Source organism: Thermococcus sp. LS1, assembly GCF_012027395.1.
In the GTDB taxonomy this organism is placed as follows: Archaea; Methanobacteriota_B; Thermococci; order Thermococcales; family Thermococcaceae; genus Thermococcus.
Genome location: NZ_SNUJ01000002.1, coordinates 385,602 through 440,576, shown reverse-complemented (window position 1 = coordinate 440,576; position 54,975 = coordinate 385,602). Strand labels below are relative to the sequence as shown.

Annotated in this window: 58 protein-coding genes, 1 tRNA gene and 2 pseudogenes (2 of these 61 running past the window's edge); 23 read left to right on the top strand and 38 right to left on the bottom strand. The window is 52.9% G+C overall.

The features are described 5' to 3' along the window. On the bottom strand, positions 1-344 hold the 5' portion of the coding sequence (locus tag E3E26_RS06840; RefSeq protein ID WP_167900779.1) for a TldD/PmbA family protein. The gene continues 982 nt to the left of window position 1, outside the view; the window shows 344 of its 1,326 coding nt (coding positions 1-344); the start codon lies at positions 342-344; its stop codon lies off the left edge, out of view. Between the two features lie 10 nt (positions 345-354). Beyond that, complete coding sequence (locus E3E26_RS06835; protein WP_167900778.1) at positions 355-1,722, bottom strand: TldD/PmbA family protein; 1,368 nt, start codon at positions 1,720-1,722, stop codon at positions 355-357. Positions 1,723-1,853: 131 nt separating this feature from the next. Between E3E26_RS06835 and E3E26_RS06830 the strand changes: the two genes are divergently transcribed. Then, the gene (locus E3E26_RS06830) at positions 1,854-2,198 is read left to right on the top strand and encodes a cupin domain-containing protein (protein ID WP_167900524.1); all 345 of its coding nucleotides are present in this window, start codon (positions 1,854-1,856) and stop codon (positions 2,196-2,198) included. A gap of 1 nt (position 2,199) precedes the next feature. After that, the gene (locus tag E3E26_RS06825; protein WP_167900523.1) at positions 2,200-2,889 is read left to right on the top strand and encodes an aspartate racemase; all 690 of its coding nucleotides are present in this window, start codon (positions 2,200-2,202) and stop codon (positions 2,887-2,889) included. Here E3E26_RS06825 and corA read toward each other — a convergent pair. Both corA and E3E26_RS06815 read right to left on the bottom strand, forming a co-directional pair. Further along, the gene (gene corA / locus E3E26_RS06820) at positions 2,884-3,855 is read right to left on the bottom strand and encodes a magnesium/cobalt transporter CorA (protein ID WP_167900522.1); all 972 of its coding nucleotides are present in this window, start codon (positions 3,853-3,855) and stop codon (positions 2,884-2,886) included. The two genes, E3E26_RS06825 and corA, sit on opposite strands and share 6 nt — an antisense overlap. Before the next feature lie 10 nt (positions 3,856-3,865). After that, positions 3,866-4,690, bottom strand: coding sequence for an MBL fold metallo-hydrolase (locus E3E26_RS06815; RefSeq protein WP_167900521.1), 825 nt, complete (start codon positions 4,688-4,690; stop codon positions 3,866-3,868). 106 nt (positions 4,691-4,796) lie between these two features. Here E3E26_RS06815 and E3E26_RS06810 point away from each other — a divergent pair, with 106 nt between their 5' ends. Continuing rightward, the gene (locus tag E3E26_RS06810) at positions 4,797-5,990 is read left to right on the top strand and encodes a redox-regulated ATPase YchF (RefSeq protein ID WP_167900777.1); all 1,194 of its coding nucleotides are present in this window, start codon (positions 4,797-4,799) and stop codon (positions 5,988-5,990) included. Here E3E26_RS06810 and E3E26_RS06805 read toward each other — a convergent pair. From E3E26_RS06805 to E3E26_RS06785, 5 genes are read right to left on the bottom strand one after another with little or no spacing between them, the layout of a single operon-like run. Beyond that, entirely contained in the window at positions 5,977-6,930 is a 954-nt protein-coding gene (locus E3E26_RS06805; protein ID WP_240911667.1) for an endo alpha-1,4 polygalactosaminidase, read from the bottom strand. The two genes, E3E26_RS06810 and E3E26_RS06805, sit on opposite strands and share 14 nt — an antisense overlap. Beyond that, positions 6,927-7,364 carry a class III signal peptide-containing protein gene (locus E3E26_RS06800; protein WP_167900519.1) on the bottom strand — a complete coding sequence of 146 codons (438 nt, stop codon included), beginning with the start codon at positions 7,362-7,364 and terminating at the stop codon, positions 6,927-6,929. Before E3E26_RS06800 ends, E3E26_RS06805 begins: the two co-directional genes overlap by 4 nt. 29 nt (positions 7,365-7,393) lie before the next feature. Continuing rightward, positions 7,394-7,915 carry a class IV adenylate cyclase gene (gene cyaB, locus E3E26_RS06795; protein ID WP_167900518.1) on the bottom strand — a complete coding sequence of 174 codons (522 nt, stop codon included), beginning with the start codon at positions 7,913-7,915 and terminating at the stop codon, positions 7,394-7,396. Then, entirely contained in the window at positions 7,916-8,398 is a 483-nt protein-coding gene (locus E3E26_RS06790) for an Lrp/AsnC family transcriptional regulator (protein ID WP_167900517.1), read from the bottom strand. It abuts the gene before it with no gap. A gap of 1 nt (position 8,399) precedes the next feature. After that, positions 8,400-8,933: a UbiX family flavin prenyltransferase gene (locus E3E26_RS06785; RefSeq protein WP_167900516.1), complete on the bottom strand. Its 534-nt coding sequence runs from the start codon at positions 8,931-8,933 to the stop codon at positions 8,400-8,402. A 100-nt stretch (positions 8,934-9,033) separates the two neighbouring features. On the opposite strand from E3E26_RS06785, the gene E3E26_RS06780 reads away from it, so the two are divergent. Then, on the top strand, positions 9,034-9,837 hold the full coding sequence (locus tag E3E26_RS06780; RefSeq protein ID WP_167900515.1) for a diadenylate cyclase: 804 nt from the start codon (positions 9,034-9,036) through the stop codon (positions 9,835-9,837). 177 nt (positions 9,838-10,014) lie between these two features. Here the strand turns inward: E3E26_RS06780 and E3E26_RS06775 are convergent, their stop codons facing one another. From E3E26_RS06775 to E3E26_RS06760, 4 genes are all read right to left on the bottom strand, one after another. Beyond that, a complete protein-coding gene (locus E3E26_RS06775; protein ID WP_167900514.1) occupies positions 10,015-11,256 on the bottom strand; it encodes a sugar phosphate nucleotidyltransferase in 1,242 nt (413 codons plus the stop codon). Between the two features lie 87 nt (positions 11,257-11,343). Beyond that, entirely contained in the window at positions 11,344-11,598 is a 255-nt protein-coding gene (locus E3E26_RS06770) for a DNA-binding protein (RefSeq protein ID WP_167900513.1), read from the bottom strand. Between the two features lie 9 nt (positions 11,599-11,607). Beyond that, on the bottom strand, positions 11,608-13,584 hold the full coding sequence (feoB, locus tag E3E26_RS06765) for a ferrous iron transport protein B (RefSeq protein WP_167900512.1): 1,977 nt from the start codon (positions 13,582-13,584) through the stop codon (positions 11,608-11,610). Positions 13,585-13,595: 11 nt separating this feature from the next. After that, entirely contained in the window at positions 13,596-13,823 is a 228-nt protein-coding gene (locus E3E26_RS06760) for a ferrous iron transport protein A (protein ID WP_167900776.1), read from the bottom strand. Positions 13,824-14,046: 223 nt separating this feature from the next. On the opposite strand from E3E26_RS06760, the gene E3E26_RS06755 reads away from it, so the two are divergent. From E3E26_RS06755 to E3E26_RS06745, 3 genes are read left to right on the top strand one after another with little or no spacing between them, the layout of a single operon-like run. Then, positions 14,047-14,445, top strand: a complete 399-nt coding sequence (locus tag E3E26_RS06755) for a DUF4870 domain-containing protein (RefSeq protein ID WP_167900511.1) — start codon at positions 14,047-14,049, stop codon at positions 14,443-14,445. A 37-nt stretch (positions 14,446-14,482) separates the two neighbouring features. After that, complete coding sequence (locus tag E3E26_RS06750) at positions 14,483-15,277, top strand: 7-cyano-7-deazaguanine synthase (RefSeq protein WP_167900510.1); 795 nt, start codon at positions 14,483-14,485, stop codon at positions 15,275-15,277. After that, a complete protein-coding gene (locus tag E3E26_RS06745; protein ID WP_167900509.1) occupies positions 15,274-16,272 on the top strand; it encodes an AIR synthase family protein in 999 nt (332 codons plus the stop codon). Before E3E26_RS06750 ends, E3E26_RS06745 begins: the two co-directional genes overlap by 4 nt. A gap of 3 nt (positions 16,273-16,275) precedes the next feature. Here E3E26_RS06745 and E3E26_RS06740 read toward each other — a convergent pair whose 3' ends face one another. Continuing rightward, positions 16,276-17,349 carry an mRNA surveillance protein pelota gene (locus tag E3E26_RS06740; RefSeq protein ID WP_167900508.1) on the bottom strand — a complete coding sequence of 358 codons (1,074 nt, stop codon included), beginning with the start codon at positions 17,347-17,349 and terminating at the stop codon, positions 16,276-16,278. Positions 17,350-17,413: 64 nt separating this feature from the next. Then, the gene (gene pepQ, locus E3E26_RS06735) at positions 17,414-18,460 is read right to left on the bottom strand and encodes a Xaa-Pro dipeptidase PepQ (RefSeq protein ID WP_167900775.1); all 1,047 of its coding nucleotides are present in this window, start codon (positions 18,458-18,460) and stop codon (positions 17,414-17,416) included. An 87-nt stretch (positions 18,461-18,547) separates the two neighbouring features. On the opposite strand from pepQ, the gene E3E26_RS06730 reads away from it, so the two are divergent. The 4 genes from E3E26_RS06730 (at position 18,548) to E3E26_RS06715 (ending at position 21,856) form a co-directional block, all read left to right on the top strand. Continuing rightward, complete coding sequence (locus tag E3E26_RS06730) at positions 18,548-19,204, top strand: HAD family hydrolase (protein WP_167900507.1); 657 nt, start codon at positions 18,548-18,550, stop codon at positions 19,202-19,204. Positions 19,205-19,252: 48 nt separating this feature from the next. Next, positions 19,253-19,519 carry a 50S ribosomal protein L35ae gene (locus tag E3E26_RS06725; RefSeq protein WP_167900774.1) on the top strand — a complete coding sequence of 89 codons (267 nt, stop codon included), beginning with the start codon at positions 19,253-19,255 and terminating at the stop codon, positions 19,517-19,519. A 32-nt stretch (positions 19,520-19,551) separates the two neighbouring features. Then, the gene (locus tag E3E26_RS06720; protein ID WP_167900506.1) at positions 19,552-20,688 is read left to right on the top strand and encodes a tRNA (guanine(10)-N(2))-dimethyltransferase; all 1,137 of its coding nucleotides are present in this window, start codon (positions 19,552-19,554) and stop codon (positions 20,686-20,688) included. 73 nt (positions 20,689-20,761) lie between these two features. Continuing rightward, complete coding sequence (locus E3E26_RS06715; RefSeq protein WP_167900505.1) at positions 20,762-21,856, top strand: VIT1/CCC1 transporter family protein; 1,095 nt, start codon at positions 20,762-20,764, stop codon at positions 21,854-21,856. 31 nt (positions 21,857-21,887) lie between these two features. Here the strand turns inward: E3E26_RS06715 and E3E26_RS06710 are convergent, their stop codons facing one another. The 3 genes from E3E26_RS06710 to E3E26_RS06700 form a co-directional block, all read right to left on the bottom strand. Continuing rightward, a complete protein-coding gene (locus tag E3E26_RS06710; RefSeq protein ID WP_167900504.1) occupies positions 21,888-23,258 on the bottom strand; it encodes an MATE family efflux transporter in 1,371 nt (456 codons plus the stop codon). Positions 23,259-23,373: 115 nt separating this feature from the next. After that, positions 23,374-23,562, bottom strand: a complete 189-nt coding sequence (locus E3E26_RS06705) for a 50S ribosomal protein L37e (protein WP_012571604.1) — start codon at positions 23,560-23,562, stop codon at positions 23,374-23,376. A 25-nt stretch (positions 23,563-23,587) separates the two neighbouring features. Next, complete coding sequence (locus E3E26_RS06700; RefSeq protein WP_012571603.1) at positions 23,588-23,824, bottom strand: LSm family protein; 237 nt, start codon at positions 23,822-23,824, stop codon at positions 23,588-23,590. 149 nt (positions 23,825-23,973) lie between these two features. Here E3E26_RS06700 and glyS point away from each other — a divergent pair, with 149 nt between their 5' ends. From glyS to E3E26_RS06680, 4 genes are all read left to right on the top strand, one after another. After that, entirely contained in the window at positions 23,974-25,677 is a 1,704-nt protein-coding gene (gene glyS, locus E3E26_RS06695) for a glycine--tRNA ligase (RefSeq protein ID WP_167900773.1), read from the top strand. A gap of 37 nt (positions 25,678-25,714) precedes the next feature. Then, positions 25,715-26,221: a DUF402 domain-containing protein gene (locus E3E26_RS06690; protein WP_167900503.1), complete on the top strand. Its 507-nt coding sequence runs from the start codon at positions 25,715-25,717 to the stop codon at positions 26,219-26,221. Beyond that, positions 26,218-26,502: a DUF167 domain-containing protein gene (locus E3E26_RS06685; protein ID WP_167900502.1), complete on the top strand. Its 285-nt coding sequence runs from the start codon at positions 26,218-26,220 to the stop codon at positions 26,500-26,502. The genes E3E26_RS06690 and E3E26_RS06685 overlap by 4 nt, the downstream gene beginning before the upstream one ends. A 104-nt stretch (positions 26,503-26,606) precedes the next feature. Then, positions 26,607-27,713 carry an aromatic amino acid transport family protein gene (locus E3E26_RS06680; RefSeq protein WP_167900772.1) on the top strand — a complete coding sequence of 369 codons (1,107 nt, stop codon included), beginning with the start codon at positions 26,607-26,609 and terminating at the stop codon, positions 27,711-27,713. 60 nt (positions 27,714-27,773) lie between these two features. Here E3E26_RS06680 and E3E26_RS11260 read toward each other — a convergent pair. The 3 genes and pseudogenes from E3E26_RS11260 to E3E26_RS06660 all read right to left on the bottom strand — a co-directional run bounded on the left by E3E26_RS11260 (position 27,774) and on the right by E3E26_RS06660 (position 29,646). After that, positions 27,774-28,235: pseudogene (locus E3E26_RS11260) on the bottom strand (PhzF family phenazine biosynthesis protein). An 11-nt stretch (positions 28,236-28,246) separates the two neighbouring features. After that, the gene (locus tag E3E26_RS11255) at positions 28,247-28,645 is read right to left on the bottom strand and encodes a PhzF family phenazine biosynthesis isomerase (RefSeq protein WP_206204354.1); all 399 of its coding nucleotides are present in this window, start codon (positions 28,643-28,645) and stop codon (positions 28,247-28,249) included. Then, a complete protein-coding gene (locus tag E3E26_RS06660; RefSeq protein ID WP_167900501.1) occupies positions 28,642-29,646 on the bottom strand; it encodes a phosphorylating glyceraldehyde-3-phosphate dehydrogenase in 1,005 nt (334 codons plus the stop codon). The genes E3E26_RS11255 and E3E26_RS06660 overlap by 4 nt, the downstream gene beginning before the upstream one ends. A gap of 154 nt (positions 29,647-29,800) precedes the next feature. Between E3E26_RS06660 and E3E26_RS06655 the strand changes: the two genes are divergently transcribed. Further along, entirely contained in the window at positions 29,801-30,559 is a 759-nt protein-coding gene (locus E3E26_RS06655; RefSeq protein ID WP_167900500.1) for a molybdopterin-binding protein, read from the top strand. Between the two features lie 83 nt (positions 30,560-30,642). Continuing rightward, positions 30,643-31,470: a translation initiation factor IF-2B subunit alpha gene (locus tag E3E26_RS06650; protein WP_167900499.1), complete on the top strand. Its 828-nt coding sequence runs from the start codon at positions 30,643-30,645 to the stop codon at positions 31,468-31,470. A gap of 57 nt (positions 31,471-31,527) precedes the next feature. On the opposite strand, the gene E3E26_RS06645 is transcribed toward E3E26_RS06650, so the two are convergent. Further along, positions 31,528-33,630 carry a DUF4350 domain-containing protein gene (locus E3E26_RS06645; protein ID WP_167900498.1) on the bottom strand — a complete coding sequence of 701 codons (2,103 nt, stop codon included), beginning with the start codon at positions 33,628-33,630 and terminating at the stop codon, positions 31,528-31,530. A gap of 138 nt (positions 33,631-33,768) precedes the next feature. Between E3E26_RS06645 and E3E26_RS06640 the strand changes: the two genes are divergently transcribed. Then, entirely contained in the window at positions 33,769-34,284 is a 516-nt protein-coding gene (locus E3E26_RS06640; protein ID WP_167900497.1) for a cob(I)yrinic acid a,c-diamide adenosyltransferase, read from the top strand. Here the strand turns inward: E3E26_RS06640 and E3E26_RS06635 are convergent. The 5 genes from E3E26_RS06635 to E3E26_RS06615 all read right to left on the bottom strand — a co-directional run bounded on the left by E3E26_RS06635 (position 34,277) and on the right by E3E26_RS06615 (position 38,746). Continuing rightward, positions 34,277-35,527 (bottom strand): MFS transporter, encoded by a 1,251-nt coding sequence (locus E3E26_RS06635; RefSeq protein WP_167900496.1) that lies wholly within the window; start codon positions 35,525-35,527, stop codon positions 34,277-34,279. The two genes, E3E26_RS06640 and E3E26_RS06635, sit on opposite strands and share 8 nt — an antisense overlap. A 55-nt stretch (positions 35,528-35,582) precedes the next feature. Further along, positions 35,583-36,242, bottom strand: a complete 660-nt coding sequence (locus tag E3E26_RS06630) for a DUF4097 family beta strand repeat-containing protein (RefSeq protein ID WP_370520095.1) — start codon at positions 36,240-36,242, stop codon at positions 35,583-35,585. Beyond that, on the bottom strand, positions 36,235-36,921 hold the full coding sequence (locus E3E26_RS06625; protein ID WP_167900494.1) for a DUF4097 family beta strand repeat-containing protein: 687 nt from the start codon (positions 36,919-36,921) through the stop codon (positions 36,235-36,237). Before E3E26_RS06625 ends, E3E26_RS06630 begins: the two co-directional genes overlap by 8 nt. A gap of 119 nt (positions 36,922-37,040) precedes the next feature. Beyond that, on the bottom strand, positions 37,041-38,345 hold the full coding sequence (locus tag E3E26_RS06620; RefSeq protein ID WP_167900493.1) for a hypothetical protein: 1,305 nt from the start codon (positions 38,343-38,345) through the stop codon (positions 37,041-37,043). Then, the gene (locus E3E26_RS06615; protein WP_167711737.1) at positions 38,342-38,746 is read right to left on the bottom strand and encodes a helix-turn-helix transcriptional regulator; all 405 of its coding nucleotides are present in this window, start codon (positions 38,744-38,746) and stop codon (positions 38,342-38,344) included. The genes E3E26_RS06620 and E3E26_RS06615 overlap by 4 nt, the downstream gene beginning before the upstream one ends. Positions 38,747-38,869: 123 nt before the next feature. On the opposite strand from E3E26_RS06615, the gene E3E26_RS06610 reads away from it, so the two are divergent. Together E3E26_RS06610 and E3E26_RS06605 are read left to right on the top strand one after the other, a co-directional pair. Beyond that, a complete protein-coding gene (locus tag E3E26_RS06610; RefSeq protein WP_167900492.1) occupies positions 38,870-39,754 on the top strand; it encodes an AEC family transporter in 885 nt (294 codons plus the stop codon). Between the two features lie 53 nt (positions 39,755-39,807). Further along, positions 39,808-40,828 (top strand): annotated as a pseudogene (locus E3E26_RS06605) (M42 family metallopeptidase). 112 nt (positions 40,829-40,940) lie between these two features. Here the strand turns inward: E3E26_RS06605 and E3E26_RS06600 are convergent. The 6 genes from E3E26_RS06600 to serK all read right to left on the bottom strand — a co-directional run bounded on the left by E3E26_RS06600 (position 40,941) and on the right by serK (position 46,000). Continuing rightward, positions 40,941-41,924, bottom strand: coding sequence for an SPFH domain-containing protein (locus tag E3E26_RS06600; protein WP_167900491.1), 984 nt, complete (start codon positions 41,922-41,924; stop codon positions 40,941-40,943). Between the two features lies 1 nt (position 41,925). After that, positions 41,926-42,420: a hypothetical protein gene (locus E3E26_RS06595; protein WP_167900490.1), complete on the bottom strand. Its 495-nt coding sequence runs from the start codon at positions 42,418-42,420 to the stop codon at positions 41,926-41,928. Between the two features lie 9 nt (positions 42,421-42,429). Next, positions 42,430-43,323 (bottom strand): hypothetical protein, encoded by an 894-nt coding sequence (locus tag E3E26_RS06590; protein ID WP_167900489.1) that lies wholly within the window; start codon positions 43,321-43,323, stop codon positions 42,430-42,432. 4 nt (positions 43,324-43,327) lie between these two features. Continuing rightward, complete coding sequence (locus E3E26_RS06585) at positions 43,328-44,347, bottom strand: hypothetical protein (RefSeq protein ID WP_167900488.1); 1,020 nt, start codon at positions 44,345-44,347, stop codon at positions 43,328-43,330. A gap of 164 nt (positions 44,348-44,511) precedes the next feature. Then, positions 44,512-45,165: an HAD family hydrolase gene (locus E3E26_RS06580; protein WP_167900487.1), complete on the bottom strand. Its 654-nt coding sequence runs from the start codon at positions 45,163-45,165 to the stop codon at positions 44,512-44,514. A gap of 106 nt (positions 45,166-45,271) precedes the next feature. Continuing rightward, complete coding sequence (gene serK / locus E3E26_RS06575; RefSeq protein WP_167900486.1) at positions 45,272-46,000, bottom strand: L-serine kinase SerK; 729 nt, start codon at positions 45,998-46,000, stop codon at positions 45,272-45,274. Positions 46,001-46,170: 170 nt separating this feature from the next. Between serK and E3E26_RS06570 the strand changes: the two genes are divergently transcribed. Together E3E26_RS06570 and E3E26_RS06565 are read left to right on the top strand one after the other, a co-directional pair. Next, positions 46,171-47,316: a DUF763 domain-containing protein gene (locus E3E26_RS06570; protein WP_167900485.1), complete on the top strand. Its 1,146-nt coding sequence runs from the start codon at positions 46,171-46,173 to the stop codon at positions 47,314-47,316. 63 nt (positions 47,317-47,379) lie between these two features. Further along, entirely contained in the window at positions 47,380-48,003 is a 624-nt protein-coding gene (locus E3E26_RS06565) for a metal-dependent hydrolase (protein WP_167900768.1), read from the top strand. 37 nt (positions 48,004-48,040) lie between these two features. Here E3E26_RS06565 and E3E26_RS06560 read toward each other — a convergent pair. The 5 genes from E3E26_RS06560 to E3E26_RS06540 form a co-directional block, all read right to left on the bottom strand. Next, a tRNA-Val gene (locus E3E26_RS06560) sits at positions 48,041-48,117 on the bottom strand. A 44-nt stretch (positions 48,118-48,161) separates the two neighbouring features. Beyond that, positions 48,162-49,901: a tRNA guanosine(15) transglycosylase TgtA gene (gene tgtA, locus E3E26_RS06555; RefSeq protein WP_167900484.1), complete on the bottom strand. Its 1,740-nt coding sequence runs from the start codon at positions 49,899-49,901 to the stop codon at positions 48,162-48,164. 41 nt (positions 49,902-49,942) lie between these two features. Next, a complete protein-coding gene (locus tag E3E26_RS06550; RefSeq protein ID WP_167900767.1) occupies positions 49,943-50,860 on the bottom strand; it encodes an inorganic phosphate transporter in 918 nt (305 codons plus the stop codon). 107 nt (positions 50,861-50,967) lie between these two features. Beyond that, positions 50,968-52,017, bottom strand: coding sequence for a glycosyltransferase (locus E3E26_RS06545; protein WP_167900483.1), 1,050 nt, complete (start codon positions 52,015-52,017; stop codon positions 50,968-50,970). 24 nt (positions 52,018-52,041) lie between these two features. Then, the gene (locus tag E3E26_RS06540) at positions 52,042-52,317 is read right to left on the bottom strand and encodes a hypothetical protein (RefSeq protein ID WP_167900766.1); all 276 of its coding nucleotides are present in this window, start codon (positions 52,315-52,317) and stop codon (positions 52,042-52,044) included. A gap of 91 nt (positions 52,318-52,408) precedes the next feature. Here E3E26_RS06540 and E3E26_RS06535 point away from each other — a divergent pair, with 91 nt between their 5' ends. After that, positions 52,409-54,975, top strand: the 5' portion of a protein-coding gene (locus tag E3E26_RS06535) for an ATP-dependent helicase (RefSeq protein ID WP_167900482.1). Its footprint extends 34 nt past the window's final position; 2,567 of the gene's 2,601 nt are visible here — the first part of the coding sequence; its start codon is at positions 52,409-52,411; its stop codon lies off the right edge, out of view.

The window sequence follows — 54,975 nt, the reverse complement described above, 5'->3', positions numbered from 1 at the left end:
AGATGGTCAGGAGAGGTCTCCTTAAGCTCATAGTTTGGCTTTGGGGCCTCGCGGTATTTGCCCGGCTCTGGAAGTGAAACCCACTTCTCATCTGGGCTGTTGAGCTTCGCCATCTTTGCAGCCTGCTCTATTGCCTCCCTTATTCTTGCCGGCTCGTCGCTGTCGATTATCGCCAGGCCGAGGCGCTTGTCCTTTATTCCCCTGATTATCGTTACGGCGCCGCTTCTGACGCTCGCCATTGAAATCTCGTTCAGTTCAATGTTGACGCTAACATCGCGGGAGCGGTAAACGGCTATTTCGAGCTCGTCGAAAAACTTCTCGCCGAAGCGTATAAGCTCCTCCATCTTCACCACCTCACCCGATGAGTATTCCCCCGTCAAAGCGCATGTGCGGACCGCCCGAGCTGACGAAGGCCGTCTGTCCCTTTCCGCAGAAGCCGACTTCAAGACCGAAGTCCTTACCGACCGCGCTTATCTTCTTGAGGGCCTCTATTGCCACGCCGGTGATAGAAGTGTCCCGTATAGGCTCTGCAATCTCACCGTTCCTGATGACGTAGCCTTCCTGAATTCCAACCTGGAAGGCCGAGTTGAGCTGCGCTTGGCCGCCGCGGAAGTCAACCACGTAGTAACCGAACTTTATGTCCTCGATGAGCTCCTCGAAGGAGTAATCACCGGGCTCGAAGACGGTATTGCGCATCCTGATTATCGGCGGGTAGCGGTAGCTCTCGGCCCTCGCATGGCCGTTCGGCTCCATGCCCCACTTGTGGGCGTACTCGCGGTTGAGCATTATCTCCTTGAGAATTCCGTTCTCGATGATGTGGATGTCCTTAACCGGAACACCCTCGTCATCGTACTTATCGTTGCCAAAGCCGCCCTCAACATAGCGCTCGCTCATTGTGACGTACTCTGGGGCAATCTGCTTGCCGATGAGATCCTTAAACGGTGAATTTATCGTTAAGTCCGCCTCTGCAAGGTGGCCAAGAGCTTCGTGGGCGATGATGCCGACGACTATTGGGCCCGCGACGATGGGCCACTCGCCGCGCTTTGGAGCGATGCCGTCCAGCTGGGAGTGCATCTTCCTGAGGAGCCTCTCAGTTACCTTCTCGTTGGGCTCGTAGTCTGTCATGAGTTCCCAGCCGTGGTCAACGGCTCCGATGCTGTCCCTTGCCATCGCAAGCTTCCCTTCCTTCTTTCCGGTAACGTAGGTTCCCTGGAAGAGGTAGTTGTAGCCCCACTCTATTCTGGTCCCCTCGTTGGTGAGGAGTATCTTCTGCCCGCTGCCGTCTTCGTAGCGTATCTGAACGCTCTTTACTGCATTATCCTCCTTGAGGAGCTTCTCAAGCTCCCTGAGGTGGGTGACTTTCTCCTCGACGTCTACCTGAGCAGGTTTAATCTTCATTTTGCTCTTCACGAAGTCCTGAACAGGCTTTATCTCAGCCAGCTCAATCTTCTCTTTCTTGGTCTGAGCAGCGGCCCTGGCGAGTTTGTAGGCCTCCTCGATGGCCTTCTCGAGGTTGTTAAGGTCGCTCGTCGAAGAAAAGCCCCAGGCACCGTCGGCGAGAACCCTTATCGCAACGCCCTGATGGAACTTGCCGGTGAAGCTCGTAAAGACGCCATCCTTGAGGCCGAGCGTTGTTTTTCTTAAGTTCTCATACCTTAACTCTATGTATTCCGCTTTCAGGTTGTCCTCAGCCCATTTAAGGGCCCTTTCAAGTGCCTCCATGGTCATCACCGTTGACGTTTGTCCATTAATGCCTCTGCAGTTAACGTATAAAAGTCTTTTGAGCATTCAGATGGGAATCGAAAGGGCAAAGCTTTTCAATTCCTTGGTTGAGGGTGTTCAGGGGTGAAAGCGTGAAGGCCGAAATAAAAAACCTCATCGATAGGGGAACCTACAGAAAGCTCCCGCTCTTCGAGGGCGAACTGCCCGAGGGGAGCTACGCCCAGATAGTCGAGGTCAAGCCAAAGCAGACCGTCAAAAAGCACTATCATGAAAGGCAGTATGAGCTGTTCTACATAATGAGCGGCGAGGCAAAGCTCGGCATCGGCGAGAAGGAATACCTCGCAAAGCCCGGGGACATCTTCCTCGTCAAGCCGAAAACAGTTCACTGGGTAATCAACGAACGCGATGAACCCTTCAGGCTCTTCGTGGTCAAGCTGAACTACTACGGCGATGACTCAGTCTGGCTGGGGGAGTGAGATGCCCGAGAGGGTCATCGGAATACTCGGCGGCATGGGGCCTTTGGCAACAGCGGAGCTCTTCAGGAGGATAGTTGAGAAAACGCCTGCCAAGAGAGACCAGGAGCATCCGAGGATAATCATCTACAACAACCCGAAGATACCTGACAGGACGGCATTCATTCTCGGGAAGGGCGAAGACCCAAGGCCGGAGCTGATAACCAGTGCCAAGAAGCTCGAAAGCTGGGGGGCTGATTTTATAATAATGCCCTGCAACACGGCGCACTTCTTTGCTGAAGACATCCAGAGGGTGATAAAGGTTCCCCTTGTCAGCATGGTGGAAGCAACTGCCGAGAAGATAGCAGAGATGGGCCTCAGGAAGGTCGGCCTTCTCGCGACCGACGGGACAGTGAGGGGCGGGGTTTACGAAGGGCCTCTTGCCAGGAGGGGGATAAAGCTGGTCGTTCCAAGCGAAGGGGACCAGAGGCTTGTTATGAAAGCCATCTACGAAGGTGTGAAGGGCGGGAACCTCGAAATAGGCAGAGAACTCCTCCTTGGGGTGGCCAGGAGGCTGGAAAAGAGGAGCGAAGGCATAATAGCCGGTTGCACGGAGGTGAGCGTGGCGCTTAGGCCCGAGGATCTGAGCGTTCCTCTTATTGACCCGCTCGATGTGATAGCGGAAAGGGCTGTGAGGCTGGCCCTCGGTTTATAACCACCCCTTTCTTTTGAAGTAGTAGAGCATCCCGACGGCAATGAGCAGCATGCCGGATAGTGTCATGAAGTAGCCGTAGCGCCACCCCAGCTCGGGCATGTAGCGGAAGTTCATTCCGTAGATGCCCGTTATGAACGTCAATGGGATGAAAACCGTTGAGACAACGGTCAGAATTCTGATGATGTCGTTCGTCTTCATCGAGAGAGTCGAATAGTAGAGCTCGACGAGGCTATTGGCGAGCTCTCTTTGTCCCTCAAGGATTTCAAGAACTTCAAGCACGTGGTCGTGGAGTTCGTCGATACATCTCTTGGTCTCGCCCTCGAAGAACCTCGCGCCCTCGAGCTGGAGCTTTCTGAAGGCTTCGAGAAGCGGAAACACAGTGCGCCTCATGAAGAGTATCTCCCGCCTTATACCGTGTATCCTGTGAAGAACGCTCTCCTCGCCGGAAGATAGTATCCTGGCCTCCAGTCCCTCCATGCGGGAGCTTATGCGCTCGATTATTGGAATGTAGTTTTCCACTATCGCCTCGAGGAGAGCGAAGAGAAGGTAATCAGCACCGCGCTCACGGAAGAGTCCCTCTCCTTCGCGAATGCTCTCCCTTATGGGGTCGAAGACATCTCCGGGTCTCTCCTGCACGGTTATCACGAGATTCTCCTTCAGAAATAGTGCAATCTTTTCCCTCTTGAGGCTGCCGTTCATCTCGTAGACCTGGTGGAGGAGAAGGAAGAGGTAGTCGGGAAAGACCATGACCCTCGCACGGATACTCGACCGGGTAAGGGCTTTTATGGGTGCATCGTCGAGTTGTAGGGCTTCTTTGAGCTCCGGGATGATGGAAAACCCGTCAACGTTTATCCAGACAACGTTGTATTTCTCGAATTCAACTGCCTCTTTGAGACTCGATACCTTCCTGCTCACGAATTTATCCCTCGAGTACGCGATGACGGTTATCTTAGGTTCCTCACTCATCTCCCGCACCTCAGAGTTCAATCACCATTCCCGAGTGGAGCTTGTGAAATTTCCTGCCGTAGGCCTCCAGAAAAGCTGCCTCTGCCTTTAGTCCCGTGCAGTGGCCGGTGTAAACCTCCTTCACGCCCAGCTCAAGGAAGGCCTTTACCGTTTTCTCTATCCTCTCATCGCTCGCATCAATGAGATGAAAGCCTCCGATAACTGCCCTCACCTGTTCTTCGCCGGTCAGCCTTACCGCGTGCTTCACGATGCTCACTATCCCGGCATGGGAGCAACCGCTGACGATCACCAGACCTTTGGACGTTTTGAGGACGATGCTCATGTCGTCGAGCAGCTCGTCCCTTACAACACGGCCGTCTTGTAGGGTGTAAACTTCGAGGCTTACCCGTTCAAAGTCCCCCCTATCCCTGATTTCGCCCGTTGAATAAACCCCTTCTATTATCTCAAGCGGTTCGGCCGTAAGATAGAGCTCTGCGAGCTCCTCGACTTCTTCCCTCCGGAATGGAACGCCGACATCTCTCAGGTAGGGTTTTGTGATGAAGTGCCTCCTGAAGATGCTTGGGTGTGCTATTATTGGAACTCTCTTCCCTATGGCCTTTAGCATTCCCAAAAGCCCACCGGTGTGGTCGTAGTGGCAGTGGGAGAGGAAGACATAGTCGATGCTTGAAGGTTCGAGATTCAGGAGGTGCATGTTGTGAAGTATCGGCTCGGCACTCTGGCCGACGTCGAAGAGGATTCTTTTCCCGTTTTTTTCGATGAGAAAGCTCACACCGTGCTGCGCCAGGAAGGGGCTCTCGTAGCCGGAGTAGTCCTCGACGAGGGTGTAGATTTTCATAGGGATTCACCAAAAAGATTAGGATGCTTGGAGAGTTATAGTTTTCGGAGTTGTAGCAGACCATAGCCCTTTAAAACCCCCTGACCAATTTACCTCGGTGGTGAGCATGGAGATAGGTGTCGTTGGCAAGCCAAACGTTGGAAAATCGACCTTCTTCTCGGCGGCAACCCTCGTTGACGTTCAAATTGCCAATTACCCTTTCACGACGATAGATGCCAACGTCGGCGTCACTTACGCGGTAGCGGAGCACCCCTGCAAGGAGCTCGGCTGTAAGCCAAACCCGCAGAACTACGAATACAAGGATGGCCTCGCACTCATCCCAATAAAAATGATCGACGTCGCCGGTCTCGTCCCCGGCGCCCACGAGGGTCGCGGTCTGGGCAACAAGTTCCTCGACGACCTCAGGATGGCCTCCGCACTCATCCACGTCGTTGACGTTACGGGCAAGACCGACGCCGAGGGACAGCCGACTGACTACCACGACCCGGTCGAGGATATAGAGTTCCTGGAGAAGGAGATAGACTACTGGATATACGGCATTCTTAGGAAGAACTGGGAGAAGTTCGCCAAGAGGATAAAGCTCCAGCACCTCAAATTGGCGCAGGCTATAGCCGACCAGCTGACGGGAATAGGCGTCAGCGAGGAAGATGCCTTTGAGGCAATCCACAGGCTCGGTCTGGACAACGACCCCACGAAATGGAGCGATAAGGATCTTTTGGCCTTCGTAAGGGAACTAAGGAAGGTGAACAAGCCGATTATCATCGCTGCCAACAAGGCTGACGCCGCCAGCGACGAGCAGATAGAGAAACTCAAGAAAGAGGGCGAGAAGAGGGGATACATAGTTGTTCCGACTTCAGCGGCGGCTGAGCTCACCCTCAGAAAAGCCGCAAAGGCTGGCTTCATAGACTACGTTCCCGGCTCGAGCGACTTCAAGATCCTGAAGCCAATGAGCGCCAAGCAGGAAAAGGCTCTCCAACTCATCAAGGAGAAAGTTCTCGACAGGTTTGGCTCTACCGGCGTGCAGGAGGTCATAAACAGGGCCGTCTTCGAGCTACTCCAGCTCGTTCCGGTTTATCCAGTCGAGGACGAGCACAAGCTCACAGACCAGTTCGGCAACGTTCTGCCGCACGTCCACTTACTCCCCAAGGGCTCAACGCCGAGGGACTTAGCCTACAAAGTCCACACAGACCTCGGAAAGACCTTCCTCTACGCCGTCAACGCCAGAACCCACAGGCGTGTTGGAGAGGACTACGAGCTCGGGTTCAACGACATCATCAAGATTGTCGCTACCGCAAGATGAAGCGGCCGAGGAGAATCAGCGGGAGGAAAATCACTGGCCCACAGACGGCCTCTTCATTTTCTTCATTGGACGTTTCTTGAGGTGTGCCTTCCCAGGTAGTCCTTGTGCCCTCCCTCTGACGCTCACACGGGTCAAAACCTATCCTCTGGAGGCTCAGGTCGGCGAGATAGACCTCGGAGATATTGTATTCTTCCGCGTACATGCAGATTAATGCGGAGAACTCCCTCACCTGCGATTCGTTGGTTAGGTCAGCGTAGCTCAGGGCGAGTATTGAGATGTTGAGGGACTTAAGCTTTTGAATCTGGTCGAACTCCCATTGAAGTTCGCTTTCATCAAAAACCTCGTAGCGATCGCTTGATAAGTTGTAGTATGTCACGAAGTCCTCAAGGAGGACATAGTCAACGTAGGGAGCTATTTCCTCGGCTATCGAGAAGCCTCTGTTGGCGATTATTGTAATGTTGGGATAGCGCTCCCTAATGGCCCTCACGAGATTGACCATTGCGTCCTTTTTCTCGGGATATAGATCCACATAATCGAGGTTGTCGAGGAAGACTCCATCAAAGCCCTGGGAAAGGATATATGGAACCGCCTCTTCCAAAATTATGCGCTCCCATTCGGGCGACGAAAAGTCCACTACTCCTTCATCCCAGTTCTGGTTTTCTCCTATTAGCAGGCCCTCCGGGACATTCTTTGCCCATGGTTCCCAGCCACCGATTGTCGCGAGGCTGACGTAGCCGACAACGGTGTGGTTAGCCGATAGCTTCGAAACGTAGGTCGAGTTTACGGTAGGTGAGAGGATTATTATGTCGAAGCTATCAAGCTCAGGGAACTCTGAGGGGCCTATCTGGCCGTAGTAGACCGCGAAGCTTGCTGAGACGCGTGTTGTAAAGATTGAAAAGCAGATTAAAGCCAGCAAAACGAAAAACTTGGCCCACTTCATCCCAGTCCCCTCTTCCAGAGTGTGAACTGCACCTGGCATGGAAACGCTTCCCTCGGAACTGGTGTCCAGTAGTTCGCCCAGTAATTGACCGGCTCCAGGATACCTTCGTGTTTAATTGGGTCAAGGCCACCAACGTTGTTGGTGGGGCCGAAACACACCAGCTGAACCTCTGCGCCCGTAAGGGGTTTCTCAAGGGCCCATATGCGGTAGTAAACCTTGTATGTGCCATCGCCGTTGTCCTCAACCCATGCTTCAACCTTAAAGCTCCCCTGGTCCTCAACTTGGCTGGTCAGGCTTTCAGGATCCACTGTAAGTGCGGTTGAGTACGGTGCGGATATGCCGCTTATCGCGCGTACCACGACCAGGATTATCACCAGCGCGGCCGCTATCATGAAAAGGTACTCGAGGGAACCTTGGCCCCTATTAACCCTCATGGTATCCCCAGATAATCTTTTTGAAGTATTTACATTTTGCCCCTGCTATCAACTTCGCGAAGGAGCTCCTGATACAGCCTTGGCTCAACGTCTTTTTCCGTCAATCCGAGCTTTTCTGCAATTTTCCATATCCGCTTTTTCGCGCCTTCAACGTCGTTGCTCATGACCTCTATATCAAGAAAAGCCCCCAGTCCCTCAACTTCGCTCAGCTCAAACGTCACATCATCGAGCTTATAAACCAGACGCCTTTTTATAACCCATACGTCCTCTTTGAAGCCGAGACGTTTTAGAATCTCCCGAGTTTTTTCAAAATCCGAAACTTCAACTTCTATTTCGTCGAACTCCTCGTTCTTTCCGGGATCCTCTATCCTCTTGTACGTGAGGAACGACTTTCCAAGGTTGGTTATCCGCCTAAGCCTAAGAAGCTCTGGAAGGGAAAGAGAAAAGTAGAGGTCTTCCTGAAGCTCCTCTCTAATGAATATGGCACCGAGGGATTCTATTGCGTCTTTGATCTCCTTGAATTCAACGCGGAACTTAACCTCTACTTCCATTTAAACCCCCACTAGGAATCCAACGAGTCCCTCGCCCTTGCTGAACTCGTCCAGCATGAACACTTCGACCCGCTTGAGGGTCGGGAGGACTCTTATAGTCTCGTCCACGAAGCGGTTGAGCTTCTCGTGACTTTCTTCCCCTATCAACGCAATCACACCATCCCTTCCGCTTCTGGCAACGGCCAACACATTGGGGAGCAGGGAGAGAGTTTTCATGATGTGACGGATATACCGCTCGAGGAAGTCTTCTATGATGGGGGTCTCGGCCTGAATGTAAACTATGGCAAGACTCTTCGGCCGGAGCTCTTCGCCGAGAATTATAGTGTATTTATCAATGATGTTTCGCTCTTGTAGCTTTTTAATCCTAAAATGAATCGTGGATTCCGGCCTATTAAGTCTCTCGGCTATCTCGGATATTGTTAACCTTGCATCCTCCTTCAGAATGCGGAGGATTGCCCTATCAAGGTCATCAAGCTGGACCATATCAACTCCTCCACCGAGGGTATATATTGTTCTCGATCCCAAGAAGGTCTAAGGTTTTTCCAATTATAAAGTTTACCATTTCGTCCAAAGTTTTGGGTTTTGTGTAAAATCCTGGGGAAGCTGGCATGACAACTGCACCAGCTTGGGTAACCCGTACCATATTTTGTAGATGTATCAAGTTTAAAGGCGTTTCCCTGACGAGGAGGATAAGTTTCCTGCGTTCTTTTAAAGCAACATCAGCCGCCCTTGTTATCAGGTTGTCGGCGTAGCCGTTGGCTATTGCGGAGAGGGTCTTCATCGAGCAGGGGACTATTACCATGGCATCGAAGCGGTGGGAACCTGAAGCTATCGGCGCGAAGAGATCCTCCTCTCGGTAATCCGGCTTGAAATCTATTCCAAGCTCGTGTCTTATCACCGCCAAACCGGTTTTAGAAGCTACCGTCACCACCTCATGCCCCAGTTCGCGCAGAACCTCGATCAATCTCACGCCATAGATTACACCACTTGCCCCTGTTATTGCAACCACGATCCTCATGTTTCACACCAAATGCCATATAGCACGCTTAGTTTTAACGTTTTCTGAGGACGGTAGGTTTTTATACTACCCGAAGTCACTTCATTAATGGCTGGTTAATATGGGCAAGAGAATCCCCAAGATACTGATAAAAAGCGCCATTGATATCGTAAAAGAACTCGACGGGAAATCGCTGGTCATACTCGAGGACATTGAGCCGGAGAGAATTCCAGACATAGGGGTTACTATTGTGATAGTGAGCTCTTCCTTCGACGTCGAGAACGAGAAAATCAAAAGGGTTTCAATTCCCCAGAATCTTGATCTGAACAACATTCTCAACTTAATCTCGGCATTTCTCCTTGAGCACGATATAGTTAAGGAGGGGGATTCTTTCGTTTACGTTACCAGTGAGCTGATCGGAATCAAAACGGTCAAGAAAAGCATCTCCGCCATGAGGGGCTTCTTTGCCCAGAACCAGAACGTCCTTCAGCGGCTCCTCGAGATAACCATCGAGCTGAGCATAGAAGGAAGAGAGGGCACTCCCGTAGGAACGCTCTTCATCATCGGCGACACGAGGAACGTGCTGAAGCACTCCCACCAGATGATACCCAACCCCTTCAAAGGCCACAAGATAAACGTCCTCGACAGGAACAGCAAGGAGATCATCAAGGAATTCGCCCAGCTTGACGGGGCGTTCGTCATAAGCAATACTGGAAGGATTATAGCGGCTGGAAGGTACATAGAGGTTGATCCCAGGGCCATAGACCTGATGCTCCCGCCGGGACTCGGCAGCAGGCACATAGCAGCTGCTGGAATAACGAAGCTGACTAAAGCCATCTCCATAAGCCTCTCCGAGAGCGGCACGATAAGAATCTTCAAGAACGGCCTGATGCTCCTCGAGTACAACCCAAGAATTAGGTACTGAAGGAAACTTTGCTGGCGCAAAGTTCCATCAAAAGTTTTTGACTTTTAACGAGCTAAATTTTGGGTTGAGTTCAATCTGTTATCTTACTGGGGATGCCCTGTTAGGTGGCTCCCATAAGGGTTTCATTCTTTCGCGAGCCTTTAAAGCTTGTCCTAACGGCTCAAAAAGAGAAGAGGCTCAGAAGAGCCACTGGTTCTCGATACACTCGTCACAGGGCGGCTTTTCTCCTGCTATTGCCTTGAATTTGGTGTAGATGCACTCAGGCAGTCCGAGCGGGCAGCGCTCCGGCGTAACACCGGGTCTGACCTTGGTTGGATCAAGCTTTATCTTGATGTAGGCTTCGTACTCCTCGACCTTCTTCCACGGAAGTACCTTCGCACCGTAGATGACGAGGTTGTCGTATATCTTGGCGTAGTCGCCGACGACGGCGTTCTCTTTGAGGAGGACGTTCTTGCCAATAACGACGCCTTCTCCGAGTATGGAGTCCTTTATCTCCGCCCTCTCCTTGACTATGTCGCTTCCTATCAGGATGGCCCTCTTGAGGTATGCCTTGTCCTCGATGATGCTGTTCGGACCGATGTAAGTGTAGGCCTTTATCTTGACGCCGTGGCCTATCTTGACCCCCTCGTCGATGTAGACAGGCCCCTGAATCTCAACGTCCTCCGGAACCTCTGCACCCTCTTTGATGGTGTAGTACCCATTCTGCTTGGTTATCTCGTCCATCGCTATTTGGTGGGCGTAGAAAAGATCGTCTGGCGTTCCGAGGTCGATCCAGTAGTGCCCGCGTGGTATCTGATAGGCGTAAACTTCTCCCTGGGCGACGAACTTCGGGAGAACCTCCCTCTCAAAGTAGACTTCCTTGTTCTTTGGAATTGTATCAAGAACCTTTTTGTTCACCATGTATATTCCGGCATCGACGAGGTTAGTCTTTGGTCTCTTTGGCTTCTCTTCGAAGTGAACAATCTTGCCTTCCTCATCAACCTCAACGACACCGTACTTCTCGGGGTCATAGACCTTAGTGACGGCAACGGTGATGAGGCCATCGTTCTTTCTGTGAGCCTCTATAAGCTCTTTGAAGTCGAAGTTCGTGAAGACATCACCGTAGATAACGAGGAAGTCCTCGCTCACGTAGTCCTCAACGTTCTTGAGCGCACCGCCGGTTTCGAGCGGCATGGGGTCGTTAACGAAGCGAATGTCTTTGGGGTAATCGCTCATCTTTTCGTCGATGAACTCTCTTATCTCTCCCTTCATATAGTGAACCGAAAGAACGACCTCGTCGATTTCGGGTATCTTCTCAAGGCTCTCCAGAAGGTACTGAAGGTTCGGCTTGCCGAGAACTGGAACCATCGGCTTCGGTCTGGTCGATGAAAGCGGCCTTAACCTAGTTCCAAAACCGCCAGCAAGAATAACGGCTTTCATAGTATCACCATTTAACACTTGGGCGGGAAACTTATATATTTTACGGCCATTAAATATGTCCCACAATGAACTGGAAGGAGGAGAGGTTCATTTCTGTCCATTGAGATCGAACTCTGGGACGGTGTATATCCTCCCCTTAAAGCGGAAGCAGGAGCCAGGGCAGACGCTTTTGAGGGGACATGTTTCACAGGCTGAGCTTCCGAGTTCTACCCGTTCAATGTAGCCCATACTTTCCAGGATCTTCAGCGCCCCCTCAACTTCTTCCCGCGGGAGCGAGAGCCTCTCGACTATCTCATCGAGGCTTTTCCCTTCCTTGATCAGCTCAAGGATTTGCTCAAGCATCTTTTCACCTCAAAGACCCAGAGCCGTGCCGATTTGCCAGGCTATTATTCCGACTATGGAAGCCAGCGCTATCATGTAAAAGACCGTAAATGCCGCCCACTTCCAGTTGCTCTCGGCCCGTATCGCACCGATTGTGGCTATGCACGGGACGTAGAGGGTCGTAACGAGAGCCAGCACGTACGCCTGGAGGGGTGTCATGACGCTCGCTATTACCTCTTCGTTTCCGTAGATTATGCCGTAGGTCGAGATGACGTTCTCCTTGGCGATTATGCCGAAGAGCAGGCTTACCGCAGCCTTCCAGTCAAGGCCCATGAGCTTCATGTAGGGCTCGAAAAACATTCCGAGCCTCTCAGCGTAGCTCTGGCCGGTACCTATCTCGACGGGGTAGCTGCTGAGGTACCATATTGCTATCGATCCGAGGAGTATTATCGTCCCTGCCTTCTTGACGAACTCCTTGCTCCTCTCCCAGGAGTGGAGCAGTATCGTCTTCCATGAGGGCACAAGATATTCTGGTAGCTCGATGATGAAGGGGCTTTCTTCGCCTTTAATTATGAACCTGCTGATGACCCACGCCATGAGGAGTGCGAGGAGTATGGCAGTGGCGTAGATGCTGACCGCCACGAGGGCCTGTCTCTCGACAAAGAATGCCCCTGCGAGGAAGCTTATGACGCTAAGCCTCGCGCTGCACGGAATTAATGGGTTCACAAGCATCGTAACGAGCCTGTCCCTCTCCTCGTCAAGGGTTCTGGTGGCCATCACCGCGGGAACGTTACAGCCGAAGGCAAGGACTAGGGGTATGAAGCTCTTCCCCGGGAGGCCGAACTTGCGCATTATTCTTTCCATCACGACGGCGGCCCTGGCCATGTAGCCGATGTCCTCGAGCAGGGACATAGCAAGGAACAGGAGGAACACCAGCGGGAAGAAGCTTAGAACCGAGCCGACTCCGGCAATGATTCCATCAACAACCAGACCGCGGAGGGTCTCGTTCGCTATTTGGGGAGCGAGCCACTCTCCAAAGCTTGAGAAAGCCTCATCGAGCAGTTCTTGAAGGGGCATTCCAAATGTGAAGACGAACTTAAAGACAAGGTAGAACACTCCAAAGAGTGCCAGGAGGCCGTAAACTGGATGCGTTAGAATCCTGTCGAGCTGGTCGCTGAGGGTCTCACCCTGCTCGTGAGAATACTTCACGAACTTGTGCATGAGCCCATCTATGAACTCATACTTCTGGCTGGCTATTATGAGATCCATCGCGCGCTTGTATCTCTCTTCAACTTCCCCTATGTGCGTCATTATCTCGTCGAGCTTCTCCGTTCCAAGGTGCCTGAGGACGAGCTTTATTACCCCGTCGTCCCTCTGGAGGAGCTTTATAGCTAGCCAGCGAAGGTTGTACTTCTCCGCCAGGGCGGTGTTTTTAAGGGCCGCGGTTATGTGTTCGATTTCCCTCTCTACTTCTGGGTCATAGGTCGGGATGATGGGGTGAACCTTCAGCTTGCCGTTCGCCACCTGATATATCCTTTCCTTGAGCTCCTCAAGGCCGATGCCCTCCTTCGCGTTGAGCGGAACGACAGGAACGCCAAGGACTTCCTCCATCCTCTTAACGTTTATCTCAATGCCCCTCTTCTCGGCGAGGTCTATCTTATTGAGTGCTATGACCACGTTGTCAAGGCCCATCTCGAGTATCTCCATTGTAAGGAAGAGGTTTCTCATTAGGGCCGTCGCATCCACGACGTTCACAACAACATCCGCGCTCCCCTTGAGGAGAAAATCCCTCGCCACGAGCTCGTCAACAGAATGAGCGGTAAGAGAATAAGTTCCCGGAAGGTCAACCACGAGAAACTTCTGGCCTTTGTACTCCAGGATTCCCTCCTTCTTTTCGACGGTAACTCCTGGCCAGTTGCCGACGTGCTGGCGCATACCGGTCAGGGCATTGAAAATAGTGGTTTTCCCGACGTTCGGATTTCCGGCCAGAGCAATGACCTTCATCATTGAGAGCCACCTCAGAGCTTTCTAACCATGACTTTGGCAGCCAGTCCTCTACCTATAGCGAACCTCACTCCTCCGACGGAGATTATTATCGGACCCAGTGAATGTGATTCAAGGATTTGAACCGTAGCTCCGGGTGTAAGCCCCATAGAAACCAGTCTCTGCCTTGCATAAGACCCGCCCACTATGTTAACTACGATTCCTCTCTCCCCGGGTCTTAGGGTGTTTAAAGGTACAACCATGAGCATCACCGTTAGGTTTTCCTAATTCTACATTCGAATACATAGAGAGACTTAAAAAGCTTTGGTGAGCCTAACAAAGCTCAATGGTTCGAAATCAGAAAACTGCCGGTTTTGATGTAGGCATATGTAAGGTTTCTCCTTTGAAACTCGTGTTAAAACTTTGGAAAGGTATTTAAGGGATTGAAGATAATACAATTAATTGAATTTCGGAGGTGTGTTGTTTATGGAGGAGATTCCACCCGAAGAACCCAAAAAGAAGACCTCTCTGGGCATGGAGGAGAACGTTGAGGCTTTGCTGGCGTATGTGCTCGGATGGCTCACTGGCATAATCTTTCTGGTGCTCGAGAAGGAAAGTGATTTCGTCCGTTTCCATGCTATGCAGTCAACGATTACGTTCATTGGTCTCACCATTCTCTGGGTAGTTCTATGGATATTAGGTGTGATCCTTGGGGCGATCTTCGGCCCACTGGCGGCTCTCGTTGGACTCTTTGCCATGCTCGTGAACCTTGCAGGTCTGATTTTCTGGATACTCGGAATGCTCAAGGCCTACCAGGGTGAGTACTACAAGTTCCCGATCTTTGGCAACCTCGCCGAGAAGTGGGTCGGCAAGGTCAACGTCTGAGGCTTAGATTTTTAAGCCTCCTTCAGTATTTTTTCCCATGATTGAGAGTGTCGTTAATGAAATACGGGAGTTCTCTGAGCGAAGCGGGCTTTATGAAAAACGAATTCTCGTCCTATTCTCCGGAGGAAAGGACAGTAGCCTGGCCCTCCACCTGCTTAATGAAGCCGGTCTCAACGTTTCAGCCCTTACATTCTTCCACCGCTGGAGCTGGAGGGAAACGCTCAACTGGGCCATAAAATTCACGAAAAAGCTCGGTGTTGAACACTATCTCGTGGACGTAACTGACGGTCTTCTCCGTGAGGCAGCTGGCAGAAAGGGCCCCATATGTATCAACTGCAAGAAGGTGATGCTCTGGAACGCCAAGTGGTTTGCCATCAACAACGGCTTTGATGTTTTAGCCAAAGGTGACAACGCCAACGACAAGATAATTGGCGCCCTGCTCGACCAGTGCAGGACGGATATACGGCTCTGCGACCTCCCGAGAATTGGCATCCCATTTTTCAGGCCGTTGATTAAGTACACTGCCGAGGAGGTCGAAGCTCTTGCGGAAGAGGCCGGAATAAGGCCCTACCGCATGTATGAGCACGCCCGCAGAAGGCAGTGGCGCGAGGGCTGTCCGTTGCAGTACATAGACCGTGAGGAGATTGTAACTCCCAAGCTCATGGATTTGGCTTACAGAGTAAACTACGAGATAAGTAAGCTCGCGAGGAGGAAAAAGGTCCGCATGAGCGTCCGCGTCCCGAGCTTCGAAATTATGTGCTGGAACTGTGATGAAGAAACCCTAAGGGAGGCGCAGGAAATAATCGCGGAGTTCCGGAGGGTTGAGGAGTGAAACTCCCACTCGGAAAGCTCAGGAATGACGTTTTGAGGGAGGTCGTCTTTCCAAACATTGGAATTGAGGATGTTCGGGTTATTTACGGCCCAAAGGAAGGGTTCGACTCGGCCGTCCTCGAATACGACCACGAGCATTACTTAATCGTCGCCACAGACCCGGCACTTGGCGTGCCTGAAGAAACCTTCGGATTCTTCACCTACCACTTTGCAGCGAGTGACGTTGCCGTTTTTGGTGCCAGACCGAGGTGGCTGATAGTTGATCTGCTCTTTCCCCCTGGGACCGAGAGAAGTTTCCTGGAAAACGTCATGAGAAGTCTAAACACCGAATGCCGCAAGTATGGAAGCTCCCTAATTGGTGGCCACACTGGGGTTTACCCAACTATAGCAGAGCCCACCTCAACGACCACCGCGATGGGCCTGGTGAGAAAAGACGAACTAAAGCTCCCGCTGGCGGAACCGGGAGATAAAATAATCGTTACCGCCAAGATCGGCCTTGAGTTTGCTGTTTCTGCCGCGTATTTCCGGGAGGAAGAGCTGAGGAAGTTCCTGGCCTTCAAGGAGATTGAGAGGCTTAAGAGGCTTTTCACATTTGAGACCGCCCTTCCTGACGCCCTGATTGCGAGGTCGTTCGTCAGGGGCATGCACGATGCCACCGAAGGCGGCCTAACCGCGCTCCACGAGATAGCTGAGAATTCGGGGGTGGGGTTCAGGGTCTATGCGGATAGACTCTACCTCGACCCTCTGGTAAGGAAGGTGCTTGAGTTCTACGGCCTTGAGCCGTGGAGCGTTTCCTCGACGGGAACGCTGATAGCCATAACGCCGCCCGAGAAAGCTGATGCTTTAATTAAAGAATTACATAAAAATGGAATTATGGCATTCGAGCTCGGAGAGTTCACCGAGGAAAAAGAACGGGTTCTTGTGAAAGGAGGGAAAGAAAAGACCTTCCCGACTTTTGAAAGGGACCCCTACACAGAGCTGTATGGAGAGGGATAGAGCTCATTTCACTCTAAACCTCAGCAGAGCCGCCAGGCCTCCGAGGGCTTTCAGCTTCTCCCCTCCTTCATGCTCTGAGCTGACGATGACGACCTCACCGCGAGAGTATCTAACGGTGTCCATGAGTTCCTCGATCTTCTCTCTCATCTCACCCTTGAGCAGTTCGTCGAGAACCAAAAGCGTCTCCACCGCACCGTAGTTCACCGCTTCCTCGACTTCCCTGAGGCCGTAGGCAACTAGGCCGTTGTTCTTCGCTATGTTCTCGAGCACCTTCTCGACGAGCTGGACTTCTTTCGCAACGCGGTTCTCGTGGTAGACCCTATCGACAGTCCCACGTTTGATAACTTCGTAGATGCCCGTTCTGCCGGTCACGCTCGTGTCTTCGATGACGACCTTCTTGGCCAGCTCTGGATAGTTCTCTCGGAGGAACTTGTAGAAGTCTTCCTTGACAAAACCGGGGCCGGCAACTATGGCTTTCTCGACCTTCTCACGGTTCATTATCTCCTCCATGGTCTTCGCCACATCATGGAAGAACCTCTTCTCCTCGGCCTCCCTGTCAGTGTTGTAACGCTTTCCGCCGAGGTTGTGCCTTATGCTCGTGAGTATTTCCACGCCGTATTCCCTTACCAGCGCCATGTCGGCCTCGCCATCATCGATAACGACTATCATGACCCTGGCGCGCTTGGAGGCGCTGACCGCTTCCCTCAAGCGCTCGACGTGGTGCTCCTTCCAGCGGGGCTTCTGGATTGTGACTACCGTGCCCTCCTCGATGGCTATGGTGTGGTACTTCCCGAGGGGAACGTCCTCCCTGCTCGCGTAGACTATCGGCCCGGTAACGCGTACCTGGTTGGCGAACTTGTGGAAGTTTATCTTCTCCGCCCTGACTCCAAGGAAGACTGGGATAACCTCGACCTTCTCCGCTCTCAGGGAGTCGCTCCTCTGGCTCTGCTTTCTGAGCGTTTTGGCATAAACGACGTCTCCCTCGTCGATGATGTGGTAGAGGTACCAGAGGTCATCGAGAGTCTCTGCCTTGACCTTCACCTTGCCCTCCTTGGGATCCTCGTGGATTATCTGCACCTTCTCACCCCCTGAGAAAATAGGTATCGGGCTTTAAAAAGTTGTGAGAGAAATGGGGAAGGGGTCAGATGAGCTCCCTCTCAGTCTTGGTAAGCCTCTTTGCGCCGTTCTCGGTTATGAGAACGGTATCCTCTATGCGAACTCCGCCGAACTTAGGAATGTATATACCGGGCTCGATAGTTATTACCATGCCCGGCTTGAGCTCTGTGTCGTCCTGCTGGCTCACACGAGGCCACTCGTGGATTTCAAGGCCTACGCCGTGGCCGGTGGAGTGGATGAAGTTGTTGCCGTAGCCGTACTCGGCTATGACGTCCCTGACAATGGTGTCAAGCTCTTTGGCCGTTATTCCAGGCCTTGCTGCCTCCACACCCTTCTTCTGGGCCTCGAGGACTATTTCGTAGATCTCCTTCTGCTTCTCGTTCGGGGAGCCAACAACGATGGTTCTGGTCATATCGGAATGGTAGTGTCTGTAAAGGGCACCCTCGTCGATAACGACCAGCTCGCCGCGCTCTATCCTTTTGTCGCTGGCAACGCCGTGAGGCAGAGCAGAACGCCAGCCGCTGGCTATTATCGTGTCGAAGGCTGGCTTTTCCGCGCCGTTCATCTTCATGACGTACTCCATCTTCGCGGCTATTTCCCTTTCACGCTTGCCCTCACTTATCTCTTCCAGCGCCGCCATCATGGCCATATCGGCTATCTTGCAGGCAGCTTCGATGACCTCTATCTCTTCCTTTGTCTTAATGATTCTGAGCTCCTTGATGACCTCATCGAGAACGTCGAAGTCCTCAACACCGGCCTTTTCCCTGAGGGCCTGAACCATTGAAAAGCTCGTTCTGCCTTCAATGCCGAGCTTTCTTAGTTTGAAGCTTTTCAGCCTCTTGTACAGCTCCTTTCCAGCCTTGAACTTTTCAACGGGGACCTTTGAAGTCTCCTTCGCCTCCTCATACTCGAGCTCTGGAACGAGAAACACGCTCTCGTCTGGGGTAACAACGAGATAGCCACCAAGGACGGGTGAGCTTCCGGTAAAGTAGAAGAGGTTCTCCCTTCTCGTTATTAGAGCGGCGTCAAGACCCTTCTCTGAGATGTGCTCCTGGAGTCTCTCGATTCTCATCACAACCACCAGACGTGATGATGGGCTTCATTAATAAAATCCTTTCGGGAAGAAAGCGTTATAACTCCGCAGGTGATACCCTCAATCATGGTAGTCTACCTCTTTGACTTTGATGGGACGCTCGTTGACAGCACGGGTGCCGTTGAGAGGGCCCTCACGATAGCCATAGAGAAAACCATTCCCGCCGTGATAGAGAGCGACCTCTATGACGAGTACTACAAGGCACTTTTCCTTTTCATCAAGGGCAAGCTGACCTACCAGTACCTTGGCGTCATCCACGAGCTGGTGGCCCAGGGAACGATACACGAGTACTACAAGCTGATGCCGAAGTACATTAAGGACTTCCCCTTCGCGAAGGAGGTAATTAGAACGCTGAGAAAGCGCGGAAGGCGCGTTATAAGCTTCTCTGGCGAGCACACTTATCCAGGCGGAAAGGTCATCTTCATGAAGAAGACGAACTGGTACGACGAGTTCGATGAGGTTATAACATTTAAGGGCACGAAGGACATGCTCCAGAAGTTCGAGACCCTCAGGGCGCTCTATCCCGATGAGCCATTCGTGTGGGTTGATGACAGCCCGGGAAGGTTCACCTACATCCTCGATGATAACACACTCCTCGTCCAGAAGGCCTCTCCCTACAAGAGCGACGTGGCTCTGCTCTTCGAGAGGCAGAACTTCCTCAAAATCAAGGACATTAGGGAAATCCTTGATATAGATGAGGGGCTCGCCGGGTTTGAGGGATAAAGCTTAAAAGTTCCCTCCAGTGAACCCCCTTCGGTGGAGGTGAGGGCGATGCCACGTGGAAAGGCCATCGTCCTTGCCTACGCCGGTACCCACGAACACCAGGACAACCACCACATGATTCTCAAGCCACTCGGTGTTGACGGAAGGGAGCAGGCTGCCAGGCTCGTCGGCAGGAAGGTCGTCTGGAGGACGCCGACCGGAAAGAAGATGGTTGGAAAGATTCTCAAACCTCACGGCAACCGCGGCGAGGTCAAGGCCTACTTCAAGCCAGGCCTCCCCGGACAGGCCCTCGGTGACTACGTCGAAATCCTTTAAACTTCCCAACCTTTTCTTTCCTCGGTGAGAGAATGGAGCTGGTTGAAGTTCACGAAGGTCTCGCGAGGATTCTCGTTCCAAAGGCCGAGCGCATTTACGATGCCCCCGTCTTCTACAACCCCGTTATGGCGCTGAACAGAGACATAAGCGTTCTTGCTCTGAATGTTCTCGGCTCCAGGCGCGTTCTCGATGCCCTCTCGGCAACGGGGATAAGGGGCATCCGCTACGCCCTCGAAACCCCTGCTGGGGAGATATGGCTCAACGACATAAATCCCAATGCGTTCAGGCTTATAGTCGATAACGTGAAGCTGAACTTCTCCGGAGAGCTCAAAATCGAAGGGAAGATGGCCGTTCTCGAGGGAGAAAAAACGTTGGTTGTAACCAACGCCGACGCTAACAGGCTGATGAATGAGCAGTTTAGATACTTCGACTTCGTCGACTTAGACCCCTTTGGCTCGCCGATGGAGTTCCTTGATTCAGCCCTGAGGAGCGTTAGGAGGAGAGGTATTTTAGCGGTTACAGCCACGGACACCGGCGTCCTCTGCGGCGCCTACAGGAATGCCTGCCTGCGTAAATATCTTGCAGAGCCCATAAGGGGCGAGCTCTGCCATGAGGCGGGCCTTAGGATCCTCATTGGGACCCTCGTCAGGTACGCTGCCAAATACGACCTCGGCGTTGAGGTTCTTCTGGCCTACTACCGTGACCACTACTTCAGGGCCTTCCTCCAGCTGAGAAACGGAGCAAAGAGGGCAGATAAAAGCATGAAACAGCTTGGCTACCTTTACCAAGACGAGAGCGGAAAGTTCGAGTTTGAAAACGCCTTCCTCCCATCGAAAGCCACCGCCCATGGCCCGCTGTGGCTCGGCCCGCTGAAGACCCAGGAGTTCGTCGAAGAGCTCTATAAGCTGAGCAGAGACTCCCCGCTCGGTAACGCAAAGAAAACCCCCGAGTTCCTGGAGCTACTCAGAGACGAGCTGGACGTTCCGTTCCACTACGACACCCACGCATTAGCCAGAAGGCACGGCCTTGAGGTCAGGAAGCTGGCTAGAGTCATTGAGATACTCCACGAGAATGGCTACAAGGCAACGAGGACGCACTTCTCGCCGACGGCTCTTAAAACTGACGCACCCTTTGAGGAAGTGCTCGAGGCTTTAAGGGAGCTTCAGTGATTTCATATCGGAATTCCTTAACCTTCCGATAGGCATTTTAACCTTTCTTCGGATTTCTTATGGGGGTGGGCAGATGGACGAGATGCTCAAACTCGCTAGGGAGTTCTACAAGGACGAGTACGCGGATTCGGTGCTTTATGCCCAGCTGGCCAAAATCGAGAAGGATGAAGAAATCAAGAGGGAGTTTCTGAGGCTTTCCAATATAGAATCAAAGCACGCTAAGTTCTGGCACGACTTCATAATCCGACACGGCGGAGAAGTTCCGAAGCCAAGCGTTAAGAGGTTCACGGTTTGGAGCACCAAACTCCTAAGGAAGTTCCTCGGCCCAGGTTCAGTGGCTTCGCTCCTTGAGATGGGCGAGAATAGTGCAATTCAGAAGTACTTCAGGTACCTCACGACCTACGCCGACCGCTTTTCCGAGGAAGAAATGAGGGAAATAAGGGAGGTCATCCTCGACGAGCTGGAGCACGAGAGGTTCTTCTATGAGAGCAAGCAACGCTTCCACGTTGAGAACATCCGCGATCTGGTTCTCGGTATGAACGATGGCCTTGTTGAAATCCTTGGTGCGGTTACGGGTCTCTCTGCCGTTTACCCGAACAACCCCCAGCTCGTTGGAATAAGCGGTCTCATCGTTGGCGTCGCTGGAGCGCTCTCGATGGCGATAGGTAGTTTCATTTCTGTCCGCTCTCAGAGGCAGGTGAACGAGAGCATCAGGGATAGAATGGAGGTTCTCTTCCGTGTTTCCCCTGAGAGGGCAAAGGAGGAACTCATGGATAAGCTCATCGAAGGAGGAATGCCTGAAGAAGTCGCAAGGGAGGTGGCCGAAGAACTCGCGAACAACAGCGACGCCATAATGAAGCTCCTCATTCCAGAGGCCGATGAAAACGAAGTGAGGGCGGCACTGTACACGGGCTTCGCCTACCTGCTCGGCGTCGCATTCCCAGTTACGCCATACTTCCTGGCTTCAAGCTCCCTAACGGCGCTGCCTTTCTCGATACTGTTCGCGGGCTCTGCTTTGGCCGTCGTTGCAACTCTGATTTCCTTGCTCTCGGGAATCTCGATAAGGAAGAAGGTCGCCGAGATGGTTGCAACGGGTCTCGGTGCAGCGTTCCTGAGCTACCTCTTCGGAAGGCTGATGGAGGCAGTGTTCCACGTTTCGGCGCTTTAAACTTCCCTTTTCTTTGGATTTTCTCAGACAATCACACCTTCACGTACTTCCACTTTCCGCGCTTGAACACCCACCAGAAGAGCGCCGCTGTTGTGAAGGTCTCAAGGCTCATGGCTATCCACGCCGCTATAACGCCGAGGCCTTCAAAGTGGAACGAACCTATTGTGAAGCCAAAACCGAGCAGATAGGCCGGGACTATCCTGAAGAGCAGCTTGCTCACCGCGGTTATGTACATCGGACTCTTGGTGTCGCCTGCTCCCCTCAGGGCACCTCCGAGGACGAAGAGCCAGCCGAGGGGTATCTCACTTATACCGACGATTATGAGATATATCGCCGCGAGGCGGAGGACTTCCTCGTAGTTCGGGTCGCTCGCGCTTATGAAGGGCATAACCAGGTAGCGCGGGAAGACTATGAGGATTACCGCCATCGTCGTCATGAAGAGGCTGACCATCTTAATTGCCTCGTAGACTGTCTTTTCAGCTTTATCTGGTTCTCCTTCACCGAGGCTCTGACCAACTAAAGCGGCCGTGGCCACGTTGAAGCCAAAGGCCGGCATGTAGGCTATGCTCTCCACCCTGAGGCCGACCTGGTGTGCGGCCAAAGCGATGGTTCCAAAGCGCGTCACTATGCTCATGTAGAGGAAGTTGTAGAAGCTAAATAGGCCGCGCTCCACCATCGTGGGGATGCCTATGCGGAGGATTCTCCTTGCCATGTCTACATGGAACGACCAGCTCGGCCTGAACCGAAGCACCAGCTTTCCGCTCCAGAGGAGGTAGAGTCCGATGAGGAAAGACGTCGTTATGCCGATTCCGGAAGCCCACGCCGCTCCAACCGGACCGAGCTTTGGAAAGCCGAACTTTCCGAAGATGAGCAGGTAATCGAGGACCGCGTTGACAATGTTCATGAGTATTCCGAGCTTCATAGGTGTTTTTGTGTCGCCAGCGCCCCTCAGAGCCGAAAATGCCGTGAATCCCGCGAACCTTAGGGGGTAGAAGGCAAAGAGCACCTTTATGTACTCGTAGCCGAGCTCAACGACATTATCGCTCGCGCCCATTATCCTGAGTATGTCATCGCCGAAGAACCAGCCGAAGAGCATCACAGGAATTCCAAGGAGAAAAGACAGGTAAATGCTCTGCTCCAGAGCTAAAGTCGCCTTCTCCGCGTCCCTTGCCCCAACGAAACGCGCTACGAGGGCAAGAGTTCCTGTCGCAACAGCTGCCATGATGGGCATCATGAACCAGCTGACCTGCCCACCGAGGCCGACCGCGGCCAGGGCGAGCGCCCCGAGCTGGCCGACCATCATCATGTCAACTAAGTTGAGGAGGGTCTGGGATATGTTGCCCATGATGGCCGGCCAGGCAAGCTTCCATAGCCTTCGCTGATCCTCGTTGAGGTGCAGCATTAAGACGTCCCTCTAAACGGTAAAACCAATATAGGAACTTAAAAGGGTTGTGGTCTATGGTGTGATTCGTTATACGCACTGAGAAGAGACCGAACTAAAGGAAAGAGAAAAAAGTTCAGAGGAGGTTCCTCTTCTTCTTCCACTTGTGGGACCAGCTGTACTTCCTCATGCGCCTGCTCCTGCCGAAGCCGCACGAGGCGCAGTAGCCCTTCTTTATGTTGTATGACCTCTTACCGCATCTGCGGCACTTGATGTGAGTGGGAGTATGGTTCCTCCTGCCCTTCGGCGCGGTTCCGCTTCCCATGGTATCACCCCGCTAAACTCTAAGCTCACTCGACACCAACATCAACCGGGGAAATCGCCAGGACGTTGTCTCCCCTGATAACGATTTTACCGTACTTCTTAACGACCTCGCCGTCCTGGATCATCTCGGCACCGGCGAGGACGATGTTCAGGTGAATGTCGTAACCGATGAGCTTGCCCCTGAACTCGAACCCCTTCTTCAGGATGACGAGCACGTCCTTATCGAGGGACCTGTGGATAACGTCAAGTGGTCTTTCCGCCATTTTCACGCACCTCCCAAATAATCAAAGCTCATAGCCATAACGAGGCAATCGGTTTATAACTCTTTCCCTCTGCCTATCTTGACGATTAGACGAAGGAACGCCCAAAAGGTTTTTATGAAAATCCCTTACTTGACTTTCAGGTGGTGAGCATGGCCGATAAGTACGAGATTCTTCAGGACCTCATGAGGAGGAGAGGCTTCGCCTGGGGCAGCTTTGAAATCTACGGTGGCGCGAGAGGTTTTTATGATTACGGTCCTCTGGGAGCTACAATAAAGCGCAAAATCGAACAGAAGATAAGGGAAGCCTTTCAGAGGGAGGGCTTCTTCGAGCTTGAAACACCCGACATAACTCCTGAAAAGGTCTTCATAGCGAGCGGTCACGTCGAGAAGTTCGTTGACCCGCTTGTTGAGTGCAGGAAGTGCGGCGCCAGGTTTAGGGCCGACCACCTCGTTGAGGAGGCCCTCGGCATAGACACCGAGGGTATGAGTGCCGACCATTTGACCCGGCTCATAAGAGAGCACGACATAAAATGCCCCGAGTGCGGCGGTGAGCTTTCCGATGTCTGGTACTTCAACCTCATGTTCGAGACCAAGATTGGCCCCTACGGCGACCAGAAGGGCTACCTGAGGCCTGAAACGGCCCAGGGCATCTTCGTGAACTTCAGGCGCTTAAACGCTTTCGCAAGGAACAAACTTCCCTTCGGCGTTTTCCAGATAGGCAAGGCCTACCGTAATGAGATCTCACCGAGACAGGGAATGCTCCGCCTGAGGGAGTTCACGCAGGCCGAGGCGGAGATATTCTTCAACCCGAAGGAGACTGAACATCCGCACTTCGACGAGGTCAAGGATGAGGTTCTGAGGCTCTATCCGATAGAGAACCAGCTCAAGAACCTCGGGGAAATCGAGATGACGGCTGAAGAGGCCGTCAAGAAGGGCTACATCATGAACACATTCTTCGCATACTACATGGTTATGGTCAAGCGCGTTCTCCTCGATATAGGCATTCCTGAAAGTGCCATACGCTTCCGCCAGCAGCTGCCCGAGGAGAGGGCCCACTACTCCAGCGACACGTGGGATGTGGAGATACACAGCGAGCGCTTCGGCTGGGTGGAGTGCGTCGGCATAGCATACCGTGGAGATTATGACCTCAGCAAGCACATGAAGATGAGCGGGGCAGATTTAACCGTCCTCATCCACTACGACGAACCGAAGATAGTCAAACGCCTAGTTGTCAGCCTCAACATGAAGCGCGTCGGACCGAAGCTGAAGAAGGACGCTAAGAGGATAAACGAGCTGATCCAGAGCTGGGACGAGGAGAAGCTCAGGAACCTGGTGGATGTGCTGGAGAGGGACGGCAGGATAACCATCGAGGGCTACGAGCTGGAGAAGGACGACTTCATCATCAGAGAGGTCGAGGAGAAGATAACGGGCGAGAAGATAGTGCCCCACGTCCTTGAGCCGAGCTTTGGAATAGACAGGCCGTTCTACCTGCTCCTCGAGAACTCCCTCGTCATAGAGGAGGATAGAACCTACCTCAGGCTCAAGAAGGACATGGCACCTATTGAGGTTGCAGTCCTTCCACTCGTTGCGAAGGAACCGCTCAAGAGTATAGCCTACGAGGTGTTCAGAAAGCTTCAGAAGGCGGGCTTCATAGCGGTGTACGACGAGAAGGACACGATAGGGAGGCGCTACATTAGGTACGATGAGATTGGAACGCCCTACTGCGTCACGATAGACAACCAGACGCCTGAGGATGGCACGGTAACGATCAGGGACCGCGACACGAGGGAGCAGGTGAGGGTGAAGATAGATGAGCTCCCGGAGAAGCTGAGAGAACTGATTTTTGGGGAGTGAGTTCTTCTTTTTTCTAATACCCTTTCTGGTGTCTCTCATGAAGATCCACCTCATTTACCGTCGCCATCCGAACAGGGTTCTTGAGAGGTATGATGATGTCGTGGCTGACTTAGGGGACGTCATCGTGGCCAAATCCCGCTTTGAGGGTATGCTCGCTCCTCTCAGGGTGAACGGTGTTGAGGTCATCAAGAACGGCTACACGATGGTCTACTTCGCCTTCGTTGGTGAGAACTACGACATCCTGAAGGTCTATGACGAAAACGGTAAGTTCAAAGGCCTCTACATCGACGTTCTGGCCTACACGAAGCGCGAAGGGAACACGATAGAGATGCTTGACCTGTTTCTCGACATCTTTGTCTTTCCCGGCGGCGAGGCTTTTCTTCTCGACGAGGACGAGCTTGAGATGGCCCTCAACTACGGCCTGATTGATAGGAAGACCTTTGACTTCGCCTACTCCGTGGCGGGGGAGATACTCGAAAAGCTTAAACGCGGTGAGTTCCCTCCGGAAATCGTGTGGGAGTATGAGCTGGAGGGTCGGGAATGAAGTCCATTAGGGAAACCAAGGACGGCGTTGTAATCCTGCTTTACGTCCAGCCGAAGGCGAAGAAGAACGAGATTGAAGGCGTTGACGAGTGGCGCGGGAGGCTTAAAGTCAAAATCAAAGCCCCACCAGTGGAAGGAAAGGCGAATAAAGAGGTAGTCAAGTTCTTCTCCAAGCTGCTTGGGGCTGAGGTCGACATAATTCGGGGCGAAACTTCTCGTGAGAAAGACCTCCTGGTTAAGGGTCTTTCCGGCAAAGAAGTTCTTAAAAAACTTGGGCTCTAACGTCCAAGTCTGTTCTCTGCTCTTTTTCTTGTATCAGTGACGAACACCTTTTTTCGGAGCAACGCTTAAATTCATGAACTTTTCTTCACCCCTAGGTGGTGGTCATGAAGAAGCTCACGCTGGCAGAGGCAAGTGCTATACTCATTGGGACTCAAATAGGAGCGGGCGTTTTGGGCCTGCCGTACGCGCTTAAGGATGCTGGCCTTGCAGGGATAGCAATTATTGTCGCCGTTGGCATTCTCACACTCCTCACAGCCCTTTTCGTGCTTGAGCTGGCCGTCCAGCAGGGAGGAACGCTCACCTCACTTGCGCGCGAGACGCTTGGAAAGGCGGGCGGCTGGCTCATGCTCGCGAGCATATCCGTTCTCAGCTATGGATCTCTCATAGCCTACATCGCTGGAAGCGGCGATATACTTTCGTCTCTGCTTGGAATTAACGGATCCATCTGCGCTGTAGTTTTCTGGCTGGTCATGAGCGGAATCGTGCTCATGGGCCTCAAAGCATCGGGCGAGGCAGAGCTGATGCTCAACTTCCTCCTGCTTGGTGCACTGGCAGTTGCAGTGGCTTTGATGCTGCCGAGGGTGAACGTTGAGAACATGGCAACGGTAGATACCTCCGCCCTGGTCTCCGGGATAGGCGTCGCCATCTTCGCCTACGTTAGCCACATGGTTGTTCCCGAGATGTATAAGGGACTTGGAAGCGCGGAGAAGACCAAAAAGGCCGTCCTCATTGGCTACCTTGTACCGATGGCATTCTACGCTCTCTTCGTCTTTGCCTTCGTTGGTGCGCTCGGAGGGAACACCCCTCAGCTGGCCACATCGGCTCTCGAGGAATACTATGGTGGCTTAGGCAAGGTGCTCGGTCTTATCCTTCCGCTCGCGGCCATAAGCACGAGCTACATCGGCATAGGCTTTGCCCAGATGGACAACCTCCGCGAGGCCTTCAAGCTTGACAAGAGAAGCGCATGGCTCCTGACGGTGGTTCCACCGCTCATCATATACTTTGCCGGTCTGAAGAGCTTTGTCAGCGCCCTCTGGCTCGCTGGAACATTCGGCGGCCTTCTCTACGCGGGAATCCTGCCGGTGGCGATGTACGTCAAAACGAGAAAGGTCTGCCCACCGAAGTGTGTGAGGATTCCACACGGTGTTGCTTACTTTGTCGGTGTGATTTTCTTCCTCGTCCTCATCTATTCGGTGGCGTCGCTGGTCTGAACCTTTCTTTTTTCTGCATGATATCCACAAACTGGGAGAAAAGAGGGAAACCAGCCTGCATCAGAGCTTAAGCCTGCCCTCAAGGCTTATCCTTGCCTCTCCACCGACCCAAGGTCTTTCCTCCTCGAACTCAACATAGACCCTGCCTTCCCTCCTTAGGGCGTGCCCCTGTTCGAAGACGTACCTATCCTTCACCAGCTTGTCCGTGAGCCTTAGATAACCCGCGAGGATCCCACTGGCCGTTCCGGTAACGGGGTCTTAAGGAACTCCGACGGCTGGAGCGAAGAACCTTCCCGCGGCGTCGAACTGGGAATCAAGGGTGTAAACGTAGACCCCTATCACTCTGTTTTCCCTGGAGAACTTCGCGAGCTTCGCCATGTCCGGCTCAAGATTCATCAGCTCCTCGAACGTTGGAACCCCAACGACGCCTTCCGGCGTTCCCGTCGTCATTGCCAATGCTGGACCGACCAAGTTTTCCGTGCCGAGAATTTCCTTCAGTGCCTCAACCTCGAGCTCTCCAATGACTTCCGGCTTCAGCTGCTTGAGCCATACCTTTCCGTCCTTGATGAGAACGTCAATCCCCCCGCCCTGGAGAACATCCTGTTGATGCCTTCAGTCGCCAGACCCAGGCGCCAGAGCAGGTAGAACGTCGCAACCGTGGCATGGCCGCAGAGGGGAATCTCATCCCCCGGGGTGAAAAACCTCACTCGGAAGCCGTCCTTCTCCGGCCAAACGAAGGCAGTCTCCGAGAGGTTCAGCTCCCCGGCGATTGCCAGCATGGTCTCTCTGTCGAGCTCCGGGCAGTCGAGAACAACAGCCGCGGGGTTCCCCTTAAACGGTCGGTTGGTAAAAGCATCCACCTTAAACGCCCTGCATTCCACAGCGTTCACCGGAAGAGTTGGAGAAGAAATGTAAAAGGCTTGCGGTGTCACTTCAAAATCCCAAGGCTCTTGTTGGTCTTCTTTATGCTCTCCCACTTGTCGGCCATCTCGAACATGGCCCTTATAGCGTCGATGTTCTCAGGCACTACATCGCTCTCCTGATGGACCGCCTGGATGTAGAAGAGCCTGTTTCCGCGGACGCTTATGCTCTCCTTCCACACGGCTATCTCGTAGAGGTTGTTCCACTCCCTGTGCAGGTCGCGGGCGAACTCTATGAGCTGGGCCGTGCTCTCGAAGCCCTTTTCCTTCTCGAAGAGCAGAACGCGCGTGGTGTTCTCGAAAATGTCTATGACGTCCTTTGCTTCGAGCGGCTTCTTCAGCTCGACCATTATGCTGTGAACGTGCATTATTGTGGTTGGCACAGCGAAAGCTGAAGTCTCGATGTTTATCGGGATTACCGTCTGGACGTCCGGCCCGTGGTGAGACGGAACCGTAACGCTCGGCTTTATGGCGTTTATCGGTCCGCGCTTGATATCGTTCGGGTCGGCGGCACGGCGGATCATCACGGCGTAGACGTAGTCGATGTACTCCTGAATTGCGCTGAGGGTTCTTGTGAGGCCGGTGGTGTTGCAGGAGACGACTCTAACGTAGTCCTTGCCGAGGGCCTTCTCGTAGTTGGCCTGGGCTACGAAGGAAACCTCCGCGGTGCTCGCCTTCTCGCCGCCCTGGAAGATGGCCTTGACGCCGGCCTTTTCATAAACTGCCTTGTTCCTTGCTCCCATGCCGCTAGGGGTGGCGTCGACTATGACATCGACCTTTTCCAGCAGGTCGCTGAGCGTTCCGGCGACCTCAAAGCCAGCACTCTCAAACCTCGGCAGAAACTCCTCACTCGCAGCGTAGACAGGAATACCGAGCTCCTTAGCCCGGTAAGCCTCGAAATCTGGCTTCGTCTTGGTAACTCCGATAAGCTCCATATCGTCCTGCTTAGTGACAGCGTAAGCGACACGCTTTCCTATGGTTCCGTAGCCGTTAATTCCCACCTTAACCTTCATGATACCACCAAGAATTTTATAGCTGTGAAATACTTAAGCCTTGTTTTCACCCGTGGTGAAAAACAACGTCGAGAAAGAAATTTTTGACATATAAATAAAAAACTTCCCCCGCTGGGATTATAAGGGGGACTTCAAAATATCCAGCGGTGGTGGCATGTTCGCCGAAATCCTGACTATAGGAGACGAGCTCCTCACCGGAAACACCGTGGACAGCAACTCGGCCTTTATCGCCCAGAAGCTTACCGAGAGGGGCTACTGGGTGAGGAGAAAAACCACCGTCGGCGATGACGTTGAGGAGATAAGGAAGGTTATCCGTGAGATCCTAGATAGGAAACCAGAGGTTCTCATCATCTCTGGAGGCTTGGGACCAACCCACGACGACGTGACTATGCTTGCTGTTGCCAAGGCCCTCGGGAAGAAGCTAACCCTTTGTGAGTCCTGCCTTGAAAGGATTAAAGCCTTCTATGAGCGCCTTTATAAGGAAGGCTACATAGACGATCCCGAGCTAAATGAGGGAAGGAAAAAGATGGCTTACCTTCCGGAAGGGGCCGTTCCCCTGGAGAACATTGAGGGAGCCGCACCTGGGGCGTTCATAGAGCACGGGGGCGTTAAGATTTTCGTCCTCCCGGGGATGCCGCGCGAGATGAAGGCGATGCTGGAAAAGGAGGTTCTTCCGAGGCTTGGGGAGAGAAAGTTCATCCAGAGAAAGCTTCTGGCAGAAATAACCGACGAGTCAAAGCTGGCTCCGATCCTCATCGAGACGCTGGAGCGCTTTAAGGTCAGAATACACTCCTCGCCAAAGGGCTTCGGCAAATACATTGGGATAATCATCTTCGGAGAGAGCGAGGAAGAGATAGAAAAGGCCAAGGCCTTCATGGAGGAGAGAAGCATTCGCTTCGAGGAGGGCTGGTAGCGAAAGGGTGATAAGGATAAACGGGCAATTCCATCGGGTCAAATCCAGCCGAAGAAGAATCAACTGCTGTCGTGGTGTGAGCCATGCTTCCCCCAGAAATTCGCTCCATCCTCGAAGAGATGCGCGCCGAGCGCATAAGGGGCGCGAGCTACCTGGCTAGGAGAGGCGCCGAGGCATACATAAAGCTCGCCGAGCTTTTAAGCGGCGAGGAACTGAGAGAGGCCCTTAAGGAAATGAGAGAAGAGATTCCTGCCGTGAACAGAACAATGGCTTCACTCCACAATCTGGCCAGATTCATACCCATCACGGATAATCCTGACCTTGTAAGATCAAAGGCCGAGGAGTTCATTCGCCTGAGCGAGGAAGCCAAGAGGGAGATCGGCAACATCGGGAGCGAGCTGATAGACGAGAACGAGGTAATAATAACCCACTCCTTCTCCTCGGCTGTTCTGGAGATTTTTAAGGCCGCGAAGAAGAAGGGCAAGCACTTCAAGGTAATCCTAACGGAGAGCGCACCGGACTACGAGGGACTGGTCTTAGCCCGGGAGCTTGAGGCCCTAGAGATTCCCTTCGAAGTTATCACCGACGCTCAGATAGGCATCTTTGCCAAAAAAGCTACCCTGGCCTTTGTCGGTGCCGACAACGTTACGCGTGATGGGGCGGTTATCAACAAGGCTGGCACGTACCTCCTTGCCCTAGCCTGTCATGACAATGGCGTTCCTTTCTACGTCGCAGCGGAGAGCTTTAAACTTCATCCCGAGCTGAACTCCGAGGAGGTTGAAATAGTCGAGAGACCCTACGCGAGACAGGGCTACCGCGTCAGGAACTATCTCTTCGACATCACGCCCTGGAAATACGTTAGAGGGATAGTAACTGAACTCGGAATTTTAGTGCCCCCTAAGGAGATTTAAAGCCCTCTTTTCTTGTCATCTTCGCAATCTAGAAAGAACAGAAGGAAAGAAAAGAAATCAAATTTCGTGGGCCAGCCAGAGAAGGACGCCCTTGACGAACGGCCAGTTGGTGTTGATATAGTTGCCGTAGTAGGAGTCACTAATGGCCTTGCTCGAGCCATAGGCGACGATTCTGCCGCTTCCGACCTCGACAGCTGCTGCTATAATTGGCTTGGATCCCTTCTCGTAAATGACGTTTCCATCCTTGTCCACTGAATAGGATGTCTCATAGCCCCTGACGAGCCAGACAACGTTGCCGCTCACGGTGAGGGTGTCGCCGCTGTAGTACATCTGGTGGTCCGCAGTGAGGAACTGCATAGCCGGGTGGTCGAGGTTGTAGATTCCTACGAGTGGGAACCACTTCCGGCCAGTATTGACGTCATCGTCCATGAGCTCGTCGTTGTTGAACTCGATTCCGTACTTGCTAACAACTTTGTTAAGGCTCTTGTAGTAGACGTGATTGTAGTAGTTCTCACCAAGTATGAAGAGGCCGCCACCGTTCTCAACAAACTGCTGGATCGCCTGAGCTTCTTCATCGGTTATGTCCTGGCTGGGGTTGGTGATTATGAAGATGTCGTACTCTTTGAGCTTCTCGTAAGTTATCGGCTCGGTGTTAATATCAACTATCCAGCCGAGTTCGTTCTGGATGTTTTCTATGAGGGTCTGCATGCCACTGGTGTCAGTCTTGGTCGGGTTGAAGTACTGGCCATGGGAAGCGTCGATGAGCACCTTAGTGATGGTGATGCTTATGTTGGTGGACGGAGTGATACTGGTCTGGTTCTCAGTCACGTTAGTCTCGTTTCTTGGTGCTGGTGGCTGGTAGATGGCCTCAACTTCCTTCAGGACTCTCTGAAGGTGCGGCAGGACGAACTCCAGCTCCTGCACAACCTCCCTGCTCAGGAGTGCTGCCCTCCTGATATGAGTCATCACCGGGAAGTAGTAGGCCATTCTGTAGGGGTTCTGCTGGATCAGAAGACCCTTAAGGCTGTCGTAGATTATGTATTCCCTCTGTATCTCTGCCATGGTTTCGTTAATCCACTGGATCTTAGGCTCAAGATCTCCGAAATCGACACCATACTGCCTGAGCTTGTTAACGGTGTAGGTGAAGTTCTCGTAGAGTTCTGTGAGGTTGCTTATCTCCCTGGAGTAGAGTCTCTCGTAGTAAGGAGTAATGCCGTAGGCAACCACATTGGGATTGGGAATGACTTCGATGGCGAAGATTTTTTCACTTTCTTCAGCGATGATCGTGAGGGTGTGCTCTCCAAGGCTCGTCGGAATTACGTAGAACTCCACAGTCCTAGTCTCCCCAGACTGGAGGTCGAAGTCTTCGGAATACACAGTGGTATCATCAAATTTGACAACAAAAGTCACATTGCTTGGATTCGCTCCACTGTTGAGGACAGTAGCCTTAACTCTGGATGGAACATCCTTGATAAATGCGTAGTATTCAACGTCGGTTATTTTGACGGCTGGATTGTAGAGCTGGTAGCTAATGGGGAGGATTTCGTAGGTATAGGAGTAGACGTAGACAACTCCAGTAACGTATTTGAACTTGGCTCCCGGCTGGAGGTCAGAAGAAGCACTGCTTGAAAAGAATACCAGTGCCTCACCACTACCGTCGTCAATCCATATTTTTGTGTACCAGCTATCGTATCTATCTGTTATCTTGGCATCCACGAACTTTACAAGGACACCCTGCCACTTTTCCTGATTCACTTCACCGGTAGATACCACCGTCGGTTCTGGGACAGTCCCGCTTCCTATCACAGTATAATATTCGCCGTATGCGGGATTCACTGAAAGCTCCTTGAGACCGTTGTAGTACTTTGCATAGCCATAGACCTCAACTATCTGGCCAGGCTCTACGTTCGGATACGATTTGTATCCTGTGTATACATAAATTCCCGTATACGGCCCTGTTCCGTTCTGAATAAAGAAGCCGTTGTTATCGCGGTATGTTACTATTCCGCTTGTAAGGACATCACTGTAGAGATAACTATTGAAGTTCTGATTCAACTCTACCAGCGGGACATAAGTGGCCGCCTGCACTGGCTTTATCGCCCACGTTGGCACTATACTCAGAATCAAAATCAAAGCTACTATTAATCCGACTTTCCTCATGATGACCACCCAAAAAAGGAAGGCATTAGTGTATAAATAAGTTTTCCTTTCCCGTACAGGTGCCTTTCATCACCGACAGTGTTCATTGGCTTCCACAAACAATAAAACCAGCCTGGGCAAATTTAAAGAGGTGATCCCATGCCAATAACGACCAAAACCGGTGATAAAGGTTTAACAGGTCTCTTTACAGGCGACAGAATTGCGAAGTACTCGCCCATAATGGAAGCTAACGGCACCATAGACGAGCTGAGCAGCTTTCTGGGCGAGGCCAAACACTACGTGCCCGAAGAGATGGCAGAGGTACTCGAAAAAATCCAGGTTGAGCTTTACTCGCTCATGGCTGAGATAGCGAGCAAGGGAAAGTACAAGAAAGTTGGAGAAGAGGAAGTCAAGTGGCTCGAAGAACTTATTCATAAATATGAAGAAGAAGTTCAGCTCCGCGCATTTGTCCTTCCTGGCTCCACCATCGCCAGTGCCAAGCTCGATGTGTGCAGAACAGTGGCAAGGAGAGCCGAGAGGGCTGTTGCACGGCTCGTTCTTGACTACGGCTTTGGAAGCAGCGTTCTCGTCTACCTCAACCGGCTCAGCGATTTGCTTTTCATAATGGCGCGCGCAATAGAAAAGAGGGAAGGAAAGATAAAAGAGGTCAAGTAGTTCTCTCTCTGCTTCCACTCTCCCCGTATTTTTGCTCCCTGAGTAGGGTCTCCCTGTGCTTGATGTAGTAGTAGAGTATCACGGCTCCCATCATAATCCAAAGGACGGCGCTTATTTGCCAGACAGGGAAGCGGTCCATCAGAGACCCCACAACCACAAGGCCGAGAGGCGCGGATACATTTATGAGCAGGGCAAGGGCGGAGAAAACCCTACCGCGGAGTTCTGTGGGAATAGCGCGCTGTATCTTGGCGTTGAGGGGAACGTTAATCAGCGCGTTGCTAAAGCCCCACAGTATGGACACTCCAGCGAGGGTAAAGAATGCAACCCTCGTGGCAAGCTCCGTATAAGGCGAGACCACCCATATGAAGACTAACATCATGGCACCGTTGAATGCAAGCGCCTTGAAGAACAGCCTGCCCGGCTTCTTCAGCTTCACAGCTATGAGCAGGTTGCCGAGGAGCATGCCGCCCATGAAGGCGCTTTCGAGCAGTCCAAACTGCTGGCTGGAAAACTTAAGGATCTCCCTGAAGGAGTAGGGCATTATAACCGCGCCGAAGGGCTGACCGAGTGCATTCATGAAGAGGGCGAAGAACATGAGCACCATGAGGTAGTGGCTGGAGCGCAGGAACGCTATTCCCTCCTTTATGTCCTCGATGACCTGTCTGGCGCTCTCAAGTTCCCTCGTCTTCCACTCGTAGTGTATTAGAGCTTCAAACAGTCCGGAGCCAAAGAAGCTCACCGCGTTTATGAGCAGGGCGAGCTTTATCCCGCCAAAGGCGTAGATGAGGCCACCCAAGGCCGGGCCAACGAGCCTCGCTATTATTGAGAACGAACTCACCGTGGAGTTTGCCTTCTCCAGCTCTTCAGGCTCAACGAGGTCCGGAAACATCGCACTCGTGGCGGCCCCAAAGAACGTCCCCATGACCGCCATGACGACCTGAATTGCGAGTAGCTGGTAGATGCCGAGGAAGTTGAACGCTATGACCGCAAAGAGCAGGAGGCCCCTCGCGAGGTCAAAGCTCACCATGAGCTTCTTCCTGTTGTAGCGATCACCTATCACACCCGCGAACGGCATTATAATAAGAGAGGGAATGATGTCCGCTAAAACGAATAGCGTCATCATGCCCCCACTGTGGGTCTGGTCGAGCACGTAGAGCGGCAAAGCGACTTCCTGCACCGCCCAGCCGAGCTGCGAGATGAAGCGGCCGACTGCGAAGAGCCAGAAGTTCCTGCTGAGGCTCATTCCCTACCCTCCGTATTACACCATTCTGTAATTAAGTAAGTAGAGAATTAGATTGTTAAATCAGCTCAACCCTCACGTCACCGTTGACGGTGCTTACTTTGACCTCATAAGTTCCAGCCCCGATAACGGGGTCGTTGGGGTCTATTCCGGCAATTTCAACGTCGCCGTTGACTTTGGTGACCTTTATGCGCGCGTCGCAGAAGTCGGTGATACGAACCACCACGTCCCCGTTCACGCTCGTTACCTCTATGTCGTCCTCCAGCTCTTCAATCTCAAGCACCATATCCCCGTTCACCGTCGTTGCCTTCAGCGGGCCGGCTGTGGGGAGGCTCGCCTTCGCCTCGCCGTTGACCGTCTTTATAAGCTCCGCCTCGCAGTTCTCCAGCTCAAGCTCACCGTTAACGGTTATGGCTTCGGTGAAGCGGACGTTCTTTGCGTGAAGCTCCCCGTTGACGCTCTTAGCCTTCACAACGACTTTCCTCGGAACTTTCAGCTCAATCTCCGCCCAGCCGTCTGAAGACTTCTGGAAGATGCCAAGGACTTTTTTTGTCCGGGGCTTTTCTTTGACGACAAGCTTTTTCCCTTCCTGCTCTACTTCAACATCTACCTCACCGTGTAGAGTATAATCGACTTCCACGTAGTCGTTGTCCCAGCCCTCGATATTGATACGGCCGTTCACGGCCTTTATCTGAACTTCCCTCACGTTTTCAAACATCATCCCAACCATCCTCCTCATGCAGTCCGATGGTAACATCGCCCATCTCCGAGGTTATGGTGACTTCGTACTTCCCTGTGCCGATAACGGGATCCAGTGGATCAATCCCCTCGAACCATACCCTTTCCTTTCTCCGGGATGCAACGTTAATCCTGGCGTCGCAGGTGTCAGGAAGATACAGCCTGAGGGCACCTATGACGACATTCGCGCGGACGTTTCCCTCAAGCTCCGTAATCCTGAGTTCCGCATCCCCCATCGCAATGTTGATGCTCATAGAGCCCACCACTGAAAGCAAAGCCTTGAGCGTTGATTGGGCCAGTGTTAGCGTTTTAGCCGTGCAGTTCTTTAGAATAAGGGTTCCCCCACCACATACCACGTTCTCGAAGTTCACTTCCGAGGCCTCGATATCTCCCCTAAAACCCTGGAGATGAACCCGCGTATCTCTAGGCACCCTGATTTCCAGCTCGGCCCTGCCATCATCAAGCTTCCTGAGGAGGTTGAAGGCTTTTCTTCTGACTCCCCCGACTATTTTGAGCTTTTCTCCCTTTTGAACAGCTTTGACAGTAGCTTTTCCCTCTGAACTGTGGTTCAACTCCACGTAATCCTCTTCCCACCCTTCAAGCTTGATGTGTCCCTTGGTTATGTCTATCTCAACTTCTCGTACTCCTTCGAACCTCACAGACATCCCTCCAGTGGACAGGGAATAAAATCAAAAAGCGGCCTTTCGTGGCCGTCTTTCTTTATCGCGTTCCTCAGGTGTATTTACCTCCACTATCACGGCAACTGTTTCCATTCCCTTCACCCTAAGTACTCCATTAGCTCGTCCAGGAGCTCCTTCACGCGCCTGTTTAGTCTGGCCCTGTCTATGCCAAGGCCCTCTATCAGCTCCGCGCTCTGTTCCTCCACGATTTCCTTGGCCTTTGCCATAACGAGCCTGTAGGCATCTTTGTTCTCTACCGTGTAGCTCTTTCCACCGGCCCTTATGCGAACCTTTCCTTCCTTGGCCGAGATCACCACGTCCTCGATGCGTATCTTTGCCCTTCCCCTGCCCACCGTTATCGAAACCTCTCCGGAGCGGAGTGAGACGTGATCCCTCCCGAGGGATAGGCTCTCGCTTCCGCTCTTGTAGAGAACTCTCTCGCCGTCAACCTCTATCGAGTATTCGTCCGTCTGAATCCTCAGCCTGTCGCCGACCTTGGTGAGCTGGAAGCCGTTGGTGAGCTCCCTGATTGTCAGCATTTCACTCGGCGGTCTCTCTGGGTGTCCCTCGCGGAACCTCATAGGGCCTATCTTGACATCGTGACCGCTAGGAGTTTCTATGACCTCTATGAAGGGCAGTTTAACGTACTCAAAACCATCCCCCTCATAGACTTTGATGAAGCCAAGGTCGACCACCGTGTCCCTTCTGCCCCTCTTGTAGAGCCTGTCCGGGTTTATCAGCTCGTTTACCCTTTCCACGAAGGATGGATCGGGGGAGGTCTTCTTTCCGGTTATGTTCTCAGGCGTCCAGAGAGCAACTGGAGAAATCAGCTTCTTCCGTACAGCCCCAAGTGGGGTTTCTGCCTCGACTGTAAATTCTCCATCCAGGATCCAGCCAACCTTTTTCCTGCCAAATCTGATCGGATACGCTTTACCGCTCCCCCTGAGCTTCACGTCGCCGAAGTCTGCCCCGTTGAACTCGTAGGCACTTTTCTCGACCTTTATGTCGAGCTTTTTCTCGTCGAACTTGGCCATCAGCAGACCCGCGATGGTCAGCACAACTGCGTATGCAAAGGCCGTTCCAGCGTATCCACTGAGGGCCTTCGACATGCCGAGCCACTTCCCGAAGAACAGGAAGACGCTCGTCCAGAAGGCACCTTTTGCCAGCGCAAAGATTATTCCGCTCAGCGTTACGCCGAACCACTTCCCCACGCTCAGCAGCTCGAAGGCAAATATCAGGCCTATTATCGCGTAGACCATGTAGTCGTTGTACTCCTCAAGCCTCAATAGCCCCTTGAACAGCCAGAGAAGCAGCAAAACGGCTGTAAAACCCTTCAGATACTCGGCGATCTTAAACCTTGGACTCTCGTGTGCCACCACATGGTACTTCCACTCAAAACTCATTCTTCCACCTCCTCAAGGGCAGTAATTATCTCGAGCAAACGCAAAAACAAACGACCGTCGGGCGATATCTCGTACTTGTCACCTTTCCTAACCATCCTCGTTTTGACGAGAAGCTTGAGGTGGTGTGAAACGGTGGGGCTCTCCACACCCAGCGCTTCCTTTATCTCCTTGAAGCCCATCGGCTTCTCGGAGAGCATCTTGAGGATTCTAATCCTATCGGGGTTTGCCAAAGCCTTCAGCGTCCTCGCTGCCTTTTCCTCGTCGAGCTCTGGAAGGCTCTCGAGCTTCTTTTTGAGGCGCATCTTGATGGAAAGCATGACCTCGTCCACAGGGTCGATGCTCTCCTCGAGCGCCTCCAACCTCTTCTTCAGCTCCTCGAGCTGGGTTCTCAGGTCTTCCATGCTACCACCAGGTACAGATTTTTGTAGTACAATTTTCTGTACTTAGCTAGTGCGTTTGGTATATAAAAATTTATCGGTTCAATATGCCAAAAACGTTTTAACGCTCAAATCTAAATCGTCTCCATGAACATCGTCCAGATGCTCGCGCTCATAATCATCGGCTACGTCCTTAAGCTCGTCCTCAAGGATGAGAAGCCCTTCAACTACCTTAGAATCCTTGTAAACGACTTTCTCCTGGCCCTCTTTATCTTCGGCAACGTGGCAAGCAAGGATCTAGCCTATCTCCTCAGCATAAAGACAGTTTTTATGTACGTGTTCATTATCATTGGTCTCAGTCTGAGCCTCTCCTATCTCTACGGCCGCCTCTTCTTGAAAAGCGACAAGCTGTGGGCAGGTGCGCTGATGGTGCTTTCCGTCTATCCGAACACCGCTGCCCTTGGCTTCCCTATAGCGAGCCTTTTCCTTGACGACATAACGCCGGCGATACTATACTCCACCACCAACTCTATGATAGTGCTTCCAATCGTTACCTTCATAGCCGCCCACTACTCCAGCGGCGGAGCCTCGGTGAAGAAGAGCTTTCTCAAGGCCCTTAAGTTTCCCCCTACTATGGCAAACCTGCTCGCCCTGGGGCTTGTGATAGCAGGAGTGAGGGTTCCTGATGTCATTCTTGAACCGATAAAAACCATCGGCTGGTGGAGCATCCCATTGCTTCTCATCTACTTCGGATCGAGGATTACCTTCAGCCGCTTTGAGGTGAGGAAGCTCTTGGAAGTTGGAACGTTCAGAATAGTTGTGCCCTTCCTGTTCGTGTTCCTTACCCTGCACTTTGCCAGTAAAGACATCTTCTACTCCGTCCTCGTCGAGGCATCTATGCCACCAGCAATAGCGGCCAACGCTATTCTGGCACAGTATAAGCTCAAAGCGGAGGAGGCCATAAGCGTGACTTTTGTACTGACATTGACAGTTATCGGACTCTTCATGGTGCTTAGGGCACTTGGGGTTTGAGGACTTCCGGTGGGGTTTTAAATCTCAACAATGAATCTCCGGCGGTGATTAATATGGAGAGAGTCGTTAGGATACTCAAGGAGATTCTGGAGATACCCTCTCCGACAGGATACACTCAGGAGGTTTTAGCCCACATTGAGAAGCTTCTGAACGAGAACGGCGTAAAGACGTACTACACCAACAAAGGGGCTCTGGTGGCTGGCAACCACCAGGAGCCGGAGCTTGTGATAGCGGGCCCATGTTGACACCCTCGGGGCGATGGTGAGGGGAATACTTCCTGACGGGCATCTGAGCTTCACCAGAATCGGCGGCCTTCTCCTCCCGACGTTCGAAGGGGAGTACTGCACAATAATCACCCGCTCGGGCAAGCGCTACCGCGGAGCGCTCCTCCTTAAGAACCCAAGTGTTCACGTGAATAAGGAGGCAGGAAAGAAGGAGCGCAAAGAGGAGAACATGTACATAAGGCTCGATGCAGAGGTCGAGAAGAAAGAGGACACTGAAAAGCTTGGCATCAAGCCCGGGGACTTCATAGCCTTCGATCCAAAGTTCGAGTACGTCAACGGCTTCGTTAAGGCTCACTTCCTCGACGACAAGGCCAGCGTTGCGGTTATGATAGACCTCATGCTTGACCTTGGAGCGGAAACCCTCGAAAAGCTCCCCGTGGCGTTCTTCTTCTCGCCCTACGAGGAGGTCGGCCACGGCGGTTCGGCGGGTTATCCGCCGAGCATGAAGGGGCTTTTAGTCGTGGACATGGGCGTCGTTGGCGAGGGCGTTGCTGGCAAAGAGACTGCCGTTTCAATAGCGGCTAAGGATTCAAGCGGCCCCTACGACTACGGCATGACGACGAAGCTCATCGAGCTGGCCGAGAAGCATGAAATCCCCCACGTCATCGACGTCTTCCCCTACTACGGCTCCGACGGTTCAGCGGCCTTAAGGGCGGGCTGGGACGTCAGGGTTGCACTCATCGGGCCCGGCGTCCACGCGAGCCACGGCATGGAGCGCACGCACGTCAAGGGGCTTAAGGCAACAAAGGATCTGGCGAGGGCATACATTGAGGAGAAGTTCGGGGTTTGAACATCTCCTTCTTTATCCTTCTGAAAGCTGACCCATAGAAATTCCTATCAGACTCGTTCTTGCGAGGAGCTTCTCATTGTGTCGCCATCAAAGAGAAAATTGAGAGGAAGCCTCATTCTAACTTAGCCCCACAAATAGGGCAGAACTTCGCTCCCTCAGGAACTACATGCCCATTTGGACAGCGGTGGATCTGGTGTCCGCAGTAGGGGCAGAAGCGTGCTCCTGGGGGGAGGGGCTTGCCGCAGTAGGGACATATCTCCTGTTGCTGTGCTGCTGGAGCAGCTGGCTGCTGCGGCTGAGCGGGCGGAACTCCAGCTCCAGCGTAGGGTTGGGCCGGCTGCGCGGGAGGCTGCATCAACTGCGGGATGAGCACCATTCCTGTGCCCATAGCCGCTCCAGAGCTCTTTCCGAGCTCCGCTGCAACTTGCTTGGTGGTGTCCATCTGCATGACGTATTGAGCGTTTCCGGTCTGCATAATCCAGAAGAGCCTCTGGCGCCACTCATCGGTTGTGTTGACACCCTCGATCTTGACGTCAACCAGCTCGAGGCCGAGCCTGCGGAAGTCCTCTATGAGCTTGACCTTGACCTGTGTGCTGACCATATCAAGGTTCTGGAAGAGGTCGACGATGGAGTAGGTCGAGAGGTGCTTCATCATGCCCTCGTTGAAGTAGGCCCTGATGAACCTGGTGACATCATTAGCGTCGTATAGGCTTTGGCCGCCGACGACCTCGGTGATGAAAAGCACGGGATCGGCCACCTTAAACCAGTAGACGCCATAGTACTTTATTGGAGCCAGCTCCCTCGTCTGAGTCTCTCCCCCATAGCGCCCCTGGAACTGCTTCATGCTGACGAAGATTATCGTCGCCTTAAACGGACTGTTTGAACCGCCGACGAGCTTGTAGAGGAGCGGAAGGTTCTGGGTCGTGAGGGTGTGCCTCCCAGGACCGAGAACATCGTAGATTTTGCCATCGCGCATGAAGACTGCCACTTCATACTCATGAACTATCAGCTGGCTTCCCCAGGTTATGACCTCGTTTGGATAGCGCCAGATTATTTCGTCCTCTCCGGGGTTGACCCACTCGATAACGGTTACCATTTCACTCACCCACCACAAAGCTCATTCTTTTGCTCAGGACGTCCTCAAAGTTGGTCAGCTTGTCCTCGAGGTTGAGAACCGCCATGCCTAAGGCCTGCGGGTTGGCTATCTGGCCGTTCAGAGCTTTGGCCTCGTTGAGTATCTCTTCGGCCAGACCTATCATTTGGGCGTCGTACTCTATGAGCTTCTTCAGCTCATCCTCCCTGAACTTAATCCGGTCAAAGTAGCCGCGGTAGCCGGCTTCGGCATGGAGAATCCTGCTCTCCAGCATCATGAGCTTTTTGCGAAGGCTCTCAATTGCCATGAGTTGCTGGCAGTTCACCATGGCGCACCTCTGCAGGGCTCTTTCCATTTCCCTTTTTGCCTGGCCAAGAATTTCCGCGACCTTTCCCCTTATCAGCCTGTCATCTTCCCTAAGGAGCTCCTTCTTCTTATAGCCGTGAAAACCTGGAATCAAGAGCTCTATTTTTTCAACTATCGAGGTTTCCTTTCCCATCTTCCCACCTCACATCCGCTTGAAGTACAGGTTGCCCTTATACTCTTTCATAACTTCGCTAACGGTTCTCTTCCTGACGGAGCCTTTAGAGAATATCCCTGCCGCACCTATGCCGGCGGGTATCAGACCACCGAGGATTCCCCAGATGCTTCCGTATATTGCCGATGCTATCAGCCCAATGAGGAAGCCTCCTCCCAGCACCGCGCCGCCGAGGATGGTGGCCTTTTTCCGGGCTTCGCTCATGAGGGGATACTCCCCCTGAATGACTCTCCCGTCCGAGCCGTCCACGTAGCCGGTGAATCTCTCACCGCCATACTCGTAGTGAACCTCCCAGACGGGATAGTGAACGAGACCCTGATACTTGACTTCTATTTCGAAGCCCCCAAGGGATTTGTCCTCCTGCGACGCCTCGCTCCTCAGGGCACTCTCGAGCTCTGCCCTGGCCTTGGCCTCCGCTTCTTCCTTTGATATCTTGGGCTCATAATAGCGGCCCTTCTTCACGACTGCTTCGTCGAAGAAGCGCTTGCCCCTTATCGGGAAGGGGTAGCCATGAAGCAGATGGGCAAGAGGCGAACCAGCAGGGATTCCGATGAACTTTATCTCCTCTATCGTCTCCCACCTTTTGCTCCTTCCGCGGAGGTAGAAGAAATAAACCGGCACCCAGTGGAGCTCCTTCTTGGTGACCTTCGCTCCGGTGATGTCTGCAGGAGCGCCGTACTGTCTGGAGAGGAACTTAAGGAGAAGTCCAGCGGGGTCTTTCTTCATCGGCGGGAAGAAGAAGTGATCGTCAACTTCCTCCCTGGTTTCGAGCTGGAACGTTGTGCCGCAGTATGGGCAGGTGACGACACTGACCGTGTCTGGAACCTTAAACTTTGCCGAGCAGGTGGGACACTCGACCTCCATGCTCTCACCTCCTAAATACACTCATCACTGAGCTCATTGAACCTCCCCTCTCGACGCGCTGGCCCTCGAGGACCTTGAAGCCACCGTAGCCGCCTAGTACAGAGCCGAAGATGAGCGCGAATATCACTACTGCCCCTGAAGCCACTGCACCCCCGTAAGCCGCTCCGAAGGCACCTATGAGCGAACCAAGGCCAATGGCGCCGATGTACTGGGCCCTCCTAAGCATGGTCATCGGCTCCGTCGCTGCGACGTCCTTCCCGTCCCAGCCGGCGAAAACCACGTGGTAAATTGAGTTGCCGTATTTGTAGTAGACCGTCCACATCGGTAAGAGAACCAGGGAGACGCTCTCCGGCATTTCGGCCCTGATGTCGAAGCGGTCTATCCTGTCGGCCTTCGCAGAATAGCGGTTTCTTATCACATCTATGGCATCCTCTCGCATCATCATCTTCGCCTGGAGTTCATCTATCTCGGTATTGAGTATCTCGAGCTTTATCTTGCCCCATTGGTCCTCGTCAAGGTCGAGAAGCCTCTTACCTTTGGGCCTGCTCCGTGAGTAGTGCCCGATGATGTCATCGACACCAAAGCTCTTGACCTGCCTCCTGGCGGAACCTATAAGCGGAATATCTTCATTGACAAAGTCGTGGTAGTGTTTCTCGACGGTGTGACATTCCGTGTGTTCCTCGCCGCTGGAGTCCGTGTAGGTGCGGCATTCCTCCTCGCGGACGGTGTACTCCACCTCACCTTCAACGTGAACCGAGCCCTTCCAGTAGGGCGAGTAGTGTCCTTCGATGTCGACTATTTGAAGCTGGTCCTTTATTCTCTTCAGGTCAAAATCTCTCTCAACCCTCTCCCAGAAGGCCTTGGCTATGGCGTTTTTGTCCAGAGAAGGGACGATGTAGATGTGCTCAGTCTTCAGGTTGCCGCTTATGTGGTTAGGATAGCCGCAGTAGGGGCATATTGCAACTATAGTCTCGGGAGAGACCTCGAGAGGCGCACCGCACCTCTCACATTTGAAGCTGTTCATAGTGCACCACTCTCTGTATTAAATGGATTTCCTTGTATTTAAGCATGCCGCAACCAGACTCTGAACTGTTTCCAGTTACGATTTCAAAAACTAAAAATGCGCCAAGTAGTAAACCTAATGGCCGTGTGTTTCACGGGCAATTATCCACCACGATATACCAACGGTTACCTAAGCTTTTTTACAAGCTCGACCAGCTCCCAGAGATCCTTCACGTAGTAGTCCGCCCCATCAACCTTTTCGAGACGGGTAACGTTGACCACCCTCATTCCCGCACGGTGGCCCGCCAGAACATCATGAGCACTGTCGCCGACCATTAGGGCCTCTTCTGGCTTGAGACTGAGCGCCCTGAGGGCTTTCTCCACGAGGTAGGGATTCGGCTTAACCCCATCGAGATTGGAGTAGTCCTTGCCGTAGACGACGTCGAAGTACTTCCTCAGGTCGAAGAGGTTCAGAACGAACTCGGTGCACTCCTGCGAGGCGTTGCTCACCGCGGCGAGCTTCAGACCCATCTTCTTCAGCTCTCCCAGAGCATCAACGTCAGGGAAAGGCTTTATTCGTCCGAGTTCCGCCATTCTTTTGCGGTATTCAAGGTTCACCTTGTCAACAATCCGCCAGAACTCGACGTGGTTGATGCCGAAGCGCTCGACGTAGCTCCTCGGCAGCTCACCTGTTACGGTCTTTTTGTAAGTCTCATAATCCAGTTCGATGCCGTGCTCTCTTAAAGCGGGCATCACCCAGTTCTCGTACCATTCGCGGTGATCGTAGCCCTCATAGTAAACGAGCGTCTCATCAACGTCGAAGATTATCCCCTTAAGCATGCCTCAGCCTCCTGGACTGTTCATCACGGCGCCGCGTGAAGCGCGGTTTCAGCCGGTTGATCCTTCTTCATCGGCAAAGGGAGTAGGAAAAAGAGGTTAAAAGGTTTCAGAACAGCTCCTCGAGCTTGACGTCTATCTTGTCCGGGTTGAACGGAAGGACATGCCTGGTGGTCTTCGGGGAGTAGACCTCGCCGCGCTTGACGAGCTCCATGACCTCTTCCTTGCTCGGAGCCTTCCTAAGGAAGACGTAGTCAATCTCGCCCTTTGCCATGTCCTCTCTGGCGTCTTCCTTGAGACCGTAGTAGATGAGCTCAATCTTGCCCTCAACGCTCATCTCGTCGAGAACCTTGCTGACCCTCTTCTGCTCATCAAGGCCGCCGGGGATGGCAAAGCTCTTCTCACCGACGAGGGCGAATGCTATCTCTCCCCTCTCGGCCTTCTCCTCGGCCTCCGGGTCCTCGATGACTTCGAGACCCTCTGCCTTGAGCCTCTCGAGAACATCCTCAAGACTGCCCTTGAAGGCAGGATACCAGGTGTAGACCTTCACATCATCGCTGAAGTAGTCGAGGATGACCGACGGGGCGCGCTTGGCGCCGAGCTTCTGAAGGCCGGCCCAGCGGTGGTGGCCGTCAACGATGAGGTACATATCCTCGCCCGGAACCTTCGCGAGGAGCATCGGCTTCCAGAAGAGGCCAGAGCCGGTAACGCTCTCGATGAATGCCTCGAGCTCCTTCTGGACGAGCTGCTCGTGGGGCTTCATCTTGTCGAGCTCAATAAAAACGTAATCGACCTTAATCGTGGGGATGTCGTACTTCGGAACCTTTTCAACTCCCATTACCGCGACCTCCTTCAGTATTAAACCTGCAGACGAAAATCGAAGTAGAGGATAAAAAGGCTTTCCTTGTTTTACTGCCAGGTTAAACCGATGATTATGCATCTCACCTGGCCCTCACATGAGGATTTTCCGGAACAAGGGTTAAAACCTTGAGTGATGATATAACCCTGATGAGGAACGTCGCTGATTTACCCCTCCACGGCGGCCACGTTCCGCCATGGCTCGCCCAGAGGATGAGGAAGCTGACGCGCTTAGTCCTGATTCTCGCCGTCGAGGAGTACGGGACTAAAGGTCTCTTAGAGAGGCTCTCAGACCCGGTGTGGTTTCAGGCCTTTAACAACGTCATCGGCATGGACTGGGACTCATCTGGGAGCACGACGGTAACGGCTGGGATGATAAAGGACGCCCTCTGGCGGGAGGAGCTGGGCGTTAAGGCCGCTGGCGGAAAGGGCAAGAAGAGCAGGGCAACACCGGAGGAACTGAAAACCATAGCCGAGATCTACGACCTCGACCCGACTCCATACGTCAGAACGTCCAGGCTTGTGGCAAAGGTCGACACCGTTGCCCTCCAGACTGGCTATCAGCTGTACCACCACGTCTTCTTCCTGGATGAAGAGGGCAACTGGGCAGTGATACAGCAGGGTATGAACGAGGCCGAGAGGATGGCGAGGCGCTTCCACTGGTTTGACGCTGAGGTCTTTACCCTCGACCCCCACAAGGGGATTGCAGGTTTAAAGAGGGAGTTTGCGCTGAACACTGTCTCGAAGGAAGCCAGGGAATATCAGAAGACGCTTCTCGATATCATCCAGGAAAAGCCAGTGAAGATAGAGCGCGAGCTTGAGAGCCTCAAGGCTATAGCGAAGGGCTACCGCCCGCTGGTTTATTACAAGCCCCGCGATGTGGATGAGAAGGCCCTTATTCAGAAGTACGAAAGCCTAGGTAAGCTGGAGCTTAACAAGAGAGCCCTTGAGTTCGCCCGCGAGCTGAGCGTGAATAACTACGAGGAGCTTCTCCTCCTGAAGGGCCTCGGTCCGAGCACGCTGAGGGCTCTATCACTTGTCCTTGAGCTTGTCTACGACGTTCACCCGTCTTGGAAGGACCCGGTAACGCATCCGCCCGATCCCTTCAAGTTCACCTACGCGGTTGGTGGCAAAGACAGGGTGCCGTTCCCGGTCGAGCGCGGCACCTACGACGAGCTGATTTCCTTCCTCGAAAAGTTCGTCGAGAAGAATCCACAGGAGAAGGCCCTTGTCCGCAACGTGACGAAAATAACGCGGAATTGGAAGTTTCCGGAGGAAGAGAAGAGGGCGACATAATATTAGTGTGTCAAATCAAAAATGTTAAATCTTTAGGTTTTAAAATTTTTATTGGTGACTACTATGATGTGGTACACACATGCAGTTTTTGGAGCATTATTCTATTTGATATTTGCATTTGTAGGAAAGATTCTTGGAGTCATGGAATTTAATGAAGTGTTCGTAGCAGTGGCTGCATTTGGAGCACTTTTTCCTGACATTGATCACCCAAAATCGTATATTTCAACGAAATTGCCAATAGGGAATGTAGTTTCGAGATATGTTGAACATAGGGGAGCTATGCATACAATTGAAGCAGGAGTAGTTGTTTCTTTGATCGTCGGGGGAATTTTAGGATACATTGTCGAGAGTTACATTGCAATTTTTTGGTTCTTTGTAGGGTATGTATCTCACCTTTTTGCTGATAGTTTAACAGTATCCGGCATAACTTGGTCCAAGTTTAAAGGTAAGCCCCATGTAAGATGGAAAGTCAAAACTGGAACAATCTCTGAAGGATTCGTTTTTCTCCCCACCCTTTTTATGGTAATAATCCTGTTCTTTTATCTATCTAATCCTGAAGTAAAAAACGACATCTTGGGCTTAATCATTGCTACATCAATCTTAACCTATGCGTTAGGCACCAAAAAAGCAAAACGGCTTTTCAAGAATCAAACAGTAGTGGCAAAGAGGTCAAAGAAAATGAGATGATCTCTTGAAGGACCCTAATATTTGAGTTTTATAGAACTGGTGGGCCCGCGGGGATTCGAACCCCGGACCTCCACCTTGTAAGGGTGGCGTCATAACCATCTAGACCACGGGCCCGCCCGAAGTAAAGGGAAAGTGGGAGGTTATAAAATTTTCGAGGCTCAGCCAATGCCACGCCTGACCTTCACAGCCAGACCGCTCTGGAAAACCTTCAGCTCCTCTCCGCTGAGGAGGCTCTGCCCGGTGGCCAAAAGCTCATCGTTTCTGTTCACGACCAGAACCTCGTCGTAGGGCCTTATGTTCTCGTCAGCATCAATCACGAACTTCGCGAAGACGTTCTTGCCCTTCCTCGCGAAGGGTTCGGCGTCCTCATCGACCACCACGCGCATCTTCGGGAACGGCAGGATTTCGTGGAGCCTCTTAGCACCTTCGATACCGAGCGTTAAAAGCCCATCCTCGGCCCTGAAGGTTGCGAGGTGCTTGCCCTTTGCTTTTATCTGCCTTGGCATCCCCGTCTTCCTCGACAGCTCGACGAAGGCGTCCTTAAAGGCCTCCCCAGCACCCTCTCCGAACTGGTACTCCGCTACGGCCATAACGTAGTTCCTGACCTCACTCTTCCTTGGCTTCTCTATCGTAAAGTCCTCCTCGCCCTCACTCTGGGCGAAGGGGTAGCTGAGGCTTAAATACTTGGGAATCTCCCCGAATATCGGGTGGTTGATGGTTTCAGGGAACTTCGCCTTAACGCGCTCCGCCCTCGCTTTGGCCCTCTGGACTATTGGCCACTTCAAAGATTCTTCGCTCACCTTGAAGAAGGCGCTTGCCTTGGTTATCGGCTCGTTCCGCTCCAAGTAATCTTGGTATTCGAGCAGTCTCCTGTAGGCCGCGTAGAGCTTCGGATGTGAGCGCGCCCTCTCGTCAACTAACCTCCAGAGTTCGCCCTCCTTGATGGCCTGCTTCACGCGGTTGAGCTCCTCCCGGATTACCCAGAGGTTGTGCAAAGCCAGAAGCCTCGTGCGCTCTTCCTTCGGCATCTCGCGGAGCTCCTGAGGGGTGTAGCGGCTACACACTGGACAGGAGCACGGGAAGTACTCAAGCTCGCTCAGGTGTTTGGTCCCTTCAGGCGTTAGATAGCGGTCGTCCTTGGCGTAGAGGGCGTAGCTGGCAGAGTCGAAGAGGTCTATCCCCATTGCAACGGCGAGGGCAAAAATCATCGGGTGGCCAGCGCCGAAGAGGTGAACCGGCCTGTCGGGCCTCAGCCCCTGCTTGGAGGCTATGACAACATCAACCAGATCTTTGTAGCGGTAGCTCTCCATCAGCGGCACGACGGCACCGATGGGATGAATCTCAAAGTTCATCTCGCTGAGCTTTTGGGCGGCATATGTCCTCAGGTCCGGATACGTTGAGCCCTGAACCGCCGCGTTCATCGCTATCCCCTTTATCTCCTCGACCTCCTTCGCGCGCTCGAGGGTTATCCTAAGGTCTTCCTCCGCCTTCTCCTTCAGTGCGTCTGGCGGCGTTGGTATATCGAGGAACGTACCTATATCGACGCCAATCTTCTCCTGGAACTCGACTATTTCCCTGTTGGTAACGTCAACGCCGCCGTAGCGCATGAGCTGGAAGGAGCCGGAATCGACTTCGATAATGCCGTCGTAGTCGAGGAGCCTGTGGATGCCCATCTCGAGGGCTTTCTCTCTAAGCTCGGGTGTCTTGTAAATGATGTAGGAGTTGGTGATTACCATGCCGAAGCCCATCTCCTTCAGTTCCTTCGGCGTCACTATGAGCTGCTTCGGGTTGATGACTGGCATTATGGCAGGCGTTTCTATCTTCTTCCCGTTAACTTCAAGCTTTCCAATCCTGCCAGCGGCGTCTCTCGCCTTTACCTCAAACTTAAACTCGACCATCTCGCAACACCTCAAGAACCTTCGGCGGTCGGTTTAAAAGCCTAAGCTAAGAGGCCGACGAGCAGGTATGCCAGCCCACCTGCAGCCAGAGGACCGAGAATCCACCCCCGAACTATTCCAAGGAGAACCCTGACGTTTACACGCTCGCCCTTGTAAGCACTAAGCCCGCTTATGGCGCCTATTATCGCCTGGCCAGAGCTGACTGGGAGGCCCAGCAGGTTAGCGGAGCTGACCGCTAAAGAAGCTCCTAACTGCGATGAGAAGGCCGAAGTTGGTCCCAGAGGAGAGAGGTTCCTTCCAACTGTCATCATGACCTCATAGCTGAAGGTCAGCGCTCCAATGGCGAGCATGAGGGCAAGGACGACCTTGAACGGCCCATTAAAGCCCAAGCTTTCTAATATACCTGCTACGTTTGAGAGCTCGTTTGCACCGAGGTTGAAAGCTGAGAAAGAAGCCGCCGTGAATATCAGCCACCTCTGGGTCAGCTCCAAGTTTCTGAGGCACTTTATTCTCTTCAACACCGGAGAGTAGAGACGATAGACGACTATGGCCGCAAGGGCCGCCAGGATGGGGGAGAGAACCCATGCAAGGGCTATCCTCCCAAGAGTTCCCCAGTCCACAGACAGACCAAGCGCAAGGGATGCACCGGTTAAAGCTCCGATGAGGGACTGAGTGGTTGAGATGGGCTTTCCCCAGAGGCTTGCGATTGTAACTGCTACCGCCGCGCTGAAGAGCACTAAACCGAGCGTCGAGGCTTCCATGCCTTCGGCTAACCCGCTCACCGTCCCTGAAACGCCCGAACCACCGAGGAGGGCGCCCAGAGTCGTAAATATTCCAATGAGCAGCACGGCCCGCTTGAATCCGATAACTCCAGACCCCACAGCGGTCCCAACTGCCTTTGCGCTGTCGTTCGCGCCTATTGCCCAGGCCATGAAGAGGGCGGCGGTTATGAGCATCATCGTCATCACGCCTATTTAGTCTATTGGTTAACACATAGTCTATATAGTTTATGTAGCACAGGGATGGGCATTTAAAGGTTTCGAATGAAGATGGGGAGCAGGCACTCTCAAAGCCTGCCCAGGAGTAGCCTAACGTAGCCGTAAAGGTGGAGTGTGAGGTAGAACAGCGCCCAGAACCACACGATGAAAGGAAACAGGAGCGCGTTTAGGAGTGAGCCTCCTTCAACGACCGTTGGCACGAGCATTGTGACGACCTCGAAGCCATACCAAAATGCAAAGAGCTCAAAGAGACCAAGAACCAAGAGGAGGGGGGGAAGGACAACATCAAGAAATGCCACGAAGTCGGAAAACAGCAGGAACGCCCAATCCTTGGTGAAGCCGCCGCCGAGGTTCTTCAGGTCGCCGAGGAACCAGCGCTTCCTCTGGCGCCAGAGCACGGAGAGGCTCTTTGGCATCTCGGTGTAGACCTTGGCCATTGGGGCGTAGACAACCCTTCCTAACTTCTTGACCGCTTTGGTCGTGGCATAGTCCTCGACTATGTCCTCAACAAAACCGCCAATTCTCTCAAGCGCTTCCCTCCTGAAGGCCGCTATGGGCCCGGGGGCGAGGCTCAGGTCGTTGAGCTCTTTAGCGCGCCGGAACATTGCAATCCTCAGGTGCTCGGTGTCCTGCGCCCTCTCGAGGAAGGACGAGCCCATAACCCGTACCTGGCCGCCCACGCCGAGTACCTCATTGGAGTAGAAGCGTCTCACCAGCTCCTTCAGGGCGTTTTCATCAAGCTCGCTGTCTGCATCTGTGGTGACTATTATCTCCCCACTAGCTTTTGAGAGACCGAAGTTCAATGCTCTGGCCTTTCCGCTGTGTTCGTTTCTGTAAACTCTGAGCCTCGGATCGTTGACGGAATTGGCAACCTCAAAGGTGCTGTCCTCGCTTCCATCATCGACAACTATGACCTCAAAGTCTGGATAATCCTGAGCAAGGGCCGATTTTATTGCCCTCAAGACCCTTTCTCCCTCGTTATAGGCAGGGATTATTAGGCTAACCTTCGGCGTCCATTCCCGAATTCTGTAATTACGGAAAAGGCTAATTAGGTAATTAACGAAAAAGTAGCCGTCCCAAGCGAGGATTACCGTAAGGGCCAAGAGGAGGAAGTCCATGGTGGAAGAATCGAGGGAGCGCTTTTAACTTTTGCCTGCGAGCCTGTACTTTACAACGTACCGTCCGTGCTCGAATTCATCTTCTTCGGCCTCCAAGACCTCGACGGGCTCAACTCTCAGGCCGAACTCCAGGGCCTCCCACTTGATGTCGTCGAAGTAGTCGTAGAGCCCGCAGGTTGCGCAGAACGAGCCCTCGAACTCAATGACAACCTCATCACCATTGACTCCCACGAGCCTGGCCTGGGCTTCGCTGCCGTGGAGCCGGTTGAACTCCTCAAGAACCTTTTTGAGCACCTCCATCTTCTCACCCAATTGGGGTTCATCATAAGCACTTAAAAAGTTTGTTAAGCCAACCGAATAGTTTAAAAATCCAAAAGCAAATGGTCGGCCGATGAGTGGGAAGAGGATAAGGTACGCTGAGAGGGAATACGCGGACGAGGAGATATTCGAGATACTGAGCGAGCCGGTTAGAGAGTGGTTTAAGCGGAAGTTCGGCACCTTCACCCCGCCCCAGCGATATGCGGTTATTGAGATCCACAGGGGGGAGAATGTTCTCATCTCATCGCCGACCGGTTCTGGAAAGACTCTCTCTGCCTTTCTCGCGGCAATAAACGAGCTTATTCTTTTGGGGAAGGAGGGGAAGCTGGATGATAAAATCTACGTTCTCTACGTCTCTCCGTTGAGAGCACTCAACAACGACATAAAGCGCAATCTTGAGGGGCCATTGGCGGAGATAAAGGAGGTCGCCAAGGAGCTTGGCTACGAGCTGCCGGAGATAAGGGTCGGCATAAGGACGAGCGACACCTCGAGCTACGAGAAGAGCAAGATGGTGAGGAAGCCGCCCCACATACTCATAACCACTCCAGAAAGCCTCGCCATAGCGCTCAATGCGCCAAAGTTCCGCGAGAGGCTGAGAACTGTAAAGTACCTCATCATCGATGAGGTTCACGCCTTGGCCGAGAACAAGCGCGGTTCCCACCTGGCGTTGAGCATCGAGCGCCTGGCAAATCTCGCCGAGAGTGAATTCGTCAGGATAGGCTTGAGTGCAACGATTCATCCGCTTGAGGAAGTTGCCAAGTTCGTTTTCGGTTTTGACGATGAGGGCAAACCGAGGCCAGGCCTAATAGTTGACGTCAGCTTCGCCAAAGAGACCAAAATATGGGTCGAGAGCGTCGTCGAGGATTTGATTTACACTGACGCTGGAACCCTGAGCGACGCCCTCTACAGGCGCCTGGCCGAGCTGATAAGGGAGCACAGGACGACGCTAATCTTCACCAACACGAGGAGTGGTGCTGAGAGAGTAGCCTTCAACCTGAAGAAGCGCTATCCGGAGTTTGAGGGGCTGATCGAAGCTCATCACTCAAGCCTTTCGCGAGAGGTTCGCCTGGACGTCGAGGAGAAGCTAAAGAGGGGTGAGCTGAAGGCCGTCGTCACTTCGACAAGCTTAGAGCTTGGCATTGACATCGGTACAATAGATTTGGTTGTCCTCATCGGTTCGCCAAAGAGCGTCAATAGAGCATTGCAGAGGATTGGAAGGGCCGGTCACAGGCTGCACGACGTGAGCAAAGGCGTCATTTTGGCCCTCGACAGGGACGATTTGGTCGAGGTTACCGTTTTGGCGCACAACGCCCGCAACAGGAGGCTCGACAGGATTAGAATCCCGAAGAATCCTCTCGATGTTCTGGTTCAGCACCTGCTTGGTATGGCACTGAATCAGGTCTGGGAGGTCGATGAGGCATACAAGCTCGTGAGGAGAGCTTACCCCTTCCACGACCTGCCTTACGAGGACTTCATGAGCGTGCTGAAGTATCTGGCGGGAGAATACGCCGGCCTCGAAGAGAGGAAGGTCTACGCCAAGATATGGCTGGAGGACGGAAAATTCGGCAGGCGCGGCAAGATGACGAGGGCCATCTACTACATGAACGTCGGGACAATTCCCGACGAGGCGAAGATAAAGGTTTACACGATGGACAAGAAGCTCATCGGAACGGTTGAAGAGGAGTTCGCCGAGAGGCTCATGCCAGGAGATATCTTTGTTCTCGCCGGAAGAACCTACGAGTTCATCAAGAGCAGGGGCAACAAGATCTACGTTATCCCGCGCGAGGGTGCGAAGCCAACCATACCTGCCTGGTTCTCGGAGATGCTTCCGCTTAGCTTTGACCTTGCCCTGGATGTCCAGAAGTTTAGGAGGGAAGTTAAGAACCTTCTAGACAAGCGGGGTGCAAAGTCGCTCCTCATGAGGAGGTACGGCATAGACGAGCGCGCCGCGAGAGCAATTTTAGCCTACTTCCACGAGCAGGCTCGCTATTCAGTGATTCCGGACAACAGCACGGTTCTCGTTGAGGAGGTCCTTGGCGAGAAGAGGAACCGCTACTTCTTCCACACGCTCATCGGCAGGCGAGCAAACGATGCCCTGAGCAGAGCCTTTGCCTACATGGTCAGCCAGTGGAAGAACTGCAACGTTGGAATAGCGATAAACGACAACGGCTTTGCCCTTCTCCTCCCACCAGAGAAGAGATTGGACGAGGGGGAAATACGGGCGCTCTTTGAGATTGGGGATTTGAGGGAGACTCTCAAAAAGGCCCTCGACAACACCGAACTGCTGAAGAGAAGGTTCAGACACGTGGCCAACCGTGGACTGCTCATTTTAAGGCGCTATGTCGGGAGGAGCAAGAGGCTCGGCAGGCAGCAGGTGATGGCCGTTGCTCTCCTCAAGGTGCTCAAGGAGAACTACCCTGACTTCCCGCTCCTGAAGGAGGTCTACCGCGAGATAATGGAGGACAAAATGGACGTCGAGAGTGCGGAGCAGTTCCTGAGGTGGGTTCGCGACGAGAAAGTTAAGGTTGTGATCGAGCACAACGAGCTGCCAAGTCCATTCGCCTTCAACCTCGAAGTTATAGGTTCCAGCGACGTCGTTCTGATGGAAGACAGAAGGGAGCTCATCAAGCAGCTGCACAG

Coding starts and splice junctions, on each gene's coding strand:
- E3E26_RS06835 (WP_167900778.1), bottom strand. CDS start 1,722: ATGGAGGCACTTGAAAGGGCCCTTAAATGGGCTGAGGACAACCTGAAA.
- E3E26_RS06825 (WP_167900523.1), top strand. CDS start 2,200: ATGCCCGAGAGGGTCATCGGAATACTCGGCGGCATGGGGCCTTTGGCA.
- corA (WP_167900522.1), bottom strand. CDS start 3,855: ATGAGTGAGGAACCTAAGATAACCGTCATCGCGTACTCGAGGGATAAA.
- E3E26_RS06815 (WP_167900521.1), bottom strand. CDS start 4,690: ATGAAAATCTACACCCTCGTCGAGGACTACTCCGGCTACGAGAGCCCC.
- E3E26_RS06810 (WP_167900777.1), top strand. CDS start 4,797: ATGGAGATAGGTGTCGTTGGCAAGCCAAACGTTGGAAAATCGACCTTC.
- E3E26_RS06805 (WP_240911667.1), bottom strand. CDS start 6,930: ATGAAGTGGGCCAAGTTTTTCGTTTTGCTGGCTTTAATCTGCTTTTCA.
- E3E26_RS06800 (WP_167900519.1), bottom strand. CDS start 7,364: ATGAGGGTTAATAGGGGCCAAGGTTCCCTCGAGTACCTTTTCATGATA.
- cyaB (WP_167900518.1), bottom strand. CDS start 7,915: ATGGAAGTAGAGGTTAAGTTCCGCGTTGAATTCAAGGAGATCAAAGAC.
- E3E26_RS06790 (WP_167900517.1), bottom strand. CDS start 8,398: ATGGTCCAGCTTGATGACCTTGATAGGGCAATCCTCCGCATTCTGAAG.
- E3E26_RS06785 (WP_167900516.1), bottom strand. CDS start 8,933: ATGAGGATCGTGGTTGCAATAACAGGGGCAAGTGGTGTAATCTATGGC.
- E3E26_RS06780 (WP_167900515.1), top strand. CDS start 9,034: ATGGGCAAGAGAATCCCCAAGATACTGATAAAAAGCGCCATTGATATC.
- E3E26_RS06775 (WP_167900514.1), bottom strand. CDS start 11,256: ATGAAAGCCGTTATTCTTGCTGGCGGTTTTGGAACTAGGTTAAGGCCG.
- E3E26_RS06770 (WP_167900513.1), bottom strand. CDS start 11,598: ATGCTTGAGCAAATCCTTGAGCTGATCAAGGAAGGGAAAAGCCTCGAT.
- feoB (WP_167900512.1), bottom strand. CDS start 13,584: ATGATGAAGGTCATTGCTCTGGCCGGAAATCCGAACGTCGGGAAAACC.
- E3E26_RS06760 (WP_167900776.1), bottom strand. CDS start 13,823: ATGGTTGTACCTTTAAACACCCTAAGACCCGGGGAGAGAGGAATCGTA.
- E3E26_RS06755 (WP_167900511.1), top strand. CDS start 14,047: ATGGAGGAGATTCCACCCGAAGAACCCAAAAAGAAGACCTCTCTGGGC.
- E3E26_RS06750 (WP_167900510.1), top strand. CDS start 14,483: ATGATTGAGAGTGTCGTTAATGAAATACGGGAGTTCTCTGAGCGAAGC.
- pepQ (WP_167900775.1), bottom strand. CDS start 18,460: ATGAGAATCGAGAGACTCCAGGAGCACATCTCAGAGAAGGGTCTTGAC.
- E3E26_RS06730 (WP_167900507.1), top strand. CDS start 18,548: ATGGTAGTCTACCTCTTTGACTTTGATGGGACGCTCGTTGACAGCACG.
- E3E26_RS06725 (WP_167900774.1), top strand. CDS start 19,253: ATGCCACGTGGAAAGGCCATCGTCCTTGCCTACGCCGGTACCCACGAA.
- E3E26_RS06720 (WP_167900506.1), top strand. CDS start 19,552: ATGGAGCTGGTTGAAGTTCACGAAGGTCTCGCGAGGATTCTCGTTCCA.
- E3E26_RS06715 (WP_167900505.1), top strand. CDS start 20,762: ATGGACGAGATGCTCAAACTCGCTAGGGAGTTCTACAAGGACGAGTAC.
- E3E26_RS06710 (WP_167900504.1), bottom strand. CDS start 23,258: ATGCTGCACCTCAACGAGGATCAGCGAAGGCTATGGAAGCTTGCCTGG.
- E3E26_RS06705 (WP_012571604.1), bottom strand. CDS start 23,562: ATGGGAAGCGGAACCGCGCCGAAGGGCAGGAGGAACCATACTCCCACT.
- E3E26_RS06700 (WP_012571603.1), bottom strand. CDS start 23,824: ATGGCGGAAAGACCACTTGACGTTATCCACAGGTCCCTCGATAAGGAC.
- glyS (WP_167900773.1), top strand. CDS start 23,974: ATGGCCGATAAGTACGAGATTCTTCAGGACCTCATGAGGAGGAGAGGC.
- E3E26_RS06690 (WP_167900503.1), top strand. CDS start 25,715: ATGAAGATCCACCTCATTTACCGTCGCCATCCGAACAGGGTTCTTGAG.
- E3E26_RS06685 (WP_167900502.1), top strand. CDS start 26,218: ATGAAGTCCATTAGGGAAACCAAGGACGGCGTTGTAATCCTGCTTTAC.
- E3E26_RS06680 (WP_167900772.1), top strand. CDS start 26,607: ATGAAGAAGCTCACGCTGGCAGAGGCAAGTGCTATACTCATTGGGACT.
- E3E26_RS06660 (WP_167900501.1), bottom strand. CDS start 29,646: ATGAAGGTTAAGGTGGGAATTAACGGCTACGGAACCATAGGAAAGCGT.
- E3E26_RS06655 (WP_167900500.1), top strand. CDS start 29,801: ATGTTCGCCGAAATCCTGACTATAGGAGACGAGCTCCTCACCGGAAAC.
- E3E26_RS06650 (WP_167900499.1), top strand. CDS start 30,643: ATGCTTCCCCCAGAAATTCGCTCCATCCTCGAAGAGATGCGCGCCGAG.
- E3E26_RS06645 (WP_167900498.1), bottom strand. CDS start 33,630: ATGAGGAAAGTCGGATTAATAGTAGCTTTGATTTTGATTCTGAGTATA.
- E3E26_RS06640 (WP_167900497.1), top strand. CDS start 33,769: ATGCCAATAACGACCAAAACCGGTGATAAAGGTTTAACAGGTCTCTTT.
- E3E26_RS06635 (WP_167900496.1), bottom strand. CDS start 35,527: ATGAGCCTCAGCAGGAACTTCTGGCTCTTCGCAGTCGGCCGCTTCATC.
- E3E26_RS06630 (WP_370520095.1), bottom strand. CDS start 36,242: ATGTTTGAAAACGTGAGGGAAGTTCAGATAAAGGCCGTGAACGGCCGT.
- E3E26_RS06620 (WP_167900493.1), bottom strand. CDS start 38,345: ATGAGTTTTGAGTGGAAGTACCATGTGGTGGCACACGAGAGTCCAAGG.
- E3E26_RS06615 (WP_167711737.1), bottom strand. CDS start 38,746: ATGGAAGACCTGAGAACCCAGCTCGAGGAGCTGAAGAAGAGGTTGGAG.
- E3E26_RS06610 (WP_167900492.1), top strand. CDS start 38,870: ATGAACATCGTCCAGATGCTCGCGCTCATAATCATCGGCTACGTCCTT.
- E3E26_RS06600 (WP_167900491.1), bottom strand. CDS start 41,924: ATGGTAACCGTTATCGAGTGGGTCAACCCCGGAGAGGACGAAATAATC.
- E3E26_RS06595 (WP_167900490.1), bottom strand. CDS start 42,420: ATGGGAAAGGAAACCTCGATAGTTGAAAAAATAGAGCTCTTGATTCCA.
- E3E26_RS06590 (WP_167900489.1), bottom strand. CDS start 43,323: ATGGAGGTCGAGTGTCCCACCTGCTCGGCAAAGTTTAAGGTTCCAGAC.
- E3E26_RS06585 (WP_167900488.1), bottom strand. CDS start 44,347: ATGAACAGCTTCAAATGTGAGAGGTGCGGTGCGCCTCTCGAGGTCTCT.
- E3E26_RS06580 (WP_167900487.1), bottom strand. CDS start 45,165: ATGCTTAAGGGGATAATCTTCGACGTTGATGAGACGCTCGTTTACTAT.
- serK (WP_167900486.1), bottom strand. CDS start 46,000: ATGGGAGTTGAAAAGGTTCCGAAGTACGACATCCCCACGATTAAGGTC.
- E3E26_RS06570 (WP_167900485.1), top strand. CDS start 46,171: ATGAGGAACGTCGCTGATTTACCCCTCCACGGCGGCCACGTTCCGCCA.
- E3E26_RS06565 (WP_167900768.1), top strand. CDS start 47,380: ATGATGTGGTACACACATGCAGTTTTTGGAGCATTATTCTATTTGATA.
- tgtA (WP_167900484.1), bottom strand. CDS start 49,901: ATGGTCGAGTTTAAGTTTGAGGTAAAGGCGAGAGACGCCGCTGGCAGG.
- E3E26_RS06550 (WP_167900767.1), bottom strand. CDS start 50,860: ATGATGCTCATAACCGCCGCCCTCTTCATGGCCTGGGCAATAGGCGCG.
- E3E26_RS06545 (WP_167900483.1), bottom strand. CDS start 52,017: ATGGACTTCCTCCTCTTGGCCCTTACGGTAATCCTCGCTTGGGACGGC.
- E3E26_RS06540 (WP_167900766.1), bottom strand. CDS start 52,317: ATGGAGGTGCTCAAAAAGGTTCTTGAGGAGTTCAACCGGCTCCACGGC.